Origin of the sequence: Variovorax sp. RO1, assembly GCF_002849325.1 — a bacterium.
Lineage (GTDB): Bacteria > Pseudomonadota > Gammaproteobacteria > Burkholderiales > Burkholderiaceae_C > Variovorax.
Map to the genome: position 1 here is coordinate 225220 of NZ_PKMT01000007.1, position 56682 is coordinate 281901.

The window sequence follows — 56682 nt, forward strand, 5'->3', positions numbered from 1 at the left end:
GGGCACGCGCAGCGGTCGGGCGTCGTCGAGCAGCTTGAGCAGCAGCGTCTGCTTGGCCTCTTCGGCCAGCGAGGCGTACGCCGGCTCGATGCGCGCGGTGGCCAGCAGCTCGGCGATCACGGCTTCGTGCTTGTCGGAGCTCTGGCGCAGGTCGACCGTGGCCAGGTGGAAGCCGAACACCTCCACCGCGCGGATCAGCGGACGCAGGCGCGGCGCGGCGAGCACGGTGCCGTGCTTCTCGACCAGCGACTCCTCGATGGTGCGCAGCTCGACCAGGAACTCTTCGGCATTCGCGTACGGGTTCTGCGGCGCGACCGCATGGCGCGCAGCCTCGCCGCCGCTGAGCTCGCGCAGCGTGGCCGCCAGGCGCGCGTACACGCCCGTGAGCGCGCGGCGGTAGGGTTCGTCCTTGCGGTGCTCGCTGGTGTCGGGCGAGCGCTCGGCCAGCGCCTGCATCTCGACCGACACATCGACCAGCGTGGCCGACAGCGACAGCTCGCCGCCGAGGTAGTGCACCTCGGTGAGGTAGTGGCGCAGCGCGAGTTCCGACTGGCGGCTCAGCGCGTACTCGAGCGTCTCTGCCGTGACGTTGGGGTTGCCGTCGCGGTCGCCGCCGATCCACTGGCCCATGCGCAGGAAGGTCGCGACCGAGGGCGTGACGCCGCTCTGGGCCAGCGCCTTTTCGAGGTCGGCGTACACGCGCGGAATTTCGCGCAGGAAGGTGGCTTCGTAGTAGCTCAGCGCGTTCTCGATCTCGTCGGCCACGGTGAGCTTGGAGAAGCGCAAGAGGCGCGTCTGCCAGATCTGCGTGACGCGGATGCGCATCTGGGTTTCGTTCTCGGCCAGCTCGATGGGCGAGAGCGCGTCCTTGCCGCCTGCGTAGGCGTTCTGGCGCAGCTTGATCTCGTCGCGCGTGGTGAGCAGCAGGGCGATGGCGCGCTCGGCATCGAGGATGCTCTTGCGCTGCACTTCGGTCGGGTGCGCCGTGAGCACGGGCGACACGTAGCTGTGGGCCAGCGAGGCGACGATGTCGTCGGGCTTGATGCCGGCCTTGCGGATGCGCACCAGCGCGGTCTGCAGGTCGCCGTCGGCCTGCACGCCTTCGCGTTCGGCCTCGGTGCGGCGGCGGATCTGGTGGCGGTCTTCGGCGAGGTTGGCCAGGTGGCTGAAGTAGGTGAAGGCGCGGATCACGCGCACCGTTTCGGCGGCGCTCAAGCCCTTGAGCAGGTTTTTGAGTGCGCGGTCGGCGGCGTGGTCGGCGTCGCGCCGAAACGACACCGACAGGGTGCGGATCTTCTCGACCAGCGCGTAGGTTTCGTCACCCTCCTGCTCCCGGATCACGTCGCCGAGGATCCGGCCTAACAGCCGGATGTCGTCGATCAATGGCTGGTCTTCGGTCTGGCGGCGCTTGGCGGGGATGGCAGGAGTCTTGCTGGCTTTCATTCGATGTTGTTCCTGGGGACTTGAATGGACGCGCCGCCTCCGTTGCTGCGGCGCAACATGCTAGCATTCCGGAGGTCAGAAACCACGTACTTTTTGGGAGCGATCTTGAGCAACATCGTGATCGCCACGCGCGAAAGCCGGTTGGCCCTGTGGCAGGCCGAACACGTGCAAACGCTTTTGCAAGAACGCGGCCACACCGTCAGCCTGCTGGGCATGACGACCCGCGGTGACCAGATCCTGGACCGCACGCTGAGCAAGGTCGGCGGCAAGGGACTCTTCGTCAAGGAACTCGAAGCCGCGCTCGAAGACGGGCGCGCCGACATCGCCGTGCATTCGCTCAAGGATGTGCCGATGGAGCTGCCCGAGGGCTTCACGCTGGCCTGCGTGCTGGAACGCGAAGACCCGCGCGACGCGCTGGTGTCGCCGCGCTACGCCTCGCTCGACGAACTGCCGCAGGGCGCGGTGGTCGGCACCTCGAGCCTGCGCCGCGTGGTGCTGCTGCGCGCGCAGCGGCCCGACCTGCGCATCGAACCGCTGCGCGGCAACCTCGACACCCGCCTGCGCAAGCTCGACGAAGGCCACTACGACGCCATCGTGCTCGCGGCGGCCGGGCTCAAGCGGCTGGGCCTCGAAGACCGCATCCGCGTGGCCTTCGACCCCGACACCATGCTGCCCGCCGCAGGGCAGGGCGCCCTCGGCATCGAGGTGCGCGCCGACCGCCAGGACCTCATCGACCTGCTGGCACCGCTGGCGCACCGCGGCGACTGGCTCTCGACCACCGCCGAGCGCGCCGTGAGCCGCGCGATGGGCGGCAGCTGCTCCATGCCGCTCGCGGCCCATGCGCGTCGGCAGGCCGACGGCACGCTGCGCATCGACGCCGCCTGGGGCGACCCGGAAGGCGATGCGCCGCTGGTGCGCGTGCAGGCCCAGGCCGAGGCCGGCGACTTCGCGGGGGCCGATGCCCTCGGCCAGCACGCCGCCGGGCTGCTGCGCGACGCCGGTGCCCACTGATCACGGTCGGCGCCGAGCGATGCGCGCGGGGCCTGTCATCGTCACGCGGCCGGCGCACGAAGCGGCGGCGTGGGTTCGTGATTTCCAGTCGGCCGGTCTCGAGGCCGTGGCGCTGCCGCTGATCGCCATCGCGCCTGCACTCGATGTGGCACCGCTGCGTGCCGCGTGGGCGCGGCTCGCGGACTACGCGGCGCTGATGTTCGTGAGCGCCACCGCCGTCGATCACTTCTTCCAGCACCGTGGCGCCTCGGCACTCGCCGGTTGCCGCTTCTGGGCCACCGGCCCCGGCACCGAGCGCGCGCTGCTGCGCGCCGGCGTGCCGCCCGCCGCCATCGACGCGCCGCCACCCGGCGCCACGCGTTTCGACTCCGAGGCGCTGTGGGCGCTGGCGCACGGGCAGGTGTCGCCGGGCGTGCGTGTGCTCATCGTGCGCGGCGGCGACGAAGCCGGCCAGCCGGCCGGCCGCCAGTGGCTCGCCCAGGAGATCGATGCCGCCGGCGGCGTGCGCGACACCGTCGTGGCCTACCGGCGCCTCGCACCTGCGCTCGACGAGGCGCAGCGCCGCATCGCGACCGACGCCGCTGCCGGACACGGCATCTGGCTCTTCAGCAGCTCGGAAGCCATCGGCAACCTGCAGCGCGCACTGCCGGGCACGTCGTGGCAGGCCGCGCGCGCCATCGCCACCCATGCGCGCATCGGCGAAGCCGCGCAGGCCGCGGGTTTCGGGGCGTTGCGTGTCTGCACACCCCTGCGGGAAGCGCTGATCGCGTCGATAGAATCCTTCGCATGAGCGCCGCGTCCCCGTCCGACGACCTTTCTCCCCCTTCCGCCCCCACGGCGCACCCGACGGCGCATGTGCCCGCCACGGTGGCGCCGCACCAGACGCCCGCCGCCCAGGCGGCTGCAGCCACGCTGCTGGCGCGCATCGGCGTGGGCCTCGTGGCCCTCGTGGCGCTGATCGCGCTGCTGTCGACCCTCGCGCTGTGGCAGAAGGTCAGCGGCATGAAGGAACAGCTCGCGCGCCAGAGCGCCGAGGCCACCGCCCAGTCGATGGAAGCGCGCACGCTCGCTCGCCAGGCCAGCGACACGGTGCGCGACGCCGCCGCCCGCGTGGCGCTCATCGAGACCCGCGTGGCCGAAGTCACGCTGCAGCGCTCGCAGCTCGAAGAACTCATTCAAAGCCTCTCGCGTTCACGCGACGAGAACCTCGTGATCGACATCGAATCCGCCGTGCGCCTCGCGCTGCAGCAGGCACAGGTCACGGGCAGCCTCGAGCCGCTGCTCGCCGCGCTCAAGGCCGGCGACCTGCGCATCGCACGCGCCGCGCAACCGCGGCTCGCGCCCGTGCAGCGCGCCATGCAGCGCGATGCCGACCGCCTGCGCACCAGCGCCAGCACCGACAGCGCCGAAGCCCTGCAGAAGCTCGACGAACTGGTGCGCAGCGTGGACGACCTGCCCACGCTCAACGCAGTGGCCGTGCGCGGCAACGGCGTCAACGCCTGGCGTCCCGAACCCATTCCCGCCGATGCGCCCTGGTGGCAGCGCGTGCTGCTGACCATCCGCGGCGAGGCCCGCTCGCTGGTGCGCGTCGGCCGCATCGAAAGCCCCGAGGCGGTGCTGCTGGCGCCCGAGCAGTCGTACTTCCTGCGCGAGAACCTCAAGCTCAAGCTGCTCAATGCGCGGCTGTCGCTGCTGTCGCGTCAGATGGACGCCGCACGCGGCGAGCTGGGCCAGGTGGCCGCGTCGCTCAACCGTTATTTCGATCCGGCTTCGCGCCGCACGCAGGCCGCCGCCACGCAGCTGCAGCAACTGCAGCAGCTCGCGCGCAGCACGGAGCCGGTGCGCATCGACGACACACTGGCTGCGCTGACCACCGCGGCCGCAGGGCGCTGATCCGTTCATGCGCGCTGCAATCTGGCTCCTCGCGCTGTTCGCCGTCGCTGCGGCGGTGGCGCTGTTCGCAGGCAACAACCAGGGCACGATCACCGTGTTCTGGCCGCCGTGGCGGGTCGACCTTTCGCTGAACCTCGTGCTCGTGATCCTGCTGCTGACCTTCGTGCTGCTGCACGTCGCGTTGCGCGCCCTCGCGGCACTGTTCTCGCTGCCCACGCAGGCGCGCCACTGGCGGCTGCAGCAGAAGGAACGCATGCTGCACTCCGCCTTGCTCGATGCAATGGTGCAGCTGATTGCCGGCCGCTTCTCGCGCGCTCGTAAGGCCGCACAGGCCGCACTCACGCAAGAAAAGACACTGGCCGCGCTCGGCGCCGAACTGCCGCAGGCGCAGCAAGTGCGCGTGCTGTCGCACCTGCTGGCCGCCGAAAGCGCGCAGGCCCTGCAGGACAAGGCGGCGCGCGACGCCCACCTGCAGCAGGCCCTCAACGAAAGCGCCGACCGCACCGTGCTCGCGAGCCCGGAAACCCGCGAAGGCGTGCAACTGCGCGCCGCACGCTGGGCGCTCGACGACCGCGACCCCACGGCCGCACTCGCACGGCTCGAAGAACTGCCACAAGGCGCACAGCGCCGCACGCTGGCGCTGCGGCTGCGACTCAAGGCCGCGCGGCAAGACCGCCGCACGGTCGAAGCGCTCGACACCGCGCGCCTGCTGGCCAAGCACCGCGCCTTTTCCGACGCGGCGGCGCAAAGCATCGTGCGCGGCCTCGCGACCGAGTTGCTGACCGGCGCACACGATCCGGCGCAGTTGCTGCGCGCGTGGTCCGAACTCGATTCCGCCGAACGTCAGATGCCCGAGGTGGCCATCCACGCGGCCCAGCGCATGGTCGCGCTGCGCGGCGACCTGGCATTGGCGCGCGGCTGGCTGCTGCCGGCCTGGGAGCGCATGGTGGCGAACCCGCGCGGCCTCGGCGATGCGCTGCGCGTGAAGCTCACGCGCGCGCTCGAAGCCGGGCTCGACTCGGTCGACGCCGACTGGCTCGCACGCATCGAAAGCGCACAGCGCAACAACCCGCGCGACCCGAACCTGCAGTACCTCGCCGGCATGGCCTGCATGAAGCGCCAGCTGTGGGGCAAGGCCCAGCAGCTGCTCACACAGGCCGGGCTCGGCTTGCAGGACCCCGACCTCTACCGGCGCGCCTGGCTCGCGCTGGCCCAGCTGGCCGAGGCGCGCGATGACCACGCGCAAGCCGCCGACGCGTGGAAGCGCGCGGCGCAGATCGACAACACGCCCTGAGCGTTGGCTGGGTCCGTCGTGCGTCCTGGCCTCAGGAGCACGCGGATTCCTTGGCGGCCGTCAGGCCCGCTGTTTGCACCGATGGCTTGCCGTTGCCGAAGATCAGCAGGCTGAGACCGGCCAGCACCCACACCCCGATGCCGCCGTAGAGCATCACCCATCCGAAGCTCTGCACCAGCGCGGCATGCACGACGGCGCCCGACGGATCGGCCTGCGACAGCGCCGGAAAGCTCTCGGGCAGCGACGCGAAGCTGCCTGCCGCGACCTTCTCTGCCAGCGCGCGCAGTTGCACCGCATCGAGCGACGTGGACAGGGCGCTCTTCAGGTGCGCATGAATGCCTTCGAGCAGCAGGAACCCCATCAGCGCGATGTTGATGGCCAGCGTGATCAGCCGCGCGCTCATGTCCATGCCCGAGGCCATGCCTGCGCGCGCGCTCGACACCGAGCCGGTGGTGGTGTTGGTGACGGGCGTGTTCGTCAGGCCCAGCCCGATGCCGGCCAGCAGGCAGCCGGGCAGCAGCGTGAGCCAGCTTGCGTGCGCCACGCCGCTGCCCCAGCGCATCGCGATGAAGCCGAGCCCGATCACGAACAGCCCCGCGGGAATGACCACGCCGGGCCGGTAGCGCATCGACAGGCGCTCGGCCAGCGGCGGCAGCACGAGCGTGGGCAGCGTGTAGGCCAGCAACGCCGAGCCGGCCGTGACGGCGTCGTAGCCGAGGCCGCTCTGGAAGTAGATCGGCAGGTAGATCATGAACGGCCAGAAGCTGAAGTTCATGCCGATGGAGCCGACGATCGAGCCCGAGAAATTGCGGATGCGAAAGACCGAGAAATCGAACATCGGGTGCGGGTTGATCTTTTCGACCCACACGAACACGGCGAAGCTGACGAGCGTGGCCACGAGGATGCCGATGGCCACGGGGCTCCCGAAGCCGAGGCCCGGCCCCTGCGTGATGAAGTAGGTGAGGCCGAACACCGCGAGCGACAGCGTGACGATGCCCGGCAGGTCGAGCCGTTTCGCGTCGGGGTCGCTGGACTCTTCCACGCTGCCCAGAACCAGCGCCAGCGCCACCACGGCCAGCGGCACGTGGACCAGGAACACCCATTGCCAGCTCGACAGCGCCACGATCGCGCCGCCGACGATCGGCCCGAAGCCCAGCCCCATGCCGAACACCACGCCCCAGATGGCGAAGGCCTTGCTGCGCTCCTTGCCCTCCTGGAACTGGTGCGACAGCACCGCGAGCTGGCAGATCAGCATCGCGCCGCCGGCCAGGCCCTGCAGGAAGCGGCTGACGATCAGCACCGATGCGTTGCCTGCGATGCCGCACGTCAGCGAGGTGAGGCCGAACAGCACGACGCCGACGATCAGCACGCGCTTGCGGCCGTAGCGGTCGGCCACGGTGCCGGCCGCCATCAAGACCGTGGTGCAGGCGAGGGTGTAGGCGTTCATGATCCACTGCATGTCGCTGAAGTCGCCGTGCAGTGATTTTTCGAGCGTGGGAAGAATGACCGGCACGCTGGAGATTTCCAGGCCGAACATCAAGGCAATGAGGCAGACCGCGGACAGGGCGATCCGGTTCTTGCCGGCGGGAGAGAGAGGCATCGAGCAGCTTTCCAGAAGAGGTTCAGCTGATTCTGTTGAAACCCTCTTCATGATGGAAATGATTTGATTTCCTAGAATTCATTAGGAACCATCATTTATCCAGGATCGCCATGGACTTCGACCCCACGCTGTTGCGCGCCTTCGTGGCCGTCAAGGAAACCGGCGGCTTCACGCGCGCCGCCGAGCGCCTGCACCTGACCCAGTCGGCCATCAGCCACCAGATCCGCAAGCTCGAGGAACAGGTGGGCCGGCCGCTGCTGCACCGCACGACGCGCCGCCTCACGGTGACCGAAGACGGGGAAGACTTTCTGCGCTACGCGCAGCAGATCCTCGACACGCTCGACGCGATGACGCGGCGCTTCCAGCCGTCGCCGATCTCGGGCGTGGTGCGCTTCGGCGTGCCGGACAACTTCATGGGCGACCGACTGCCGCCACTGCTCTCGCAGTTCGCGCGCGGGTTCCCGGCGGTGCGCATGGAGGTCTGCGTGAGCATGCACATCGACCTGCGCGCGGCCATCCGCGCCGGCGAACTCGACCTTGCGGTCGTGATGTCCCCGCCCGAAGTGGTGGAGGGCACCTGCCTGCGGCGCACCCAGCTCGTGTGGGCCGCGGCCGAGACCTTCGAGGCGCCGAAGGGCGCGTCGCTGCCGCTGGCGTTTTTTCCGAAGCCTTGCGTCAACCGGCAGGTGGCCGGCTCGGCGCTCGACCTGGCATCGCTCGACTGGCACGTGGTCTTTACCTCGGCCAGCCCGCAGGGCATTCGCGCGGCGGTGCTGGCGGGGCTTGCGGTGACGGTGCTCACGCGCGAGGAGGTGGAGCCGGGCATGAAGATCGTCGACGGCCGTTACGGCCTGCCGCCGCTGCCGAGCGTGAACTTCTCGCTGATCTGGAGCGAGAACGGCAAGACGCCGTGCGCCTGCCGCTTCGGGCAACTGATCCTGGAGATGCCGGACCTGCCCGGCGTCGAGGCGGCGCCGCAGCAGGCCTGAACTCCGAAGCAAAAAAAACGGCGCCACGAAGGCGCCGTTTTTACTTGCGAGGAAGCAGGGCTCAGAGCGAGCGCTGCTGTTCCTGCGGCTGCTGCTGTTCGAACGGCAGCGCCATCGAACCGAGGTCGCGGCGGGTTTCGACCAGCACCAGCGGACCTTCGTCGAGCACGATCACCGGCGGGCGCTCGCGTGGCACATGCACCGGCTTCGGCTCGGCGGCCATCGCGGCGCGCGCTTGCGCGATGCGGTCGGCATCCGAGTTGACCCACTGCAGGCCCGAGCTCTCGGCGATCTGCGCGAGTTCGTTCAGCGGCAGTTCGAAGGACTGCACCTTGGGCAGTGCGCGGCCGTTGCTGGCGGGCGCTGCTGCTGCGGGCTTGGCAGCCGTTTCGACCACGATGGGTGCGGCGACAGGTGCCGGTGCGGGCGCAACGGGGCGCTCGAAGCGCGGCTGCTCCTGCACTTGCGGTGCGGGTTCACGCACTTCGCGCACTTCAGTCGCGGCGACCACTGCAGCGGCTTCCGACACCAGCGGCAGTTGCTCCTGCGGCTGGCGCTCGGCCTGGGCTTCGGCTGCCACGGCGCCTTCGGCGACCGGTGCGGCTTCTGCGGCATTGGCTTCGTTGCCACCGTTGCCGGCGTCGTCACGCGGACCGCGTTCGCGGCGGTCACGGCCGTAACGGTCACGCGAGCGGCCACGGCGCTCTTCGCCTTCGCGGCGCGGGGCTTGCTGCTCGTTGCCTTCGTTGTTGCCTTGCTCGGCATCGCCAGCGGCAGCCGATTCGGCCACGCGTGCGTCGCCTTCGTTGGCTGCAGGCGCGTCGTTGCGGCGCTCGCGGCGGCCGTCGTTGCGCTCACCGCGCGGGCCGCGCGACTCGTCGCCACGGCCGTTGCGGGGCTGGCGCTCGCCGTCGCCGGCGGGTGCTGCCTCGTCGTCGCGCGGCTGTTGCTGCTGCGCGTCGCCGCTGCGTTCACCGCGGTCGTTGCGGTCGCCGCCACGTTCACCACGCTCGCCACGTTCACGGCGCTCGCCGCGGGCGCGGGGTGCGCGTTCCGCTGCGGCATTGCCGTTGTCGTCGCCGCCGGGTGCCGGCTGCTGTTGCTGGGCGTCGAGGTTCAGGTTGCCGTCGAGCAGGGCTTCGGCCGGCGCGTTGCGGCCTTCGCCACCTTCGCGGCGCTCGCCGCGACCGCCACGGCGCTGTTCGCCGTCACGCGGGGCGCGTGCTTCACGTGCTTCGCGCGGTTCGCGTGCCGGGTTGGTGCTGTCGTTGCGCTGCTCGGTGTTGCGAGCCTCGCCGCGGCGTTCACCGCCGCCTTCACGGCGCTCACCGCCGCGTCCGCCACGGCGCTCGCCGTCGCGTCCACCCGAACGGCCGCCGCCTTCGCCACGGCCTTCGCCGCCGCGTCCGCCGCGGCGCTGTTCGCCGTCGGCGCCGCGCGCACCGCGCGTTTCGCCGTCACGGCCTGCACCACGGCCGCCGTCACGGCGGGGCTTCGGTGCTTCGACCGGAATCGCGCTCGGCGCAGGCGCCGGTGCGGTGGCCGGCGAGCCGCCGAAGAAGCTCTTGATCCAGGCCATGAAGCCGGTCTGTGCCGGGGCCGGAGCGGCCACCACGGGCGGGGCCACCGGTGCCGGGGCGGGCGCAGTTGCGCGCACCGCTTCGGGCTTGGGCGGCACCACCGGCGCGGGTGCGTCGGGCAGCACGCCCTTGATGACCGGCGTCTGCTTGTTGGTGGGTTCTTGCGAACGGCGCGTGACCGAGGTCGGGTCTTCGATCTCGTCGGCCATCTTGTAGCTGGCTTCGATGTGGTCGAGACGCGGATCGTCGTGCTTCAGGCGCTCGAGCTTGTAGTTCGGCGTTTCGAGCGTCTTGTTGGGCACCATCAGCACGGTGACGCGCTGCTTGAGCTCGATCTTGGCGATTTCAGGGCGCTTTTCGTTCAGCAGGAACGAAGCGACTTCCACGGGCACCTGCACATGCACGGCGGCCGTGTTGTCCTTCATGGACTCTTCCTGAATGATGCGCAGGATTTGGAGCGCGCTCGATTCGGTGTCGCGGATGTGGCCCGAGCCGCCGCAACGGGGGCAGGGGATCGACGAACCTTCGGACAGCGCCGGCTTCAGGCGCTGGCGGCTCATTTCCATCAGACCGAACTTGCTGATCGAACCGAACTGCACGCGGGCGCGGTCTTGGCGCAGCGCGTCGCGCAGGCGGCTTTCGACTTCGCGGCGGTTCTTCGACTCGTCCATGTCGATGAAGTCGATGACGATCAGGCCGCCCAGGTCGCGCAGGCGCATCTGGCGGGCCACTTCGTCGGCGGCTTCGAGGTTGGTGCGGGTGGCGGTTTCTTCGATGTCGCCGCCCTTGATGGCGCGGGCCGAGTTCACGTCGACCGAGACCAGTGCTTCGGTGTGGTCGATCACGATGGCGCCGCCCGAGGGCAGCTGCACGGTGCGGGCGTAGGCCGACTCGATCTGGTGCTCGATCTGGAAGCGGCTGAACAGGGCCGCATCGTCGCGGTAGCGCTTCACGCGGGCGGCATGCTCGGGCATGACGTGCGCCATGAACTGCTGCGCCTGGTCGTAGATGTCGTCGGTGTCGATCAGGATGTCGCCGATGTCGTGATTGAAGTAATCACGGATGGCGCGGATCACGAGCGACGATTCCTGATAGATCAGGAAGGCGCCCTTGCCGCCCTTGCCGGCGCCGTCGATGGCGGTCCACAGCTTGAGCAGGTAGTTCAGGTCCCACTGGAGTTCGGGCGCCGAGCGGCCGATGCCGGCGGTGCGCGCGATGATGCTCATGCCCTTCGGGTACTCGAGCTGGTCCATCGCCTCCTTGAGCTCGGCGCGGTCGTCACCCTCGATGCGGCGCGACACGCCACCGCCACGGGGGTTGTTCGGCATCAGCACGACATAGCGGCCGGCCAGCGAGATGAAGGTGGTGAGGGCGGCGCCCTTGTTGCCGCGTTCTTCCTTTTCGACCTGGACGGTGAGTTCCTGGCCTTCACGGATCACGTCCTGGATGCGGGCCTGGCTGGCCGACACGCCTTCGGCGAAATACTGCTTGGAGATTTCCTTGAACGGCAGAAAGCCGTGGCGGTCTTCGCCGTAGTCGACGAAACAGGCTTCGAGCGAAGGCTCGACGCGGGTCACGACCGCTTTGTAGATGTTGCCCTTGCGCTGTTCGCGCCCTTCGATTTCGATTTCGTAGTCGAGGAGCTTTTGCCCGTCGACGATGGCCAGGCGCCGTTCTTCCGGCTGCGTGGCATTGATCAGCATCCGCTTCATGATGCGTTGTCCTTATATGTATCGTTCTACCGGCTCATGACGAGCCAACGATGCACGGACGACGCCCGCGAAACCAGGGAATTGCCGCTTGGCCCCGGATGCTGTGACTGCCGCGCCAGGCGCGAGCAGGCCTCTTGAGCGTCAGCTCAAGAAGACAGCCGGGGTGGGGGCGCGTGGATGGGCGCGAGCCAGATTCGGTGTTGGGTGGCTGTCTTATTGACAGCCGGTTGCGCAAGGGTGGCGCGCACTGCGGGCAATTCAATGCCTGAGGCGACTGGTCGAAACCAGGTCGACCAGCGCAGGCATATTTGAATCAGCAGCATCAACACAACAAGGGACTCGCTTCGATCCGCCTGCAGCTTGGAAGCTGCAGGCTGGGTATTCCGTATCGGTGTTTCGTGGGTGTCGGCTTGACTTGGGTGCCTGGCCTGCCACTTTGCGCGATTGCGCGGGGTTTGCGGGCTGGACGCCAAAGCGGCATCGACCTCACAGCATGGTCGTCAGTGCTCTAAACTTCTGTCTAATCAAGCACTTACACGACCGCGCTGGTGAAAAACATTATAGGTGCGAAGAAAAGCCCCACGGGGGCTCCAAATCCCGCGGATCGACCTGCGGGCGCCGACGCCGGCACGCCGCACGCGGCCATCCACTTCCTGACTGTCGACGCCGAATCCGCTGGGCAGCGGCTCGACAATTTCCTGTTTCGCCATCTGAAAGGCGTGCCGAAGACACACGTCTACCGGATCATCCGGTCGGGCGAGGTGCGCATCAACAAGGGCCGTGTCCAGGCCGACACCCGCATCGAAGACGGCGACCAGGTCCGGATTCCGCCCGTGCGGATTTCGCCGCGCGCCGAAGAGGGCGCCACGCCGCCCGCGCCGGCGCGCGAGTTTCCGGTGCTGCTCGAAGACGAGGCGGTGCTGGCCATCGACAAGCCGGCCGGTGTCGCGGTGCATGGCGGCAGCGGCGTGAGCTTCGGCGTGATCGAGCAATTGCGCACGGCACGCCCGGGCGCCAAGTTTCTGGAACTTGTGCACCGGCTCGACCGCGAAACCTCCGGCATCCTGCTGGTCGCCAAGAAGCGCAGCGCGCTGGTGGCATTGCAGGACCAGTTCCGCGAGCGCGAAACCGGCAAGACCTACCTGGCGCTGGTCGAAGGCGACTGGCCCGCCAACAAGAAGGTGCTCGACGCGCCGCTGGCCAAGTACCTGCTGCCCGACGGCTCGGGCGCCGGTGTGGGCGAACGCCGCGTCCGCGTGGTCGCCAAGGACCACCCCGACGCGATGCGCGCCATCACGCTGGTGCGCGTGCTGGCCCGCCTCAGCCTGCCGGGCGACGCCACACCGCTGTCCTTGCTGGCCGTGACCATCAAGACGGGGCGCACCCACCAGATCCGCGTGCACCTGGCCTCGGCCGGGCATCCGATTGCCGGCGACGACAAGTACGGCGAGTCCGATCGGCAGCGTGCCCTGCAGAAGCTCGGCCTCAAGCGCATGTTCCTGCATGCGTGGCGGCTGCAATTCAACCACCCGGCCAGCGGCGAGCGCATCGCGCTGCAGGCCGGACTGCCGCCCGAGCTGCATGCACTGATGTCGCGTGCGGCGCTCGAGGCGATGGCCCAACACCCCACTCCCACGGCCCATGACTGATTCTTCCGCCCGTCCTGCACGTCCCCCTCGCTTCGACCTGATCGCCTTCGACTGGGACGGCACGCTCTACGACTCCACCCGCCTGATCGTGCGCTGCATCCAGGCGGCCGTGGTCGATGTCGGAGGCGCCAAGCCCAGCGAGGACGATGCCGCCTGGGTGATCGGCCTGGGCCTGGCCGAGGCGCTCGCGCGCGCGGCGCCCGATGTGCCGAAAGAAAAGTACCCCGAACTCGGCGCCCGCTACCGCTACCACTTCCTGCAGCACCAGGACGACCTCGTGCTGTTCGACGGTGTGCTGCCGATGCTCGATGCGCTGCGCGCGCGCGGTCACAAGCTGGCCGTGGCCACGGGCAAGTCGCGCCGCGGTCTCAACGAGGCCCTGAAGACGGTGGCGCTGCGCGACCGCTTCGACGCCTCGCGCACCGCCGACGAAACCTTCGGCAAGCCGCATCCGCGCATGCTGCTCGAACTCATGGAAGAGCTCGACGTGCCGGCCGAGCGCACGCTGATGATCGGCGACACCACGCACGATCTGCAGCTCGCGCAGAACGCCGGCTGCGCCAGCGTGGGCGTGGGCTTCGGCGCGCACGCGTCGTCGACCTTCGATGAATTCAAGCCGCTGTACGTGGCGCAGTCGATCGCCGAGCTGCAGGCCTGGCTGCTCGACAACGCCTGAGGGGTGCCGCATGAGCGCCGCGCCGGGCCGCCCCAAGCAAGCTCGCACCGCAGTGCGAAGCACGAAGGTATATCTATGAGCGATCAGCGCATCCCGTTGTGCAACGCCTCGGACCTGGTCGAGGGCGGCAACGCCGTGCCCTTCGACGTGGTCCACGGCGGCGAAACCTGCCGCGCCTTCGCGGTGCGCTTCGAGGGCCTGCCGCATGCGTACCTCAACCGCTGCAGCCACGTGGCGATGGAGATGGACTTCCAGCCCGACCGCTTCTTCGACGACAGCGGCCAGTGGCTGCTGTGCGCCACCCACGGCGCCGTCTACAAGCCCGACACCGGCGAATGCGCGGGCGGGCCGTGCCGCGGCGGGCTCGTGAAGATCGCGCTGAGCGAAGAAGACGGCGTGGTGCACTGGCATACTGACTGGAACCTTCAACCTCTTTCCTTCTGACATGACCGATCCGAACCGCAGGGAACCACAAGGTTTCGAACCGCTGGAGCCGGCCGTCCCCCTTACGACATCTCAAGACAGCTCCCGCACCATGGCCCAAGATCCCACGCAGCGCCCCGGGTGGGAGCGCGCCACCCTCGAAAAACTCGCTTTTGCCTCCCTGAATGAGCAGAAGGCCACGCGCCGCTGGAAGACCTTCGTGCGCCTGGGCTGGCTGGCCTTCTTCGTGTTCCTGGCGTGGTTCGCGTTCTCGCGCAGCACGCCCAGCACCGCCAAGACCACGGCCCACACGGCCGTCGTCGAGATCAAGGGCGAAATCGCCAACGGCGGCGACGCCAGCGCCGAGTTCGTGATCGCCGCCATGAAGACGGCCTTCGAGGACGAGGGCGCCAAGGGCGTGGTGCTGCTGATCAACTCGCCGGGCGGCAGCCCGGTACAGGCCGGCATCATCAACGACGAGATCCGGCGTCTGAAGGCCAAGCACAAGAAGCCGGTCTATGCGGTGGTCGAAGAAACCTGCGCCTCGGCGGCGTACTACATCGCTGCCGCCACCGACAAGATCTTCGTCGACAAGGCCAGCATCGTCGGCAGCATCGGCGTGCTGATGGACGGCTTCGGTTTCACCGGCGTGATGGAAAAGGTCGGCGTCGAGCGCCGGTTGCTGACGGCTGGCGAGAACAAGGGCTTCCTCGACCCGTTCAGCCCCATGAGCGACGCGCAGCGCGCGCACGCCCAGACGATGCTCAACCAGATCCACACGCAGTTCATCAACGTCGTGAAGACGGGCCGCGGCGACCGCCTCAAGCTCGACACCCCGGGCCTGTTCAGCGGACTCTTCTGGAGTGGCGAGCAGGCTGTCGAGTTCGGCCTGGCCGACCAATTGGGCAATGTCGACTTCGTGGCACGCGAGGTGATCAAGGCCGAGGAAGTCATCGACTACACGCGCCGCGACAACGTGGCCGAGAAGCTGGCCAAGAAGTTCGGCGCCGCCATGGGTGCGGCTTCGGTGAGTGCGCTGAAGACCTCGCCGGCGCTGCGCTGAGTGCGGCTTTTTAAGTGGCGCTGTCGCCGCTTCCGGTGAATTTGGCCGATGCCGCCAGCGCGGCGGCAAAGGCGACCACCACATAGAGCGCGGCGGTCAGCGAGCTGACCCGCGCCAGCAGGCCGATCACCGCGGGCCCTGCCATGAACCCCAGATAGGCGATGGCCGACACGGCAGCAATGCCGTTGGCGGGCGCCACGCCCGGCACGCGGGCCGAGGCCCCGAACAGAATCGGCACCACGTTCGCGAACCCGACGCCGACGCCCGCGAAGCCCAGCAATGCGAGCCAGGGCAGGTCGGTCAGCAGCACCAGTGTCATGGCCGCCGCCGCGAGCAGGCCGCTGCCGCGCAGCAATGCGGTCGGTGAGAAGCGGGCGCGCATCGCATCGCCACCGAAACGCGCGGCCGCCATCGCGGCGGAAAAACTCGCATAGGCCAGCGCGGCCTGTTGCTGCGGGCTGCCCAGTTCCTGCTGCATGTAGAGCACGCTCCAGTCGTAGATGGCGCCCTCGGCGATCAGCCCCAGCGCGGCCAGCACGCCGAGCACCGCGAGCACGCCACGCGGCAGGCGAAAGCCGTGGTCTGCTGCGGCCGCGCCGTCAGCGGGCGCGATCGGCGTGGGCAGCATGCGTGTCGACGCGATCGCGATCAGGCCGATCATCGCCACGGCCACGGTCCACAGGTGCGTCTGCGGCGCCATGCCGGCGGCCAGCGCCGCGCTGCCGCTCGCGGCGCCGACCATGCCGCCGAGGCTGAACATGCCGTGCATGCCGCTCATCAGTGGCTGGTTGCCGCGCAGTTCGAGCTGCGCGGCCTCGGCATTGATCGCCACGTCGAACACGCTGGTGACAAGGCCGAACACCGCCAACAGGCCCAGCAGCGCGGCGTAGCCCGGCATCGCGATGAGGCCGGCGATCAGCAGTGCGTAGATGCAGCCGCAGAGCGCGGCCATGCGGCGCGGGCCGTGGCGGCCGATCCAGCGCCCGGCGCTGGTCAGGCCGACCATCGCGCCGGCGCCCGCTGCAAGCATGGCGAGCCCGAGCTGCGCCTCGTCGATGGCGTAGTGCGCCTTGACCGTCGGCACGTGCACGCCCCAGGTCGCAAAGATGAAGCCCGACGCAAAGAACTGGGCGCGCGACGCCCAGCGCGTACCAGCGGTGACGCCCGGCCCCACCGTCAGCGCCCGATCGCGAACACGGCGGGCAGGCGCTCGTCGGTCGTGGCCTGTGGCTTGGCAGCGCGCCAGGCCTTCACCGTCTCGCTGCGCACCTGCGCGGTCGCCAGCGTCAGGCCGCGCGCGACGGCGAGGCGGGTGTTGTGCTGCAGTGTCTGCACCAGTGCCTGCAGCAAGGCGGCGTTGCGGTACGGCGTCTCGATGAAGAGCTGGGTCTGGCCGGTCTTGAGTGCGAGCGCCTCGAGCTCGCGGATGCGCGTCTGGCGCTCGCCGCCGTCCTGCGGCAGGTAGCCGACGAAGGCGAAGTTCTGTCCGTTCAGGCCGCTCGCGGCCAGGGCCAGAAGCAAAGACACCGGTCCGGTGAGCGGGACGACGGTGATGCCCAGGTCGTGCGCGGCGCGTGCCACCGACGAGCCCGGGTCGGCCACGGCGGGCATGCCGGCTTCGCTCAGCAGGCCAACGTCATGGCCTTCGAGCGCGGCGGCCAGCAGCGGGCGGGCGTCGAACTGGCCCGCGTGGTCGCCTTTCTTGTGCACTTCGCGCGGCAGTTCCTGGATGTTCTGGGCTTGAAGCGGCGCGGCCAGTGGGGCGATCGCGTCGATGCGCTTCAGGTAGGCGCGCGCCGACTTGGCGTTCTCGCAGATCCAATGCGTGATGCCGGCGGCTGTCTGCAGCGTGCCCAGCGGCAGGGCGTCCTGCAGCGGTGCCTGGAGATCGCAGCCGAAATCGAGCGGCGCGGGGACGAGGTAGAGCTTGCCTTTTGTGGTCACAGCAGGTCGACCCCCGCGGCGCGCAGCATCCGGCAGGTGCGGATCAGAGGTAGGCCGACCAGCGCGGTGGGGTCGTCGCTGTCGATGGCGTCGAGCAACGCGATGCCGAAGCCCTCGCTCTTGGCGCTGCCGGCGCAGTCGTAGGGCTGTTCCGCTAATAGATAGCGCTCGATGGCGGCGTCCGAGAGGTCGCGGAACACCACGCGCACGGGGGCGATGTCGCGCTGGACGAAGCCCGTCGCATGGCAGACGACGGCCACGGCGGTCTGGAAGATCAGCGTCTGGCCGCGCATCCGGCGCAATTGGGTGGTGGCCAGTGCGTGGTCGCCGGGCTTGCCGAGCGCTTCGCCCGCCAGGTCGGCGACCTGGTCGGAGCCGATCACCACCGCGTCGGGAAAGCGCACGGCCACGGCGTTGGCCTTTTCCAGCGCCAGGCGCTCGGCCAGCGCGCGGGGCGTTTCGCCGGCATGCGGGGTTTCGTCGACGTCGGGGGCGTGCACCTCGAAGGGCAGATGGAGGCGGTTGAGCAGTTCGCGGCGGTAGCGCGAGGTCGAGGCGAGGATCACGGTGCGTTGCATGAAGCGATTGTGCGTGAGCGCCCGGACCCGACCCGTCCGGTGGGTTGCTCGCCTGGGAAGCAGGCCGGCAGGCTAGACTGGGACGGATGAAGAGAGAATTTGCCCCCGAAAGGCTCAATGTGCCCGCGTTCACCGCGGCGGCCGCCACGCTGGAAGGCGACGACCCGGTTCCGGGCTTTGCGCGCCTCGTCGCTGAACTGGCAACGCCGGCCGCCGACGCGATGGTCCGCTGGGAAGCGACCGGCGAGGAGCGCCCCGGCGTCGACGGCAAGGCGACGTCCTGGCTCCACCTGGACGTCGAAACCACCGTGCCGCTGGTGTGCCAGCGCTGCCTGTCGCCGGTCGATACCGAACTGTTTGTCGATCGCTGGTTCCGTTTTGTGGCCGACGAGGCCACAGCCGAGGCGGAAGACGACGAGTCCGACGAAGACCTGCTGGTCATCAGCCGCGATTTCGATTTGCGCGAGCTCATCGAGGACGAGCTGCTGATGGAAATTCCCACCACGCCGGTCCACGACGTGTGCCCGACACCGGTTCGCCTGTCGTCGAGCGACGACGATTTCCAGGCGGCCGAAGAGGCCAAACCAAACCCCTTTGCCGTGCTCGGTGCGTTGCGTCCGCGCAAGCCCGAAGAGGGCAAGTAGCCCTTTCTCTGCGGCTAGGCTATAATCATGGGCTTCGCGCGCGCCGCCGTGAGCAGCAATGCATACAAGGCAAAGGCAGAACGTGGCATTCCATGCATGCCGCCGGAGCTTTCGCCTCATTGCCACCGCTTGAGCCCGCATCCAGTCACCCACCTAACCGTCCAGGAGCCATCATGGCCGTCCAGCAAAACAAAAAGTCGCCTTCCAAGCGCGGCATGCACCGTTCACACAACGCTCTGGTTGTTCCCGGCATCGCCGTGGAGCCGACCACTGGCGAAACGCACCTGCGCCACCACATCAGCCCCAACGGTTTCTACCGTGGCCGTCAGGTGCTCAAGAACAAGTCCGAAGCCTGATCTCGAACCCCAAGGCCAAGGCCCGAAGCTACTTTTGCTGTAGCGTCGGGCCTTTGTTTTGATGGCTGCGCCTTTTTCTCCCGAACCCACTGCTGCGCCCGCTGCAATCACGCTCGCCGTGGATTGCATGGGGGGCGACCATGGGCCGCGCGTTACGCTTGCGGCCTGCCGCGCGTTTCTCGAGCGGCACAGCGAAGCTTCGTTGCTGCTGGTCGGTGCGCCGGCCGCACTGGCAGCATTTGCCGACCATCCGCGCGCCCGCATTGTGCCGGCCAGCGAAGTGGTCGGCATGGACGATCCCATCGAAATTGCCTTGCGCAAGAAGAAGGACTCTTCGATGCGCGTTGCGATTCAGCAGGTCAAGGATGGCACTGCGCAAGCGGCCATATCTGCCGGCAACACGGGCGCATTGATGGCGATTGCACGCTATCTGCTGAAAACGCTCGATGGCATTGATCGTCCTGCCATTGCGCCCCAGCTTCCGAATGTGAAGGGCGGGGCGACCACCGTGCTCGACCTCGGTGCGAACGTCGACTGCGATGCCGAAGACCTGCTCCAGTTCGCCGTGCTCGGCTCCGCGCTCGTTTCGGCGCTGACTGGCAACGAATCGCCTTCGGTGGGTTTGCTCAATATTGGCGAAGAAGCCATCAAGGGCAGCGAAACCATCAAGAAGGCGAGCCAACTGCTGCGTGCGGCTGCCAATTCCAAGGATCTGAACTTCTACGGCAACGTAGAGGGCAACGATATTTTCAAGGGCACGACCGACATCGTCGTGTGCGATGGATTTGTCGGCAATGTGGCGCTGAAGGCCAGCGAGGGCGTCGCTTCGATGATCGGCGAGTTTATTCGCGTCGAATTCTCGCGGAACATTTTCACCAAATTGGTGGCAGTTGTCGCTTACCCGGTTCTAAAAGCGTTCAAAGGTCGTCTGGATCACCGGCGTTACAACGGCGCAGCCCTTTTGGGCTTGCGCGGGCTGGTGTTCAAGAGCCATGGCTCGGCCGACGAAGTGGCTTTCGGTCATGCGTTGGATCGCGCTTATGATGCCGCTCGCAACAACCTGCTCGATCGCGTGCGGGCCCGCATCGCCCACGCCGCGCCATTGCTCGCGCGGCAGGAGTCGGCGGCGCCGGCCGACGCGACAGCCCTTCACGCTTGATGACCCCTTTTTCGCGCATTACCGGCACCGGCAGCTACCTGCCCCCACGCCGCGTCACCAATGACGACCTTGCCAAGGATCTGGCGACACGCGGCATCGAAACTTCCGATCAGTGGATCGTCGAGCGCACCGGCATTCACGCGCGCCACTTCGCGGCGCCCGATGTCAACAGCAGCGATCTCGGCCTCGAAGCCGCGAAGCACGCGCTGGAAGCCGCCGGCCGCAAGGCGAGCGACGTCGACCTGATCATCGTCGCGACCTCGACGCCAGACATGGTGTTCCCGTCGTCGGCCGCGATCCTCCAGCACAAGCTCGGCATCGCCGGCTGCCCGGCTTTCGATGTGCAGGCGGTCTGCAGCGGTTTCGTCTACGCACTGACGGTGGCCGACGCCATGATCCGCACGGGCACCGCACGCTGCGCGCTGGTGATCGGCGCCGAAGTGTTCTCCCGCATCCTCGACTTCAACGACCGCACCACCTGCGTGCTGTTCGGTGATGGCGCGGGCGCGGTGGTGCTCGAGGCTTCCGACGAGCCCGGCATCCTGGCCAGCGACCTGCATGCGGACGGCAAGCACGTCGGCATCCTGTGCGTGCCGGGCCATGTGTCGGGCGGCAACGTGCTCGGCACGCCGCTGCTGCACATGGACGGCCAGGCCGTCTTCAAGCTGGCGGTCCGTGTGCTCGAAGAAGCCGCGCGCGCTACGCTCGCCAAGGCCGGCAAGACCGAGGCCGACATCGATTGGCTGATCCCGCACCAGGCCAACATCCGCATCATGGAAGGCACGGCCAAGAAGCTGAAGCTGCCACGCGAGAAGCTGGTCGTCACGGTGCACGAGCACGGCAACACCTCGGCCGCCTCGATCCCGCTGGCGCTCGACGAAGCTGTGCGTTCCGGCAAGGTGAAAAAGGGTGAGACCCTCATGCTCGAAGGCGTGGGCGGTGGCTTCACCTGGGGCGCGGTGCTATTGAATCTGTAGTGCGTCGCGGCGCCCCGGAGCGGGCGTCGGCGCGGTGACGAAGAAACAACAATGAAATCCTTTGCTTTTGTCTTTCCGGGTCAGGGCTCGCAGGCGGTCGGCATGCTCGACGCCTGGGGTGATCACCCGGCTGTGGCCGAGACCCTGCGCGAAGCTTCCGAAGCGCTGGGCGAAGACATCGGTGCACTGATCAAGAACGGTCCGAAGGAAGAGCTGGCGCTCACCACCAACACGCAACCCGTGATGCTGGTGGCCGGTGTGGCCGCATGGCGCGCCTGGCTGGCCGAGGGCGGCGCCACGCCGTCCGTCGTGGCTGGCCATTCGCTGGGCGAATATTCGGCGCTGGTCGCCTCGGGCGTGTTGACGCTCGCGCAGGCCGCACCGCTGGTGCGTTTCCGTGCGCAGGCCATGCAGCAGGCCGTACCCGTCGGCGTCGGCGCGATGGCGGCGATTCTCGGTATGGCGTCGGACAAGGTCATTGCCGGTTGCGCGGAAGCCACCGCCACCTTCGGTGCCGGCAGTGCCGAGGTGGTCGAGGCCGTGAATTTCAACGATCCGATGCAGACCGTCATCGCTGGCAGCAAGGCCGCGGTCGATAAGGCCTGCGAACTGCTGAAGGCCAATGGCGCCAAGCGCGCGCTGCCGCTGCCGGTGTCGGCGCCGTTCCATTCGAGCCTGATGAAGCCAGCGGCCGAAGCCCTGCGCGAGAAGCTCGCGAGCGTGGCGCTGGCCGCACCGCAGATTCCGGTGCTCAACAACATCGACGTGGCTGTCGAGACCGACCTCGACCGCATCCGCGACGCCCTGGTGCGCCAGGCCGCGGGCCCGGTGCGCTGGGTCGAAAGTGTTCAGGCCTTGAAACTGCGCGGTGTAGCCGCCATCATCGAGTGCGGTCCCGGCAAGGTGCTGGCCGGCATGGTGAAGCGCATTGCCCCCGAACTGGACGCCGCGTCGGTGTACGACCCGGCCACCCTCGCGGACGTCCGACAATCGCTCGCCGGCTGAACGCCGCCAGGCACCGATACTCTTTCTCTTTTATGAGCATTCCCAAATTCGAAGGCCAGGTCGCCCTGGTCACCGGCGCAACGCGCGGCATCGGCGCTGCCATTGCGCTTGAGTTGGCGCAGCGCGGCCTCAAGGTCGTGGGCACTGGCACCACCGACGACGGCGCCGCCAAGATCACCCAGGCGCTGAGCGCATTCGGCGGCCGCGGCCGTGCGCTCGACGTGAACGACGGCGCGGCCGTCGAAGCCCTGATCGACGAGATCGTGCAGGCTTACGGCGCGATCCACGTGCTGGTCAACAACGCCGGCATCACGCGCGACACGCTCGCCATGCGCATGAAGGACGACGACTGGGATGCGGTGCTCGACACCAACCTCAAGGCCGTGTTCCGCCTCTCTCGCGCGGTGATCCGCCCGATGATGAAGCAGCGCTACGGCCGCATCATCAGCATCACGAGCGTGGTGGGCGCGTCCGGCAATGCCGGCCAGGCCAACTACGCGGCCGCCAAGGCCGGCGTGTCGGGCATGACCCGTGCGCTGGCCCGCGAACTCGGCAGCCGCAACATCACGGTCAACTGCGTCGCGCCGGGCTTCATCGAAACCGACATGACGGCCAGCCTGCCGGAAGCCCAGCAACAGGCGCTGCTCTCGCAGATCCCGTTGGGCCACCTGGGCAAGCCGGCCGACATCGCGCATGCAGTGGCTTACCTTGCATCGCCGCAGGCCTCGTACGTGACGGGGCAGGAACTGCACGTCAACGGCGGCATGCATATGTAGCCGAAAGGCGCAATCTTTTTCCGTACCGGAGCCCGGGGCAAATGCCACGGGCCGCCCGGCTAAAATCCACCAGTTACCTACAACCCTTAGAGGGAATCAAATGAGCGATATCGAAGCACGTGTCAAGAAAATCATCGCCGAGCAGCTCGGCGTGGAAGAGTCCCAAGTGACGAACGAAAAGGCTTTCGTGGCCGACCTCGGCGCTGACTCGCTCGACACGGTCGAACTCGTGATGGCACTCGAAGACGAGTTCGGCATCGAGATCCCGGACGAAGACGCAGAGAAGATCACGACGGTGCAAAACGCCGTCGACTACGCCACCAAGAATCAAAAGGCCTGACCGGCCAGCTGACACTGCAACGACGGCCGGCGGCTCTTTTATCAACCGCCCGCGCCGATCGGCAGCTGTCCAGCGCTTCCAGAAAGGTTTGCCGGCATGACCAAACGCCGCGTCGTCGTGACCGGACTCGGTTGCATCGCTCCTGTCGGAAACACCGCAACCGAATCCTGGACCAACCTGTTGGCCGGGAAGTCGGGCATTGCGAACATCACCGCGTTCGATGCAAGCGCCTTCGCCTGCAAGTTCGCCGGTGAGGTCAAGGGTTTCGACATCACCCAATACATCTCGGAGAAAGAAGCGCGTCACATGGACCGCTTCATTCATCTGGGACTCGCCGCCGCCATCCAGGCGGTGCAGGACAGCGGACTGCCGACCGGCGACGCGCTGCCCTATGAAAAGGCCGTGCGCATCGGCTGCAACATCGGTTCGGGCATCGGCGGTCTGCCGATGATCGAACAGACGCATGGCGAATACGCGAGCCGCGGCCCGCGCCGCATTTCGCCGTTCTTCGTGCCGGCATCGATCATCAACATGATCTCGGGCCACGTGTCGATCAAGTACGGCTTCAAGGGCCCGAACATCGCCGTGGTCACCGCCTGCACCACCGGCCTGCATGCCATCGGCACGTCGGCACGCATGATCGAGTACGGCGATGCCGACGTCATGATTGCGGGCGGCGCCGAATCGACCATCTCTCCGCTCGGCATCGGTGGCTTCACCGCGCCTCGCGCGCTGAGCACGCGCAACGACGATCCCGCCACGGCCTCGCGCCCGTGGGACAAGGACCGCGACGGCTTCGTGCTGGGCGAGGGCTCCGGCGTGCTGGTGCTCGAAGAGTACGAACACGCCAAGGCGCGCGGCGCCAAGATCTACGCCGAAGTCTCGGGCTTCGGCATGACCGGCGACGCGTACCACATGACCGCCCCCGACGTCGACGGCCCCCGCCGTTCGATGGCGATGGCGCTAGCCAATGCGGGTGTCAACGCCGACGAGGTTCAGTACCTGAACGCGCACGGCACCTCGACGCTGATCGGTGACCTCAACGAGACCAACGCGGTCAAGCTCGCCTTCGGCGATCACGCGAAGAAGCTCGTCGTGAATTCGACCAAGTCCATGACCGGCCACTTGCTGGGCGGCGCGGGCGGCATCGAATCGGTGTTCACGGTGCTGGCTCTGCATCACCAGAAGAGCCCGCCGACCATCAACATCTTCAACCAGGATCCGGAGTGCGATCTCGACTACTGCGCCAACGAGGCGCGCGATCTGAAGATCGATGTCGCGGTCAAGAACAACTTCGGCTTCGGCGGTACCAACGGTACGCTGGTGTTCAAGCGCGCTTGAGCGTCGCTCTTTCATGCACAGCGCACCGTCGGTGACCTATCCGGTGGGGCGCACCCGCGGCGCGACCCGGATTCTTCTGGCCCTTTGGACCCTGGGCGTCTGCTGCGCGGGCGCGGCCTGCTATCTGTTCGATAGCAATGGCTGGCGCCAGTTGCTGCTGCTGCTCAGCGTCGTCTTTTCTGGTGTCGCCGCGGGTTTCGGCCTGCGGAGGGACGGTGCGGCCACGCTGCATTTCGACGGATTGCACTGGTCGCTGACTGGTGCGGATCCGTCGCGTGGCGTGCTCGCTGCGCGCGCTGTCGTGGCGCTCGATTTCCAGTCGTTGCTGCTGATCCGCCTGGCCGAACCCGGCCGTGCGGCGCGCTGGGTCTGGCTCGAGCAGCGGGCCATGCCCGAACGCTGGCGCGACGTGCGCCGCGCGGTTTATGCGCGGCCCCCGGCGGCTGAGCCGGCCGACGACCCCTGGCGCGCGACCGCTCCGGCCGATGCGCCCTGACCCGTTTCGATGACCACTTCCTTGCCGCCCGTGCCCCCGGAGTCTGTGCTGCCCGATGGGGCTGCGGAGGCGCCGCGCCCGGGTGAGGTCGACTTCCAGCTGGTCCAGCGCACCGTCGCGGGCGACCAGAAGGCATTCGAGCTGCTGGTCATCAAGTACCAGCGCCGCATCGAACGCCTGATCGGGCGCATGGTGCGCGACGTCGACCTGGTCGAGGACATCGCCCAGGAAACCTTCATTCGCGCCTACCGCGCGCTGCACCAGTTCCGCGGCGAGGCGCAGTTCTACACCTGGCTGTACCGGATCGCGGTGAACACCGCCAAGAAGGCGCTGGTGGACATGAAGCGCGATCCGACCGTCTCCGAAAGCGCACTGCGTTCGTCCTCGGACGACGAAGATGAAACTTACCGTCCCGGAAACGAACCAACCACCGATGAAACCCCCGAATCGGTCATGGCGGCGAACGAAATCGCCAGTGCCGTCGAGGCTGCCATGGAAGCGCTCCCCACCGAGTTGCGCCAGGCGGTCACGCTGCGCGAGATCGAGGGGATGAGTTACGAAGAGATTGCCGAGGTCATGGATTGTCCGATCGGCACGGTGCGTTCGCGTATTTTCCGGGCGCGCGAGGCCATTTCGGCCAGGGTCAAGCCGCTGCTGGACAACCAGTCCGGCAAGCGTTGGTAGATCAGCAGGTGAATGACATGAATCAGACGATGACGGTTCGGGAACAGGTGTCCGCACTCGCGGACGGCCATTTGCAGGGCGAAGCGTTCGCGCGTGCGATCGAATCCGTCTGCGGCGAAGACGACTCGCGCGACGCATGGCACGCGTACCACGTGGTGGGCGATGTGCTGCGCTCGTCGGCGCATACGCGCTGCAGCGACACGTCGGCCTTCCTGGCGCGTTTTCAGCAGCGGCTTGCCGAAGAGCCGGTCGTGATCGCTCCTCCTGCGGCCGTGGCGCCGTTCGCCGCCGTGCCGGCCGCGATGCCCATGCGGCAACGCGCCGAGGCAGCCAACGAGCCGGTGTTCCGATGGAAGCTGGTGGCGGGCGCCGCGTCGTTGATGGCCGTGGCGGCCATCAGCTGGACGCTGGTCGGCAACGGCGCCGCGGTGCCAAACGGCGGTGCCCAACTGGCCGCGGTGCAACCGCCCGTGGCGAATTCGGTGCTGGCGGCCGCTGCCGGTGGCAGCGCGTTGCCCGGCAATGGTGCCCTGACGCCGACCCGTGTGCTGGTCGGCAACGGCAATCCGCAGGTCATGCTGCGCGATCCGCGCCTGGATCAGTTGCTTGAAGCTCACCAGCAGGCTGGTGGTGCCTCGCAAATGCCGTCCGGTTTCCTGCGCAACGCCACCTTCGAGGGCCCCACGCGCTGAACGCGCGCCCGTCGCCGCCTGCAATGACCGTTCACATGCCGATTTCCGCACGCACCCTCGTGCTCGTGTTCGCCGTTCTCTGCCTGGGGCAGATGGCCGCCGCGCAGACCCGCTACGGTGCGGCCAACACGAAGAGCGTGCCTTCGGCGCAAAACGACGAGCCGCCGGCTATGGGTGTGACCGAATGGCTACAGCGCATGCATGCCGGCGCGCGGCAGCGCAGTTATGTGGGCACCTTCGTGGTGTCGGCCCCAGGCGGTGACCTGTCGAGCGCACGCATCTGGCATGTGCGCGACGGCGATCACCAGCTGGAGCGCATCGAAGCACTGTCGGGCCCGCCGCGCTCGACCTTCCGGCGCAACCGCAATGTGATGACCTTCCTGCCCGAGGCAAAGGTCGTGAAGGTCGAGAAGCGCGAGAACCTCGACCTCTTCCCCAATCTGCCCGACAAGCCCGATTCGTCGGTGGGCGACTACTACGACGTGCGCGCCATCGGCAAGGACCGCGTCGCGGGCTTCGATGCCGACGTGGTGCAGCTGGTGCCGCGCGACGGCCTGCGCTTCGGCTACCGCATCTGGAGCGAGCGTCGCTCCGGTCTCGTGGTCAAGCTCCAGACCGTCGACAGCGACACCCGCGTGGTCGAGCAGTCGGCGTTTTCCGAGCTGCAGCTCGATGCGCCCGTGAAGGCGCAGGCGCTGGCGCAGATGATGGCCAACACGAACGGCTACCGCATCGAGAAGCTCGAACTCGAGCGCAGCACCGCCCAGGACGAAGGCTGGATGCTGCGCACACCCGTGGCCGGATTCAAGCCCCGAAGCTTCTACCGACGCCCCGCGCTGCCCGGCGGCGACGGCAAGCCGCCAAAGCCCGAGGCCACCACGGTGCAGTGGACCTTCTCCGACGGCCTCGCGACCGTCTCGCTCTTCATCGAACGCTACGACCCTACGCGCACGCCCAGCGATGGCGTGCTGACCATCGGCGCCACCAACGCGATCCGCCGGCGACTGCCCGCACCGGCCAGCGACTGGTGGCTGACGGCGGTCGGCGAAGTGCCCCAGCAAACGCTCAATGCCTTTGCCCAGAGCCTCGCGCGCACGCGCTGACGGGCCATGGGCTGACGCCATGCAGGCGTTCATGCTGAACCAAGCCGACGCTGACTACTCATAGCCTCTGTCGTTATTTGCAGCTCTGTTCTTTTGGAAAGACAACCGATGATGTTCAAAGTCGAGGGACACAAGCTTCGTTCCGGTCTGCTGGCCTTTGCGCTGGCGCTGACGGCCGGTGCCACTTTCCTGCCGGTCGAGTCGGTGCATGCGCAGACGCGCACGCTGCCCGACTTCACCGACCTGGTCGATCAGGTCGGCCCGTCCGTGGTCAACATCCGCACCGTCGAGAAGGTCGCGCAACGCGGCGGCGGCAATGGCGAGATGGACGAGGAGATGCAGGAGTTCTTCCGCCGCTTCTTCGGCCAGCCGGCGCCGGGCACTCCGCGCCAGGGGCCGCGCCCGAACCGTCCGCAGCAAGAAGAAGAGCGCCCGCGCGGCGTGGGCTCGGGCTTCATCCTGACGGGCGACGGTTACGTGATGACCAACGCGCACGTGGTGGAAGACGCCTCCGAGGTGCTGGTCACGCTGCCCGACAAGCGCGAGTTCAAGGCCAAGATCATCGGTGCCGACAAGCGCACCGACGTGGCCGTGGTGAAGATCGAAGCCACGGGCCTGCCCGCGGTGAAGGTGGGCGACATTTCGAAGCTGCGCGTCGGTGAGTGGGTCATGGCGATCGGCTCGCCCTTCGGCCTCGAGAACACCGTCACGGCCGGCATCGTGAGCGCCAAGCAGCGCGACACCGGCGAGTACCTGCCGTTCATCCAGACCGACGTGGCCATCAACCCCGGCAACTCGGGCGGCCCGCTCATCAACATGCGCGGCGAAGTGGTGGGCATCAACAGTCAGATCTATTCGCGCTCGGGCGGCTTCATGGGCATCTCGTTCTCGATCCCGATCGACGAAGCCATCCGCGTGAGTGAGCAACTGCGCTCCTCGGGGCGCGTGTCGCGCGGCCGCATCGGCGTGCAGATCGATCAGGTCACCAAGGACGTGGCCGAAGCCATCGGCCTGGGCAAGGCGCAGGGCGCTCTGGTGCGCGGCGTCGAAGCCGGTTCGCCAGGCGAGAAGGCCGGCGTGGAGCCGGGCGACGTCATCACCAAGTTCGACGGCAAGGCGATCGAGAAGCCGAGCGACCTGCCGCGCCTCGTGGGCAACACCAAGCCGGGCACGAAGAGCACGCTCACCGTGTTCCGTCGCGGCAACTCGCGCGACCTCAGCGTGACCATCGCCGAGATCGAGCCGGACAAGCCCGCCAAGCGCGCGACCGACCGCGACGAACCGGCTGCGAAGCCGTCTGCCTCCGCAGCACTCAAGTCGCTCGGCCTCGCGATCAGCGATCTCAGCGATGCGCAGAAGAAAGAACTCAAGCTGAAGGGCGGCGTGAAGGTCGACGCTGCCAACGATGCTGCGGCACGGGCCGGCCTGCGCGAGGGCGACGTCATCCTGGCCGTGGGCAATCTCGAAGTGGCGAATGCCCGCGAATTCGAGGCGGCAGTGGCCAAGGCGGACAAGGCCAAGTCGCTGAGCGTGCTCTACCGCCGGGGCGATTGGGCGCAGTACGCGCTGATCCGACCCGCACGCTGATACGGCGCCGGCGTCAAGTGGCCCCACCCGGCAGTCGGGTTTGGGGCCATTTTTTCGAGGTGTTTACGACGCTTCGGCGCCGGCCTCTAAAAAAATCCGGGGCCTCCAAAACGCCAATATTTGTTTGCGACTACTAACTTATAAAAGGGCTAAGGATGGATTTCGGTAGAATAGACAGCTCTCGGCAGCCAGTCAGCGCATAAAGAGGGCGAAGGCCTTCACGATGCGAGATGTCAGACAGCCGTCCACCGGTGCTCCACAGATCGCCCACAAGTTGTTCAGTGAGTGCTCCACCGTTCCTGTGGATAACCTGTTTGTATCTTTAATGTTGTGGACCTGCAACGAGCCCTTTGGACCCTGTTCCCGGATGTACGTGCTTCCCTTTTTGCCTACAATGAAGTTCCAACTACTGCAGTTGCCATTGCTTGTTGGTTCAGGGCGCGTCTCCAGAAGACGCGCCCTTTTTTCTTGGCCCCGCCCCTCGGCGCCCGAGCCAATTCAAGTACTTAAGCGTTCCCGTTGATGAATCACATCAGAAATTTTTCGATCATTGCGCACATCGACCATGGCAAGTCGACACTCGCAGACCGTTTGATCCAGCGTTGCGGCGGTCTCGCTGAACGCGAGATGGAAGCGCAGGTGCTCGACTCGATGGACATCGAAAAAGAGCGTGGGATAACCATCAAGGCGCAGACCGCCGCGCTGCACTACAAGGCACGCGACGGACAGGTCTACAACCTCAATCTGATCGATACACCGGGCCACGTCGACTTCTCGTACGAAGTGAGTCGCTCGCTGTCGGCATGCGAAGGCGCATTGCTCGTCGTCGATGCATCGCAAGGCGTCGAAGCGCAGACGGTGGCCAACTGCTACACCGCGCTCGACCTCGGCGTCGAAGTGATCCCGGTGCTCAACAAGATCGATCTGCCGAACGCAGACCTCGACAACGCGCGCACCGAAATCGAAGACGTGATCGGCATCGACGCGACCGACGCGATTCCGTGCTCCGCAAAAACCGGCGTCGGCATCGACGAGATTCTCGAGACCATCGTCGCGCGCATGCCCGCGCCGCGCGGCAATCCCGACGGCCCGCTGCGCGCGATGATCGTCGACAGCTGGTTCGACGCCTACGTCGGCGTCGTCATGCTGGTGCGTGTGGTCGACGGTCGCCTCGTGAAGGGCGAGCGCATCAAGATGATGGCGTCGGGCGCGATGTACAACGCCGACAGCGTCGGCGTGTTCACGCCCGGCAACGAGCCGCGCCCTTCGCTCGAAGCCGGCGAGGTGGGCTACATCATCGCGGGCATCAAGGAGCTGCAGGCGGCCAAGGTCGGCGACACCGTCACGCTGATCCGGCCCGGCACCGGCGGTGCGGCCGCCACGGCCACCGAGGCGCTGCCCGGCTTCAAGGAAATCCAGCCGCAGGTGTTCGCAGGCCTGTACCCGACCGAAGCCAGCGAGTACGACTCGCTGCGCGACGCGCTCGAGAAGCTCAAGCTCAACGATTCGTCGCTGCGCTACGAACCCGAAGTGAGCCAGGCGCTCGGCTTCGGCTTCCGCTGCGGCTTCCTCGGCCTGCTGCACATGGAGATCGTGCAGGAGCGCCTGGAGCGCGAGTTCGACCAGGACCTGATCACGACCGCGCCGAGCGTGGTCTACCAGGTGGTGCGCAACGACGGCGAAGTCATCATGGTCGAGAACCCGTCCAAGATGCCCGACGTCGGCAAGATGGCGGAAATTCGCGAGCCCATCGTCACCGTGCACCTGTACATGCCGCAGGAATACGTCGGCTCCGTCATGACGCTGGCCAACCAGAAGCGCGGCGTGCAGCTGAACATGGCCTACCACGGCCGCCAGGTCATGCTGACCTACGAGATGCCGCTCGGCGAAATCGTGCTCGACTTCTTCGACAAGCTGAAGTCGGTGAGCCGCGGTTACGCCTCCATGGACTACGAGTTCAAGGAGTACCGCGCCTCCGACGTGGTGAAGGTCGACATCCTGCTCAACGGCGACAAGGTCGATGCGCTGTCGATCATCGTGCACCGCAGCCAGTCGCAGTACCGCGGCCGGGCCGTGGTGTCGAAGATGCGCGAGATCATTTCGCGCCAGATGTACGACGTGGCGATCCAGGCGGCCATCGGGGTCACGATCATTGCGCGTGAGACAATCAAGGCGCTTCGCAAGAACGTGCTCGCCAAGTGCTACGGCGGCGACATCTCCCGCAAGAAGAAGCTGCTCGAGAAGCAGAAGGCGGGCAAGAAAAGAATGAAGCAGATCGGCTCCGTCGAAGTCCCGCAAGAGGCCTTCCTCGCGATTCTGCAAGTCGAAGACTGATCACCACGAACATGGCATACCTCACCACCCTGGTTCTCGCGGCGTTCGCCAGCTATGTCGGCGCCTGGTATTTCGGCGCGCTCGAAGGCAACTTCGCGCTGCTGCTGTTCGTGGCCACGGTGGTCACCGGGGTCTACTGGCTGGCCGAGCGCTTCTACTTCCTGCCGGCGCGCGAACGCGCCGCCGCCACGCTCGACAGCTCGATCGCCGAACGCAACACGCGGCTGGCGGGGCAGGGCATCACCCAGGTCGACACCACCGACGCCAAGGCCAGCGAGCGCCTGCTGATGCAGCCGTGGTGGCTCGACTGGACCGCGGGCCTGTTCCCCGTGATCCTGGTGGTGTTCTTGCTGCGCTCGTTCCTGTACGAGCCCTTCAAGATTCCCTCGGGCTCGATGATGCCCACGCTGCTGACCGGCGACCTCATCCTGGTCAACAAGTTCACCTACGGCCTGCGCCTGCCGGTCATCAACACCAAGCTCACCGACGGCACGCCGCTGGCGCGTGGCGACGTGGTGGTGTTCCGCTACCCGCCCAAGCCCAGCATGGACTACATCAAGCGCGTGGTCGGCATCCCGGGCGACGAAGTGGCCTACCTGAACAAGAAGCTCACGATCAACGGCCAGCCGGTGGGCAAGGCCCCGATCGCCGACTACCTCGATGGCGAGTCGATGCGCATCCTGAAGCAGTTCGACGAAGACCTCGGCGGCAAGCAGCACAAGATCCTCAACGACGAGAACGCCCCCGCCTTCGTGCCGGGCGCCAGCGACTTCCCGTTCCGCGAGAACTGCCGCTACTCGGTCGAGGGCGTGGTCTGCAAGGTGCCCGAAGGCAACTATTTCATGATGGGCGACAACCGCGATAATTCGGCCGATTCCCGTTTCTGGGGATTCGTTCCGGACAAGAACATCGTGGGCAGGGCCTTCTTTGTCTGGATGAACTTCGGCGATCTCGGTCGCATCGGTCCGTTTCAATAATTAATCAACAGTCAACGTTACTGTTCGAGGGGTAAGAGGGCATGAGAACCAACAGTCGGTCCGTCCGTGGCAGTGCTGCGCACCAGCGCGGTATCTCGTTCATCGGTTTGCTTTTCGTCGCGGTGGTGCTGGGCTGCGCGGGCGTCGTCGTCGCGCAGGTCATTCCAACGCTGATCGAATGGCAGGCCATCGACAAGGCCGCCAACAAGGCCAAGGAAGGCGCCACGGTGCCTGAGATCCGCGCGATCTTCGACCGCGCCCAGGCCATCGACGACTTCAAGTCGGTCAGCGGCCGGGACCTCGAGATCAAGAAGGTGGGTGACAAGGTCGTCGTGGGGTATGCGTACGAACGCGAGATTCCCCTGTTCGGGCCGGCCTACCTGACGCTCAAATACAAGGGCCAGACCCGCTGACCGCGGTGTCGAACAAGAAGGTGGACGGCAGCCTCGTCGCGCTGCAGGCGCGCCTTCAGTACACGTTCTCGGACCCGCGGCTGCTCCAGCTCGCGCTCACGCACCGCAGTTTCTCGGCCGACCACAACGAGCGCCTCGAGTTTCTCGGCGACTCGGTGCTGAACCTGGCCGTCTCGCACCTGCTGTACATCCGTCTCTCGGAATTGCCCGAGGGCGACCTGTCGCGCGTGCGGGCCAACCTGGTCAAGCAGGACACGCTGCACCAGCTCGCGCTGGGGCTGGCGCTGTCGCCGCTGCTGCGCCTGGGCGAGGGCGAAGCCCGCTCGGGCGGCCCGAACCGGCCTTCGATCCTGGCCGACGCGCTCGAAGCGCTGATCGGTGCGGTCTACCTCGACGCCGGCTTCGCTGCTGCGCAATCGCTGGTGCACCGGCTCTACGAGGCGGTCGCGATCAATCCGCGCATGGAAGCCGCCGCCAAGGACCCGAAGACCGAATTGCAGGAATGGCTGCAGGGCCACAAAATGAAGCTGCCGGTGTACCGCGTGGCAGCGACGCTGGGTGCAGCGCACAAGCAGACTTTCGATGTCGAGTGCGAGGTGCCCGAGCTGGGCCTTCGCGAGCGCGGCATCGGCGGCTCGCGCCGCGCCGGCGAGCAAGCTGCCGCGGCCGCCATGTTGATCCGGCTCAAGGCACGCGGCGCCGCGTGAAATCAGAATGAACGATGTGACCCATCCCGAAACGGGACCCGAAGACACCGCAGGCGACACGCCTGCCACCGGGCCGCAGCACTGCGGCCTGATCGCCATCGTCGGCAAGCCCAATGTGGGCAAGTCGACGCTGCTCAATGCGCTGGTCGGCCAGAAGATCAGCATCACCTCGCGCAAGGCGCAGACCACGCGCCACCGCATCACCGGCATGCGCACGTTGGGCGCCACGCAATTCGTGTTCGTCGACACGCCGGGTTTCCAGACCCTGCATGCCAATGCGCTGAACAAGTCGCTCAACAAGACCGTGCAGGGCGCGGTCGGCGATGTGGATCTGATTCTTTTCGTGGTCGAAGCCGGCAGCTTCACGCCGGCCGACGAGCGCGTGCTCAAGCTGCTCGGCAAGGGCATCCCGACCGTGCTGCTGGCCAATAAGCTCGACAACGTGCACCGCCGCGGCGACATCGCGCCCTGGCTGCAGACCATGCAGGCGAAGCACGCTTTCGCTGAATTCGTGCCGATGTCGGCCAAGAACGCGAAAGACGTCGAGCGCCTGTTCGGCATCTGCGAGAAATACCTGCCGGAGCAGCCTTGGTTCTACGCTGAAGACGAGCTCACCGACCGCAGCGAGAAATTCCTCGCCGGCGAGCTGGTGCGCGAAAAACTCTTCCGCCTCACGGGCGACGAGCTGCCCTACACCTCGACCGTCATCATCGACAAGTTCGAGGAAGAGCCGCCGCAGAAGAAGGGCCAGAAGCGCCTGCTGCGCATTGCCGCCACCATCGTGGTCGAGCGCGACGGCCACAAGGCCATGGTGATCGGCGACAAGGGCGAGCGCATCAAGCGCATCGGCATGGAAACCCGCGTCGAGCTCGAGAAGCTGGCCGACGCCAAGGTGTTCCTCGAGTTGTGGGTGAAGGTGCGTTCGGGCTGGGCCGACGACGAAGCCCGCGTCCGTTCGTTCGGCTACGAATGAAGTGGCCGCCGCTCATCGCGTTTCGCATGAACCGGCTTACGTGCTCCATCGCTACGACTGGAGCGAGTCGAGCCTGATCCTCGAGGTCTTCACCCGCCACCACGGGCGCATCGCGCTCGTGGCCAAGGGGGCGAAGCGGCCGAGTTCCAACTTTCGCCCGGTGCTGCTGCCGCTGCAGCCGTTGCAGCTCAACTACGGCGGCGACGCCGAGATCCGCACGCTGAAGGGCGCCGAGTGGATGGGCGGGCACGTCATGCCGACCGGCGAGGCGCTGCTTTCGGGCTACTACGTCAACGAACTGCTGCTGCGCCTGCTGGCGCGCGACGACGCGCACGAGGCGCTGTTCGACGCCTATGCCGGCGTGGTGCAGGTGCTGGCCGGCGACCACGCAGGCGCCCAGGCCGCCACGCAGGCCGCCGCGCTGCGCGCCTTCGAGCTGCTGCTGCTGCGTTCGGTCGGCCTGCTGCCTTCGCTCGACGTGCAGACGCTCACCCTGGAGCCGCTGGCGGCCCGCACGCGCTACAGCCTTGTGCCCGAAGCCGGCCTGCGGCAGGCGGCCAAGGACGAGGCCGCGCTGGCCGGGGCCGACTGGCGGGCGCTGCAAGACGTGCTCGACGACCGCACGCCGTTCACCGCCACCCTGCGCGAGGTCGCGACGATGAGCGCCGGCAGCAACAGTGCCCTGCGAAACCAGCTGCGCACCTTGCTCAACTACCATTGCGGCGTGACCACGCTGCGCACGCGGCAAATGATGAGAGATCTGCAAGCGCTCTAGCCCGGCGCACGATCGATCGAACCGCCAACCTGAGAACCGAAGCCATGCGTCTGGGTGTCCTTGTCTACGTCGACGACAAGAAAGAAATCGTCGACGAGTTCCACTGGCTGTACCGGAGCATGATCGTCTCCGGCGTCTTTGCGCGTGGTGGCGAGCTGATTGCGGTGTGCCACCCGAACGTCATCGCGCAGCTGCCGACCGACGACCGCATCGTCGTGATTCCGGGCCTGCCCTACGCCGACCAGCACGCCGAGTGGGCAGGCTACGGCTACATCAATTCGATCGCGAACCTGTGCGACCCGGCGGTGCTCGCCGTGTGCCGCAACTACGACGCGATCCTCAAGACCGACTGCGACACCTTCGTCACGCCGGCGCTGGCCAGCTTCGAGCCGACCGGCCTGTGCTTCGGCTTCGGTGCCTACGCGTACCAGGATGAAGTGCGCCGCAAGCTGTCCGAATGCAGCGCGCGCTGGGGCTTTCCGCATTCGGGGCTGCACAACGTGGGCGCGTCGGTGCTCGGGCCGACCGAGTTCGTGGGCAACTTCGTGCAGGCCCAACTGGACTATTGCCACAAGCTGCTCGACGAGGAGTTTCGCGACTTCCAGGGCGAGTGGCCCGGCTGGTGCAAGAACGTGCTCACCATGTACGCCGGCGAGCTGGCGCTGCGGCGCACCTACCCGCAGCGCTGTTCGCTGGGCCTGCTCGACCACCTGCCTTACGCCGACCGCACCTTGGGCGGCGACGTGCTGCACATCCACGGCTGGCACACCGACCAGTACTGGTCGAAGCATCATTTCCGTGCCGGCGCCTACGACCACATGGCGCCCGGCGACATCGACAGGACGACGCTCGGCGGCTACTGTCACTGGCTTGCCGTCACCCCCACCGACGACCTCCGGGCCGGTGCGGGCGGCGCATGAACGAAGAGAAGAAAGCGACTGCGTCCATGAGCGATACCTCCGGCACCTCCTCCCTCCCTCGCGCCACCACGGCCCTGTCGGTCAACCTCAACAAGGTGGCCCTGGTGCGCAACACGCGTCACCTCGGCATCCCGAGCGTGGTGGGCGCCGCCCAGGCCTGTCTGGCCGCCGGCGCGCAGGGCATCACCGTGCACCCACGGCCTGACGCGCGCCACATCCGCGCGCACGACGTGAGCGACCTGTGGTCGCTGCTGGCGCGCGACTGGCCGGCCATCGAGTTCAACATCGAAGGCAACCCCTTCCACAACCTGATGGACTTCGTGCGCGAGTTCAAGCCGCACCAGGCCACCTTCGTGCCCGACAGCGAAACCCAGTCGACCAGCGACCACGGCTGGAGCTTCCCGGAAGACGCCGAGCGCCTGCGCCCGCTGATCGCCGAAGCCAAGGCACTGGGCGTGCGCGTGAGCCTGTTCATGGACCCGATTCCCGAGATGATGGCCGCCGTCAAGGCCGTCGGCGCCGACCGCGTCGAGCTCTACACCGAAGGCTACGCCGCCTCGCGCGGCACGCCGCAGGAAGCCGCCGTGCTCGCGCGCTATGTGGCCGCGGCGCAGGCCGCCCATGCGGCGGGCCTGGGCGTCAACGCCGGCCACGACCTGAGCCGTGACAACCTCACGCCGTTCCTGCGTGCAGTGCGCGGCGTGCACGAGGTGTCGATCGGCCATGCCTTCGTCGCCGATGCACTCGAACTCGGGTACGCCGCCACCACGCGCGACTACCTGCGCTGCATCGCCGACGCCGCATGATCTACGGCATCGGGACCGACATCTGCGACGTGCGTCGCATCGCGGCCACCTTCGAGCGCCAGGGCGAGCGCTTCGCCCGCAAGGTGCTGAGCGATGCCGAGTTCGCCATCTGGCAGGCCCGCGCCGCACGCTGGCCCAAGCGCGGCCTGAGCTACCTCGCCACGCGTTTTTCCGCCAAGGAAGCCTTCAGCAAGGCCATCGGCCTGGGCATGCGCATGCCGATGACCTGGCGCTCGTGCGAGATCGCCAACCTGCGCAGCGGCAAGCCAGTGATCGTGCTCCACGGCGAGCTGAAAGACTGGTTCGAGGCGCAGGGCCTGACGGCGCACGTGACCGTCACCGACGAAACCGAGTACGCCGCCAGCTTCGTGGTGGTGGAAAAGGCCTGAACGAATCTCCGGCGCCGTCGCGCCTTGCCGACTGATCGATCGACAGACATGACCGAACTGAACCACGCGCCGCTCCTCATCGATGTGGCCGGCACCGAACTCACCGCCGCCGACCGCCGGCGCCTCGCGAACCCGCACGTGGGCGGCGTGATCCACTTCACCCGCAACTGGCAGGACCGCGCGCAGATGACAGCGCTCAATGCCGAGATCAAGGCGATCCGGCCCGACCTGCTGATCTGCGTCGACCATGAAGGCGGGCGCGTGCAGCGCTTTCGCACCGACGGCTTCACGCGGCTGCCTTCGATGCGCAGCCTGGGCGAACTGTGGATGCGCGATGCCCTGCGTGCCACGCAGGTCGCCACCGCCGCCGGGCAGGTGCTGGCCGGCGAGCTGCGCGCCTGCGGCGTCGATTTCAGCTTCGCGCCCGTGCTCGACCTGGACTACGGCGGCAGCAGCGTGATCGGCGACCGCAGCTTTCACCGCGACCCGCGCGTGGTCGCGCTGCTCGCCAAGAGCGTGATGCACGGCATGCTGCACATGGGTATGCGCAACTGCGGCAAGCACTTTCCGGGGCACGGCTTCGTGCAGGCCGATTCGCACGTCGAGATCCCGGTCGACCGGCGCAGCCTGAAGGCCATCCTGGCCGACGACGCGCAGCCCTACGACTGGCTGGCCGGTACGCTCGCGGCCGTGATGCCCGCGCACGTGATCTACCCGAAGGTCGACAAGCGGCCGGCGGGTTTCTCCGAGAAATGGCTGAAGGACATCCTGCGCCAGCGCTTCGCGTTCGACGGTGCCGTGTTCAGCGACGACCTGAGCATGGAAGCAGGGCGCTACATCGACGGCGAGCTGCTGAGCTACACCGACGCCGTGCTGGCGGCCCTCGCAGCAGGTTGCGACCTGGCACTGCTGTGCAACCAGAGCATCGGCGAAGGCCGGCCGCTGGACGAGATGCTCGATGGCTTCACCGCGGCGGCAGCCAGTGGGCGCTGGCAGGGCGATGCGGCCAGCGAAGCGCGGCGCCGGTCGCTGTTGCCGGGCGATGAATCACTCGACTGGCAGGCGCTCACGGCCTCGACACGCTACGTGCAGGCGCAACGCCTGCTGGCCGGCGCTCAGCCCCGGAAGGGCCGCACCGGCAGCTGATTCGCCGCGGGGCCGAGCAACGCGGCCACCTCGGGCGTTTCGAACAGCGACTCCAGCCAGGGCTTGTCGGCCAGGCCGGCCTGAAAGAACACCTGCAGCAGCCGCAGGGCTTCGGTGCGCAGCGCGCGCGTCAGCATTTCAGCGTCGACCCGCGGCGAGCCGGCGGGCGCGGCGCAGGCGTGCGCCACGGTGCGCAGCAGCTGTTCGGCAAAGTCGCGCTGCGGCGGCCACAGGTGGGCGTAGAGCTGGGCGATGAGGTCGATGTCTTCCACGCGGCTGCGCGGCAGCAGGTGACGCAGCACCGCGCGCCGCGCGCGCATGGCGAGCGAGGCGGCCTGCGCGAGGTCGGCTGGCGGTGCGACCGGCGCTGCGCGGTGCAGCACCTCTGGAACGACCGCGAAGCGCGCGCCGGCTACGATGCAGCGGCAGAGCATCTGCAGGTCGTCGTGCACCGCGAACTCGGGGTCGTGGCGCACGCCGGTGCGTTGCAGGAAGCGGCGACGGACGAGGCATGTCGACAGCCGCAGCGGCTCGGAGCCCAAGGCTTCGGCCACGATCTCGTCGTGGCGTTGGGCGTACTTCAGCGGTCCGGCCGACGTCTCGCTCCAGCAGCCGACGATGTCCAGGTCCGGGCAGGCGGCGAGCAGCGCGGCCTGCCGCTGCAGGCGGCCGGGCAGGGTACGGTCGCCGGCAGCGGTGAAGACGACGTGGTCGCCGGTGGCCTGTGCGAGCGCGAGGTTGCGCAGGGTGGGGCGGTCGCAGGCCACGGGCAGTGCGATCCATCGGAGGTCGGGGGCGATGGCGCGTGCCTCGCTTTCAGCCGTTGCGGGCAAGCCTGCTGCCACCACGACCAGCTCCAGCTCCAGCGCCACGTCGGCCTGTGCCGTCCAGTCGCGCAGGTCCTGCAGCCAGTCGTCGCGGGTGCCGTCGGGCGCCAGGCTGACGGTGAGGCAGACCGTCACGCGCGGCATCGCCACGGGCGGCACGCGGTCGGGCTGTTGGGCGCGCCAGGCGAAGTAGCGCTCCAGCGCGGGGCCGATGTCCGGCGGCGCGAAGGTCCGCTGGAGCGTGTCGAGCCCGTCGTGTTCAAGCTGCGCGCGGCGCGGCGCATCGGCGACCAATGCCACCACGGTGTCGACCAGCTGGTCGTAGGGCACGCCCACCACCGCATCGCGGAAGGCGGGATCGACTTCGCTGTCGGGATAGAGCTCGCAGACCACGGCCTTGCGGTGGCGCAACAGGATCGACAGGCGCGGCGTCTCGACCACGCGCGAGTCTTCCCAGTTGTGCAGGTTCAGCATGACCTTGGCGCGGCGCATGCGGTCTTCGCGCTCGGCCTGGGTCCAGAACCCGCCGCGTGTCGTCTCGACGCGCAGGCCGCGTGCCATCAGCGCCTCGAGCACGTCGATCCGGCGCTGCGTGAACGAGCCGAAGAAGCAGACGTCGATGTCGCGCTCCGCCTCGGGCAGCACTTCCGACAACGGCAGGATGCGCGCCGCGTCAGGTTCCCAGCCGAGCGGCACGCAGTCGGCGTTCTGGTAGCCGAGCTCGCGGTGGCGATGGAAGTTGGTCTTGCTGTACTCCCACAGGTAGGCGCGCGGGAGCAGGTCGAGGTAGTTGGCGTTCCAGGCATGCGAGCCTTCGACCATCGGCTCGAAGTTGACGACGATGCAGTTCGGGTGAAACGGCGCGATGTTCTTCCACGGAATGTCCCAGAAGAAGAACAGGATGTTGATTGCGCCCGGATCGATGTTGTTCCGGGTGTACGTCGTCGGGTAGCCCAGCCGCTCGGCCGCCAGCCGGTAGGTCTGCACGATGTCGCCGCAGACCGCGTCCTCGGACAGTGAGGTGAAGTGCAGCCGTGGCAGGGTCATGAGCGACGACTGTAGCGGGTCAAGTCAATCCGAGCCCGGCGCGCCCACCGCAGAAGGCCACAGCGGCGCGCCGCCCGCCTCCAGGTGCGTCAGATACAGCCGCAGCTCGAACTCGAAGCGGTGGTACTCGGGCTCCATGTGCGTGCACAGCGCGTAAAAGGGCTTGTCGTGGTTCTTCTCGCGGCTGTGGGCCAGCTCGTGCACGACGATCATGCGCAGCCATTCGAGCGGCACGGTCTTGAACAGGCTGGCCACGCGGATCTCGCGCTTGGTCTTGAGCTTGCTGCCCTGCACGCGCGCGATGGTGGTGTGGGTGCCCAGCGCGTGGCGCACCACGTGCAGCTTGTTGTCGAACACCGCCTTGGCCAGCGGCTCGGCCTTGCGCATGTATTCGCCCTTGAGCTCGCAGGCGTAGTCGTACAGCGCGCGGTCGGTGCGGATGTCGTGCAGGCCGGCATAGCGTCCGCGCAGCAGCGCGCCGAGTTTGTCGGCGGCCATCAGCTCGCTCACTTGCGCCAGCAGCGCGGGCGGATACGCGGACAGGTATTTCATCGTTGGCTTACCCCGCCGTGCGCGCCGAATAGGCGAGCCCGGCCGCCACGCCGCCGAGCAGGTCGCCCTCGATCAGCGGCACGCCGGCAAAGCTCGCGCGCAGCGCCCGCTGGAACGGGCGCAGGGCCGACGAACCACCAGTGAGGTAGATGGCGTCCAGGTCGCCGCTGCGCAGGCCGGCGCGCTTCACGCAGGCGTGGGCGCAGGCCACCACGTTCTCGAGCGGCGCCGCGAGCTGCTGCGCCATGTCGGCCGGTGTCAGCGCGGAAACGAGCCCCGGCTCGATGCACGACAGGTCGATCTGCACCTCGGCGTCGCTGACCGAGCCATTGATCTTGGCCTGTTCGACCTCGCTGGCGATGCGGTGGCCGTGGCGCTCTTCGAGCACCGTCATCAGGCGGTCGTGCAGCTGCCGGTCGCTGTAGCTGGTGCGCAGCTCGCGCGCCTGGCGCACGGCCTTCGGGGCGTAGAGCCAGTTGATCAGGTGCCAGGACGACAGCTCGAAGAACACCTTGCTGGGCACCTCGCGCCCGCTCGGGCCGAGGTGGCGCAGCCCGAGCATCGGCATCACGCGTTCCAGGTTCAGGCGCTGGTCGAAGTCGGTGCCGCCGATGTGCACGCCGCTGGTGGCCAGCACGTCGTCGGCGCGGTCGGCGCGCGCCATGCGCTCGGGGCCCAGGCGCACCACGGTGAAGTCGGAGGTGCCGCCGCCGATGTCGACGATCAGGATCAGCGACTCCCGCGTGACGCGCTGCTCGTAGTCGAAGGCCGCGGCAATGGGTTCGTACTGGAAGGACACGTCGCGCAGGCCGGCGGCGCGGGCGGCGTGGCGCATGCTTTCTTCGGCACGCTGGTCGCGCTTGGCGTCGTCGTCGACGAAGTGCACCGGGCGGCCGATGACCACGCGCTCGGGGCGCGTGCCCAGCTCGCGTTCGGCGCGCGACACCAGCTCGTGCAGGAAGCGCGCAATGATGTCCTCGAAGCTGACCAGCCCGTCATAGACGGCGGTCTTTTCCTGCATCAGCGGGCTGCCGAGCAGGCTCTTGAGCGAGCGCATGAGCCGGCCTTCGATGCCGGACAGGTACAGCGCGATGGCGTCGCGGCCGAAGTGCGTGCTGCGGTCCTCGGCGTTGAAGAAGAGGGCGGTCGGCAGGGTGGTGGCGCTGCCTTCGATGGGCAGCAGGCGCGCGGCCTCGCCGGGGGAGGCGTAGGAGACCGCGGAATTCGACGTGCCGAAATCGATGCCGATGGCCGGGGTGCGTAGGGGATTCATTCAAGCAGGAAATCGGAGGGCCCAAGAGTGTAGAGGGTCGGCCGGAGTGCGCGATAGACTGCGGCCCAATGACCACCCCACCCGGAAGCCGTCGATGCCGTTGTGCCTGACTTTCTTCGACCGCTTCGACGAGCCGGTCTTGCGCAACCACGGGCACTACTGCCGCCAGTTCGGCTATCCCCATGCCTGGGTGGAGAGCGACCGCCTCGCGCACCCCGCGCTGCGCGACTGCGCGAAGTACGCCGAGATGCTGCGCCGCCTGCGCGGGCTCGACGAGGGCGACTGGCTGCTTTTTCTCGACGGCGATTCGGTGGTGTTTCACGCTGTGGCTGTCGAGGTGCTGATGGAGGGCCGCGACCTGCTCGCGGTGGATGGCCCCAAAGGCCTCGCGCTCGGCAACCTGATGATCCTGCGCAACACGGCGGCCAACCGCGCGCTGCTGCACGCGTTCATCCAGGCGGCGAGCCGGGTCGTTGCGCTCGTCACGCCCCACCTCGACGAGGCGGAACTGCTGCGACCGGCGGGCATGTTGCCGTGCTACGGACAGGTCGGCGATTGCTATGTGAACATCTCGTGGCGGGTCGCGACCTGGTTCAACGCGCGCATCTTCGTGGTTCACCTGGCGGGTCTGCGCGCGCTGGACGCCGAAGGCCGCGTGACGCAGGAGCTGCTGCACGATGCCAACCTGCAGCGCTTGCTGGTGCGCCGCGTGAACGCGGCCCTGATCGACGGCGAGCCCGTGCTGCCGTCGCCGGCCTACCCGGCGATCTCGGAGGACGCGTATTCGTGCCTCAATGAGCAGGCGCCCATCGCCTTCGTCACGCTCTACACGCACCACATCAACGTCTATGCGCGCGTGTCGGAGCACAACGTGCGGCGCTACTGCGAGCGGCACGGCCACGGCTACCACGTCTACCGCGCCATCCCGGACGAGCTCGACCCGTCGATCAGCGGCGCCTGGGTGAAGAGCTGGCTCGTGAAGCGGCACCTCGCGCAGCACCAGTGGGTGGTGTGGGTCGACGCCGACACCCTGTTCGTCAACCAGGCGAAACGCATCGAGCCGCTGCTCGAAGGCCGCGACCTGCTCTTCGCCAAGGACATCGGCGCGTGGGACGTGAATTCGGGCGTGATGGCGTTCCGCAACACCGAGCGCAACCTCGAGTTGCTCACGATGCTGTGGGAGCGCATCACGCGCGTCGACGACAAGTCGACCGTGTACGCGAGCCAGGGCGACCAGTACTACACGAACGAGGTGCTGTCCGAACAGGGGCTCATCGGCGATGCGACCGTGACCGATCTCCTGAGCATCAACACGCCGCCGCACCTGGCGGGCGACGACAGCCTGCTGGTGCACTTCGTGGGGCTCGGGGAGCCTTACCGGTCGGTGTACATGGCGGACGTCGACGCGCGGGCCAAGCGGTTGGCCGGCTGATCGACGCGGCATCCCCTGCGCTGTGGCGCGAGCGGAATGCGCCGGCGCATCACCCGCCGTAGGCGTAGGTCGGCGGGTAAGCGTTGGAGGCCATCTCCTGCTCGGCCGCGTCGCGGAACTCGCCGTGGTGCGGACTCAGCACGTAGAGGTTCTGTTCGGCGCACAGCCGGGCCAGGTCGGCCGCGGACTGCACCTGCAGCGTCAGGCCTTCGAGCGACAGGGTGGCTGGAAATGCATCCGCCTGGTGGCGTTCGTAGATGTCGCGGCCGGGGCCGGGAAAGCTGAACCGGTGGTCGATCACGCGAAAGCCCGTTTGATAGAACATCTTGCGCGCGTCGAAATCGGTGAAGAAGCGCAGGTGCGTGAAGTCGAGCAGGCCCCAGTGGGTGTAGCGCCAGTGCCCGCGCAGGGCGTCGTACAGCATGGGCAGGTTGGACGCGTTCGGCAGGCTCACCAGCACGTGCGCATCGGGCGCAACGATGCGCTTCAGGCCGCTGAGCAGTTGCCACGGATTGACGAGGTGCTCGAGCACGTCGAACAGGCACACGAGGTCGAAGGGGCGGGTGAGCCCCAGCGCGGCGAAGTCGACGGTTTCCACGTCCTGCTCGACGACCTGGTCGAAGTGTTCGCGCGCCACCTGCGCCGCCGTGGCGTTGAACTCGCACCCCCAGAGCTGGCAGTCGGGGAAGCGCTGGCGCAGCGCGTGGCCGACGCCGCCGGAACCGCAACCGATGTCGAGGGCGACCGTGGGAGGACGCTGGATCATGGCCAGGCACTCGGGCCTGGGGTTGAACGGGTAGACGTACTCTTTCTTGTCGCGGTCTTGCCAGAGAAAGTCGGTCACAGCATTCCCGTCGGGTAGGTCAGAGTTCGCGGCGCAGCGCCGGGAACAGGATCACGTCGCGGATGCTCGGCGAATCGGTCAGCAGCATCATGAGGCGGTCGATGCCGATGCCGCAGCCGCCGGTGGGCGGCATGCCGTACTCGAGCGCGCGCACGAAGTCGTGGTCGTAGAACATGGCTTCGTCGTCGCCGCTGTCCTTGGCGGCCACCTGCGCGTTGAAGCGCGCGGCCTGGTCTTCGGCGTCGTTCAGCTCGCTGAAGCCGTTGCCGAATTCGCGGCCTGTGATGTACAGCTCGAAGCGCTCGGTGACCTCGGGGCGATCGTCGTTGGCGCGCGCCAGCGGCGAAATCTCGGTCGGATGCTCCATGATGAAAGTCGGCTGCCAGAGCTTCTCTTCCACGGTTTCCTCGAAGTACATCACCTGCAGGCTCGCGAGGCTGCGCTGCGAGAGCTTGTCTTTTTCTTCGCTTAGGCCGAGCTTGCGCAGGGCATTGATGAGCCAGGTGGTGTCGTCCACGCCCTGAGCCACGCCCTCGGCATCGGTGTGCTTGAGGATCGCTTCGCGGATCGTCAGGCGCTCGAAGGGCTGGGTCAGGTCGACCGGCTTGCCGCCGTAGGTGAGCTGCTGCGTGCCCACGGCCTTGTCGGCGATGGTGCGAATCAGCGTCTCGGTGAAGTCCATCAGGTCGCGGTAGTTCCAGTAGGCCGCGTAGAACTCCATCATCGTGAACTCAGGGTTGTGCCGTACCGAGATGCCCTCGTTGCGGTAGCTCCGGTTGATCTCGAACACGCGCTCGAAGCCGCCGACGATCAGGCGCTTGAGGTACAGCTCGGGCGCAATGCGCAGGAACATTTCCTGGTCGAGCGCGTTGTGGTGCGTCTTGAAGGGCTTGGCGTTCGCGCCGCCCGGAATCGGGTGCAGCATGGGCGTCTCGACTTCGAGGAAGTCGTGCGACACCATGAACTCGCGCAGCGCGCTCACGGCCTTGCTGCGTGCGGTGAAGCGCACGCGGGCCGACTCGTCGGTGATCAGGTCGACGTAGCGCTGGCGGTACTTCTGCTCCTGGTCGGCCATGCCGTGGAACTTGTCGGGCAGCGGACGCAGGCTCTTGGTGAGCAGGCGCAGCTTGGTCACCTTGACCGACAGCTCGCCGGTCTTGGTCTTCATGAGCGTGCCTTCGGCGCCGAGGATGTCGCCGAGGTCCCAGCGCTTGAAGTCGGCGTACGCCTCTTCGCCGATGGCGTCGCGCGTCACGTACAGCTGGATGCGGCCGGTGGCGTCCTGCACGGTCGCGAAGCTGGCCTTGCCCATCACGCGCTTGAGCATCATGCGGCCGGCCACGCTCACGGAAACGGCCTGCGCTTCGAGCGCCTCGGCTTCGGTGCCGTCGTGCTGCGCGACCAGCGCCGCAGCGCGGTGGCCGGGTTTGAAGTCGTTCGGGAACGCGACCCCCTTGCCTTCGGTCTGCGCCGTGCGCAGCAGCTTGAGCTTTTCGCGGCGTTCGACGATGAGCTGGTTGTCGTCGACGGCGGGCGTGGAAACGGGGGGGGTCTGTGAGTCGGACATGGGAGGCGGGTGAGGCGCAACCGGGAGCGTGCGCGGGGGTTGGCATTTTAGCCGATAGGCCTTGCGCAAAAGCCGCAGCGAGCGCCCGTCGGTTCTGCGCAACGCGCTACTAAAAAAGGAGCGCCGTAGTCAACGGTGCTCCCTGCGCGGGTCAGATTTTTCCGATCAGTTGATCGCGCGCGGGGGCGAGGAAGTACGCGACTTCCGGGGTGTCCATGCGCTGCGCCAGCCAGGCGGCGTCGATCAGCCCGGCCATGCGGTAGCGAAGGATCAACCGCACGGCCTCGCGCCGGAGCACGCGTGCCAGCGTGGCGCGCTCCAGGTCCGGGGAGAGCGCGGGCCCTGCGGCCACCTGCGCCATCAGCGCCAGCGCGGATGCGGCAAACGCGGCATCGGGCGGCCAGTAGGCGGCGCGCATCTGCGCCAGCTGTTCGTGTTCGTGGGCAGCGAGCGACGGAAAGTACCCGCGCAGCAAGGCGTGCTGCGAGCGAACAGCGGCATCGCTGGCTGCGAGCGCCTCGTCGTCGCTCGGCATCGATACGACGCGTCGGCACAGCGGTGCTGCGATGGCAGCCAGGCGGGCGCCCGCCGTGGCGCAGCGGTGCAGGAAGTACTGCGCTTCGAGGTCGCCGTCGAAGGCCTCGTCGTGGCGCAGGTGGTGCCGCACGAGGAATTCGCGCCGGTACATGCAGGTGCGTGCGCGCAGCACGCGGTCGGTACCGAGAAACTCGGCGCGGATTTCGTGGTCGAGTTCGGGCGCGCGGTGCAGCTGCATCGCCTCGCCTGTGCCTTCCTCGAGCCAGCTGCCGACGATGTCGATCTCCGAGTGCGCGGCCAGGAAGGCGGCTTGGCGGTGAAGCCGGTCGGGACTGGCGGTGTCGCCTTCGTCCCAGAACACGAGGTAGTCGGCATCGGCCTGGCGGATGGCGGCGTCGCGGGCACTGGCCCGGCTGAACTTGCCGGGCAGCAGGATGAGGGTGTCGTCGGGGTGAGCCGCCATCTCGCCGACGCGCGCAGCGGAGGTGACACGGATGACCGCCAGCTCGCATTGTTCTTGTGCCACGAGGCTGGGCAGGGGTTGGGTCGCTGTGTGCGCCGCCGCAATCACGACCGCCACCCGGAATCGCTGCGCTTGCGCCGCCTCGCTCCAGGTGCCGGGCTGCTGCGCTTGCCATTGAAAGTAGCGGTCCAGCGCCGGGCCGAGCCAGTGTGTCTGCGCCCGGGCGGTCAGGCGTTCGTACCCGACGCGCTCGAGTTCGGCCCGCCGTGCCGGGTTGGCCAGCAGGCGAAGCGTGGCATCGACCAGGCCTTCCCACGGGGCGCCTTCCACCGCGTCGCGCAAGCTGGGGTCGAGGTCGCTGTCCGGATAGAGCTCGCAGACCACCGCCTTGCGGTTGCGCAGCAGGACCGTCAGCCGGGGAATTTCGACGATGCGCGAGTTGTCCAGCTGGTGCATGTTGATCACGACCTTGGCCCGCCGCAGGTGGGCATCGCGCTCGGCATTGCGCCACGGCCGCGGCATGGGCAGGACCGCACGAACGCCCCGCGCGATCAGCGCTTCCAGCACCTGCACGCGGCGTGGCGTGGTGGCGCCGAAGAAGACGACGTCGATGTCCTGCTGCGCATCGGGCAGCACGGTTTCCGCGGCCGGCTCGGCACCGGCGCCGCGCTGGTAGGCGAGCGGCACGTGGTCGGACGCCGTGAAGCCCAGCTCGACGTTCTTCTGGAAGTTGGCGAGGCTGTACTCCCACAGATAGCAGTTGCGCAGCGTCGCCTGGTAGGCCTCGGAGAAGCAGAAATTGCCCGGCGTCAGGTGCTCGAAGTTGACGATGATGCAGTGCGGATGGAGCTTGTCGAACCACTGCCAGTTGGTGCGCCAGGCAAAGAACACGATGTTCACGACCTCGGGATCGAGCTGGTGCGGCGTGAAGCTCGTTTCGTAGCCGAGCGCTTCCGCCGCCAGCCGGTACGACTCGACGATGTCGTCGAACTGATCGACGTCCGGGATGCCGTGCAGGTGCGTGAAGTGCAGCCGCTGCTTGGGGCGCGCGGGCCGGAAGGGCACTGGGGCTTTTGTGTCGTCCGTGCCGTGGGCGCCGCGTTCGATCTGCTGGGCGTCATGGCGCATGACCAGCGCGCGAAAGCGATCCGGGTACCCCATGTAGTGCAGCATGAAGCTGTCGGCGTCATGCAGCGCGGGGTGCGAGTTGAAAGACACGCCATCCGACAGCGGCATCGCCGCCTCGCCGCCGGCTTCCCGCCAGGCGGCCACGAAGAACGACTGGTCGCCGCCGGACAGATAGATGCCGCTCTTGTCGGCCACGTCGTCGATCAACGCCTGCACACGCTCCAGGTACGCGATGCAGGCCGGCGTGTTCGAGAACACCATGAAGCCGCTGTTGAACGCGCAGTCCGATACGTCGCGCGCCAGCGCCACCGGCCGGCCGCGCAGCAGGGAAGCGATGGGCCGCGTGTGGTCGTGGATCAGGATGTCGGCATCGACCCACGCCACCTGTTCGTGCTCGGCCAGGTGCTTGAGCAGCAACCGGGGCTTGATCCAGTTGCCGGCCACCCGGCCCCGCAGATCGGCGGGCAGGTCGCGGTAGACGTGGTGGGTGTAGCCGTGGTGGTCGGCGTACGCGGCGATGTTGCGCTCGCCGAGGTGGGCGTACGCGGCGATGTTGGGCGTGTAGCTGGTCAGCAAGGCGACAGGGCGGCCGGCGTTGCGCACCTCGTAGTCAGGCTGACCCGTGGGCGCGGTCGGGAGGTCGTCGTAGAGCTGGCCGTCGCGTGCCAGCACCGTGTTGAGGTAGGCAACGAAGATGCCCCGCACCCGCCAGTCCTGGACATCGACGTGGACCGCAGGGTTGAACGACAGCACGAAAGCCGAAACTTCTGGCAGGTAGTGGCCGAAGCGGGCAAACAGCAGGTTGGGGTAGTGCCGACCGTCGATGAGCTGGTGGTGCGGATGGGCGGTGAGTCCTTCGAGTTCGCGGTGTGCCCAGCGGTCGGTGCCTGCGTCGGGCGCGACGCGCAGGCGGTCGAGCACGGACGCCACCAATGCCGTGGCCTCGGGGCCGGCGCGCAGCATGAAGCAGCTGCCCTCGGGGCGGTGGTGGTGCTCGTTCTCGGCGATCCAGTGCGCTGCGTCGCCGATGACGGCCGGCGCCGGCAGCAGGGCGAGAAAAGCCGCGTCGTCGTCCGCGAAGACCAGCAGCGTGCCGTCCGGTGCATCGGCCAGCGCGGCGCTCACCACGCTGTACTTGTAGAGCAGCAGCGTGCGCGCGCTGTTGTGCGGCGTGCCGATGGCGTGCAGGCGGTGCGTGTAGCCCCAGCGGGCGCAGTAGGCGCGGTGGTTGTCTGCGAAGGCGTCTGCGCCTGCGCGCAGCATGATCGAGTGGAAGCGGACCGGCGCCGGGCTCATCTCGCCGACCGATTCATTCGGTGATGCCGGTGCGCGTCAGCAGGTCGTTCACGAGCTCCAGGCGCATCAGCGGGCTGTCGAGTTCCATGAGGCGCTGCTTCAGCGTGAGCTGCATCGGCACCAGCTCGCACCAGCGGTTCGCCACCCAGCCGCAGTCGTCGAGGCGGTAGGGTGCGCCGATCGGCAGGCGTACCGTGTCGCCTTGCGCGCGGCGGCGCTCTTCGAGGGTGTCGAGCAGGCGGCGCAGCGCGGTGGCGGTGTGCTGCAGGTCGTCGGGAATCTCGAGCGCGACGTCGTCGGCGATGGCGTCGACCTCGGCGATCCACAGGCCGTGCTTCTGCAGCTCGCTGCTGCGCACGCGAAAGCGCTGCGTGCCGACGCATTCGATCTGCAGCAGGCCGCTTTGCGGCGCGTCGAACGCGCGGATATCGGCGAGCGTGCCGACGGCGGCAAAGCTTTCGGCCTCGGCGCCGGCCTTGCGCACTTCGGCGCCGCTCGTCAGGCTGACCACGCCGAACGGGGTGCCGGCCTTGCGGCACTTGCCGATCATGTCGAGGTAGCGGACCTCGAAGACGCGCAAAGGAAGCAGCCCGTCGGGGAAGAGAACCGTGCCGAGCGGGAACAATGGCAGTGAGTGCAGAAGGGGTGGTGTCGTCATCTAAGAACCTTGCGTGGCTATCATCGCATTCCGCTCACGGCTGCGACCCATGCTCTATCAGATTCCTTCGTTCCTTCTCGACGTGATCGTCGGCCTGCTCGGCGGCGCCTGCCTGCTGCGCCTGTACATGCAATACCACCGCGTGCCCTTCGGCAATCCGCTGGGGCGTTTCGTGTTTGCCATCACCGACTGGATCGTGCTGCCGCTGCGGCGCATCGTGCCCGCGGTGAAGCGCTGGGACCTCGCGAGCCTGATCGCGGCCTGGCTGCTGGTGATGCTCAAGTTCCTGGTGCTGTGGCTGCTGGCCGGCAGCCTGGCGCGGATCACGGCGCTGCCGTTGGTGTCGCTGGTCGGCCTGCTGCAGCTCGCGGTGTCGGGCCTCACAGCGCTGCTGGTGGTGTACGCGGTGCTGTCGTGGATTCCGGGCGCCTCGCCGATGCTGCTCGACCTGATCTCGCGCCTGGCCGAGCCGCTGGTGCGACCCTTCCGCCGCTTCATTCCGCTGATCGGCGGGGTCGACCTGTCGCCGCTGGCCGCCATCGTGGTGCTGCAGGTGGTGGCGATCGTGCTGGGCAACCTGCTGGTCTTCGCATTCAGGCTCGGCGCCTGACCTGAGGACTCACCGGACAGCAAAACGCCCGCTCCGCCTTCTCGGCGTGCGGGCGTTCAGGCCGAGGCCCGGAGCGGTCAGAGCACCGCGTCGGCCGGCTGGCGCAGCAGCATGGCCAGCGTGCTGGCGATGGTCTTGCGCAGTTCGCGGCGGTCGCTGATGAAGTCGATCGCGCCCTTGGTCTGCAGGAACTCGGCGCGCTGGAAGCCTTCGGGCAGGGTCACGCGCACGGTCGATTCGATCACGCGCGGGCCGGCAAAGCCGATCAGCGCCTTGGGCTCGGCAATCACCACGTCACCCACGAAGGCGAAGCCGGCGCTCACGCCGCCCATGGTCGGGTCGGTCAGCACGCTGATGTAGGGCAGGCCCTTCTTCGCCAGGCGCGTGAGCGCGGCGTTGGTCTTGGCCATCTGCATCAGCGAGAGCAGGCCTTCCTGCATGCGCGCGCCGCCGGTGGCGGTGAAGCAGATGAAGGGCACCTTCTGCTCGATGGCGGTCTCGACGCCGCGCACGAAGCGCTCGCCGACCACGCTGCCCATCGAGCCGCCCATGAACTCGAATTCGAAGCAGGCCACGACCACGCTGATGCTGTGGACGGAGCCGCCCAGCACGACCAGCGCGTCGGTCTCGCCGGTGTTCTCCAGGGCTTCTTTCAGGCGCTCGGGGTACTTGCGGCTGTCCTTGAACTTCAGGGCATCGACCGGCAGCACTTCCTGGCCGACTTCATAGCGGCCTTCGGCGTCCAGGAAGGCATCCAGGCGCGCGCGGGCGCCGATGCGGTGGTGGTGGCTGCAGCTCGGGCAGACGTTCTGGTTGTGCTCGAGGTCGGTCTTGTACAGAACGGTCTCGCAGGCCGGGCATTTGATCCACAGGCCCTCGGGCACCTGGCGGCGCTCGGACGGGTCGGTTTGTGCGATCTTGGCGGGTAGCAGTTTTTCAAGCCAGCTCATGGGGGCTCCTTGTGAGGGCAGTGATTATCGACCAGCCGCGTTCTTGGCTGTGGCAGCCGGCAGGGCGTCGAGCGCCTCGCGGATGCCGGCCAGGAATTCGCGCACCGTGGGCACCACGTTTTCGCGGGGCTGGTCTTCGATGAGTTGAATGATCTTGGTGCCGATGACCACGGCGTCCGCCGCCGAGCCGATGGCCTGCGCCGTGCGCGCGTCGCGGATGCCGAAGCCCACGCCGACCGGAATGCTCACGTGCTCGCGGATGCGCGGGATCATGCGTCCGACCGCCTCGGTGTCGAGGTGGCCGGCACCGGTCACGCCCTTGAGCGACACGTAGTACACGTAGCCGCTCGCGATGCGCGCCACCTGCGCCATGCGCTCGGCGGTGCTGGTGGGGGCCAGCAGGAAGATCAGGTCGATGCCGGCGGCCTTCAGGTCGGCGGCGAAGTCCTCGCATTCTTCGGGCGGGTAGTCGACGACCAGCAGGCCATCGACGCCGGCCGCAGACGCGTCGCGGATGAAGGCCTTCTTGCCGTGCACGAGGTCGTAGCGCTCGACCGGGTTGGCGTAGCCCATGAGCACGACCGGCGTGGTCGTGTCCTGGGCGCGGAACGCGGCCACCATGGCGAGCACCTGCTTCATGCCGACACCCAGCGCCAGCGCGCCCTCGCCGGCCTTCTGGATCACGGGGCCGTCGGCCATCGGGTCAGAGAAGGGCACGCCCAGCTCGATCACGTCGGCACCGGCCTCGACCATGCCGTGCATGAGTTCGGGCGTGATGTCGGCGAAGGGGAAGCCGGCGGTGACGTAGGGGATCAACGCGCGACGGCCTTGCGTTTGCAGGGCCTGGAACTTGGCGGCAATGCGGCTCATCACTTGCCTCCCTTCACGCTCAGACCGCGCATCGAGGGCCGGTCGTAGAAATCGACACCCGACAGGTCGGCGACAGTGCCGATGTCCTTGTCGCCGCGGCCCGAGAGGTTCACGAGGATCGACTGGTCGGGGCGCATGGTCTTGGCGAGCTTCATGGCGTAGGCCATGGCATGGCTGGATTCGAGCGCGGGAATGATGCCCTCCGTGCGGCACAGGTAGTGGAAGGCTTCGAGCGCTTCCATGTCGGTGATGCCGACGTACTCGGCGCGGCCGATGTCGGCCAGGTAGGCGTGCTCGGGGCCCACACCCGGGTAGTCGAGGCCGGCGCTGATGCTGTGTGTTTCGGTGATCTGGCCGTCGTCGTTCTGCAGCAGGTAGGTGCGGTTGCCGTGCAGCACGCCGGGGCTGCCGCGCAGGATCGAGGCGGCGTGCTTGCCGCTGTCCAGGCCTTCGCCGGCCGCTTCCACGCCGATGAGGCGCGTGCCCGCGAACGGAATGTAGGGATGGAAGATGCCGATCGCATTGCTGCCGCCGCCCACGCAGGCGACCACCACATCGGGCTGCTTGCCCTCGGCTTCACCGGTGATGCCGTTGGCCGCGAGCATGGCAGGCATCTGGTCGACGCACTCGGTGCCGATCACGCTCTGGAAGTCGCGCACCATCGTCGGGTAGGGGTGCGGGCCCGCTACCGTGCCGATGATGTAGAAGGTGTTTTCCACGTTCGTGACCCAGTCGCGCATGGCCTCGTTGAGCGCGTCCTTCAGCGTCTTGCTGCCGGATTCGACGGGCACGACGGTCGCGCCCAGCAGGTTCATGCGGTAGACGTTGGGGCTCTGGCGCTTCACGTCCTGGCTGCCCATGTAGACCACGCATTCGAGGCCGTAGCGCGCGCAGATGGTGGCGGTGGCCACGCCGTGCTGGCCGGCGCCGGTCTCGGCGATCACGCGGGGCTTGCCCATGCGGCGCGCGAGCATCGCCTGGCCGATCACGTTGTTGATCTTGTGCGCGCCGGTGTGGTTCAGGTCTTCGCGCTTCAGGTAGATCTGCGCGCCGCCCATTTCGCGGCTGGTGCGCGCGGCGTGGTAGATCGGCGAGGGGCGACCGACGAAGTGCTTCAGCTCGTAGTGGAACTCGGCCAAAAAGGCCGGGTCGTCCTTGAACTTGGCATACGCGTCGCGCAGCTCGTTGATCGCGTGGGTGAGCGTTTCACTCGCGAAGGTGCCGCCGTAGGGGCCGAAGTGGCCGCTGGCGTCGGGTTGCTGGTAGTCCTGGAATTGGCTTTGCATGGTTCTCGATCGATGGGCCGCGGCCCGAATCGCGATCGGGTGCGGCGGCTAACTGGAGAAGGACGAAGCGTCGGCTGCCGAGGCTTTGACCGTGTTCACCGCATCTGCGGCTCTCACGGCGGCGACGAATGCCCGGATCTTTCCGGCGTCCTTGAGGCCCTTGTGCCCGGGACCGTCGATTTCGACGCCCGAACTCACATCAACGGACAGCGTCTTGCAGCGCGTCCGCAGGCTGTGAATGCCATCGCTCACGTTTGCAGGTGTGAGCCCACCACTCAAGACGAGGTGAGCGTCGACGGCGGGTGGAAGAAGTGACCAATCGAAAGCCTTGCCGCCTCCGCCATAACCTTCGACATGGGCGTCGAGCAGGATGGCCTGGGCGTGGGAGTAATCGGACGCGTATTTTACGAGGTCGAAGCCGGCCCCGGCTGCACCGAGCGGAATCCGGGCGGCGCGCAGGTAACGAAAGCGTCCCGGGCCGGTGGCTTCCTCGCACTGCTCAGGCGTCTCTTCGCCATGGAACTGCGCCATGGCGCCCGGCACACGGGCCAGCGATGCTATGACTTCGGGAGCATCCGCGTTCACGAACAGCAGCACCGGCGTGATGAAGGGCGGCAGGCGCGAGGCCAGTTCGGCGGCGCGCTCGGCGCTCACGGCGCGCGGGCTCTTCGGGTACAGCACGAAACCGATCGCGTCGGCGCCGGCTGCCACCGCCGCGTCCACGTCGGCCTCACGCGTGAGGCCACAGATCTTGATGCGGGTGCGTGGGGCGAGGGAGGCGGGGGATGTCATGGCGGGCCATCATACGAAGCCCGCTCGCCCTGGAACGTGGCCTCGGCCGGCAGACCCCACTTGGCGTCGTACAACGGGCCGAGGAAGTACAGGCCGTCGGCGGAGAAGGTGGGCGCCGCGACCTTGCGGCTGCGCGCCTCGAGCACCTCGGTGATCCATTCGGGCCGCTCGTCACCGCGGCCGATGCGCACGAGGCTGCCCATCAGGTTGCGGATCATGTGGTGCAGGAAGGCGTCGGCCTCGAATTCGAAGTGCCAGCGACAGCGCTCGCCGTCGCCCACGCGCGAAATCTCGAGGCGCCGCAGGTCCTTGACCGGCGAGAGGGCCTGGCAGGCGGAGGCGCGGAACGAGCTGAAGTCGTGCCGGCCCACCAGCAGCGCCGCCGCGGCGCGCATCGCATCGCCGTCGAGCGGGTACATCGACCAGCCGACCCGGCCCGCATCGAGGCTGGGCCGCACGGGCGATTGCGAGAGCACGTAGACGTAGCGGCGCGCCAGGGCGCTGGCGCGGCAATGGAATTCGGCGGGCACCGGGTGCGCCCACTGCACCGCGATGTCGTCGGGCAGGTAGCGGTTGGTGCCGCGCGTCCAGGAGAACGGGTCGCGCTTGATGTCGGTGTCGAAGTGCACCACCTGCATGAGCCCGTGCACGCCGGCGTCGGTGCGGCCGGCGCACAGCGTGCTGACCTTGCTGCCGGAGGGCAGCCCGGCGAACTTCGCGAGGGCTGCTTCGAGCTTGTCTTGTACCGTGCGGCCCGAGCGCTGGCTCTGCCAGCCCTCGTATGCCTGGCCGTTGTAGCGGATGCCGAGTGCCAGCCTCACGAAGCGATCAGAAGGGCAGTCGGCAACCGGCTCAGCGCAGTTCGGCGAGCAGTTGCTTGGCTTGCGACTTGAGGTCGCCAGCGCTTTCGGCTTCGACTTCCTCGACCAGCGAACGCGCGCCTTCGACGTCGCCGATGGCCTGCAGTTCACGGGCCAGCGAGAGCTTCACGGCGTGCGGGTTGTCGTCGCCGTCGTCGTCCAGTGCGGACGGCGAGGTGGCCACAGCCGCAGAACGCGGTGCTTCGGAAGCCGCAGAGCGGGCCGGCAGGCCGGCGAGGGCGCTCATGTCGAACTCGATGAAGCCCGAGTCGGCGGGCAGCGTGTCGCGCAGCATGGCCGGGCGGGTGTTGTGCTCCGCGTCGTTCAGCGACGAGGGGCGTGTGTGCGCCGTCAGTGCGCCGGGGGCCGTGTCGAAATCGTTTTCGAGATCGACAGGTGCTGCGGCGTGGCCGTTGCTCAGCGGAGCCGGTGCGGCCGTCGGCGCGTAGACCGACTTCGGCAGGCTGGCGCCCACGGGGGCAGGCGCCGGTGCGGGCGGCTGGGTCAGGTCGAGGTCGAAGTCCAGCGGTGCGACCGAGGGCATGAAGGCCGGCGGGGCCGACGCGACGGGCGGTGCGGCGGGGGGCGGCGGTGCCACGACGGGGGCGGCGGCCGGCTTGGCAGCGGCTGCCAATGCGCCGGCGAACGCGGCGGTTTCGGCCTGGCTGGCGCCACGCGCGGTGCCCGTGCCCGATTCGTACAGCGGGTTGCCTGGATCGAGGTCCTTGCCCATGTCGACCACGCGGTTCCATTCGGAGCCTGCGCCGTTGGTCAGCTTGTGCACTTCGGTGGCGAGGCCGTCGAAGGCGCGCACGTCGCGGCGCTTGGCGTGGATTTCGAGCAGCTTGAGGTGGATCGCGGTGCGGTCCGGGTTCAGGCGCAGCGCTTCGCGCAGGATTTCCTCGGCCTGCAGGTCGCGGCCGTAAGCCAGGTACACGTCGGCTTCAGCGACCGGGTCGACATCGCCCGCATCGAGCTGGCTCGGCGAGTACGACAGCGACGACACGGTGGAGTCGCCGCGGTTCTTGGTGTCGACCGATTCGCCGCCGCTGGCGCCGAAGAACGAGTCCTTGGGAATGCGGCTCTCGAGGAACACGCTTTCGCTCATCTCTTCGCGACGGCGGCCCAGCACGCGGTACAGCAGGAAGCCGATCAGCAGCGCGATCAGCGCGGCGCCGGCGAGCATCAGTGGGTTGTCGAGCAGTTCGTCGAGGAAGCTGCGCTCCGGCGGGGGC

53 protein-coding genes (2 of these 53 cut by a window edge) are annotated in these 56682 nt (G+C 67.7%); 34 read left to right on the forward strand and 19 right to left on the reverse strand.

Features of this window, described 5'->3' with window-relative positions; translation table 11 throughout:
• A protein-coding gene (ppc, locus tag CY658_RS27905) for a phosphoenolpyruvate carboxylase (protein WP_101493277.1) crosses the window boundary here: on the reverse strand, positions 1-1443 show its 5' portion. It extends 1404 nt beyond the left edge of the window; the window shows 1443 of its 2847 coding nt (coding positions 1-1443); its start codon is at positions 1441-1443; its stop codon lies off the left edge, out of view.
• A gap of 57 nt (positions 1444-1500) precedes the next feature.
• Here ppc and hemC point away from each other — a divergent pair, with 57 nt between their 5' ends.
• Genes hemC through CY658_RS27925 form a run of 4 tightly spaced genes read left to right on the forward strand, consistent with a single transcriptional unit; the run spans position 1501 to position 5641 of the window.
• Positions 1501-2454, forward strand: coding sequence for a hydroxymethylbilane synthase (gene hemC, locus CY658_RS27910; RefSeq protein WP_101493342.1), 954 nt, complete (start codon positions 1501-1503; stop codon positions 2452-2454).
• Positions 2455-2473: 19 nt separating this feature from the next.
• Complete coding sequence (locus tag CY658_RS27915; RefSeq protein ID WP_101493278.1) at positions 2474-3244, forward strand: uroporphyrinogen-III synthase; 771 nt, start codon at positions 2474-2476, stop codon at positions 3242-3244.
• Complete coding sequence (locus tag CY658_RS27920) at positions 3241-4347, forward strand: uroporphyrinogen-III C-methyltransferase (protein WP_101493279.1); 1107 nt, start codon at positions 3241-3243, stop codon at positions 4345-4347. Before CY658_RS27915 ends, CY658_RS27920 begins: the two co-directional genes overlap by 4 nt.
• 7 nt (positions 4348-4354) lie before the next feature.
• Positions 4355-5641 (forward strand): heme biosynthesis protein HemY, encoded by a 1287-nt coding sequence (locus CY658_RS27925; protein WP_101493280.1) that lies wholly within the window; start codon positions 4355-4357, stop codon positions 5639-5641.
• A gap of 31 nt (positions 5642-5672) precedes the next feature.
• Here the strand turns inward: CY658_RS27925 and CY658_RS27930 are convergent, their stop codons facing one another.
• A complete protein-coding gene (locus CY658_RS27930) occupies positions 5673-7241 on the reverse strand; it encodes an MFS transporter (RefSeq protein ID WP_101493281.1) in 1569 nt (522 codons plus the stop codon).
• A gap of 110 nt (positions 7242-7351) precedes the next feature.
• On the opposite strand from CY658_RS27930, the gene CY658_RS27935 reads away from it, so the two are divergent.
• The gene (locus CY658_RS27935) at positions 7352-8230 is read left to right on the forward strand and encodes a LysR family transcriptional regulator (RefSeq protein WP_101493282.1); all 879 of its coding nucleotides are present in this window, start codon (positions 7352-7354) and stop codon (positions 8228-8230) included.
• A 61-nt stretch (positions 8231-8291) separates the two neighbouring features.
• Here CY658_RS27935 and CY658_RS27940 read toward each other — a convergent pair whose 3' ends face one another.
• On the reverse strand, positions 8292-11522 hold the full coding sequence (locus CY658_RS27940) for an Rne/Rng family ribonuclease (RefSeq protein WP_101493283.1): 3231 nt from the start codon (positions 11520-11522) through the stop codon (positions 8292-8294).
• A 548-nt stretch (positions 11523-12070) separates the two neighbouring features.
• On the opposite strand from CY658_RS27940, the gene CY658_RS27945 reads away from it, so the two are divergent.
• The 4 genes from CY658_RS27945 to CY658_RS27960 all read left to right on the forward strand — a co-directional run bounded on the left by CY658_RS27945 (position 12071) and on the right by CY658_RS27960 (position 15333).
• Positions 12071-13171 carry an RluA family pseudouridine synthase gene (locus CY658_RS27945; RefSeq protein WP_101493284.1) on the forward strand — a complete coding sequence of 367 codons (1101 nt, stop codon included), beginning with the start codon at positions 12071-12073 and terminating at the stop codon, positions 13169-13171.
• Positions 13164-13847, forward strand: a complete 684-nt coding sequence (locus CY658_RS27950) for an HAD family hydrolase (RefSeq protein WP_101493285.1) — start codon at positions 13164-13166, stop codon at positions 13845-13847. The genes CY658_RS27945 and CY658_RS27950 overlap by 8 nt, the downstream gene beginning before the upstream one ends.
• Before the next feature lie 75 nt (positions 13848-13922).
• Positions 13923-14291 carry a Rieske (2Fe-2S) protein gene (locus CY658_RS27955; protein WP_062475569.1) on the forward strand — a complete coding sequence of 123 codons (369 nt, stop codon included), beginning with the start codon at positions 13923-13925 and terminating at the stop codon, positions 14289-14291.
• A 1-nt stretch (position 14292) separates the two neighbouring features.
• On the forward strand, positions 14293-15333 hold the full coding sequence (locus CY658_RS27960; RefSeq protein ID WP_101493286.1) for a S49 family peptidase: 1041 nt from the start codon (positions 14293-14295) through the stop codon (positions 15331-15333).
• 10 nt (positions 15334-15343) lie between these two features.
• Here CY658_RS27960 and CY658_RS27965 read toward each other — a convergent pair whose 3' ends face one another.
• From CY658_RS27965 to CY658_RS27975, 3 genes are read right to left on the reverse strand one after another with little or no spacing between them, the layout of a single operon-like run.
• Complete coding sequence (locus CY658_RS27965; protein WP_101493287.1) at positions 15344-16507, reverse strand: MFS transporter; 1164 nt, start codon at positions 16505-16507, stop codon at positions 15344-15346.
• A 2-nt stretch (positions 16508-16509) separates the two neighbouring features.
• Complete coding sequence (locus CY658_RS27970; protein WP_101493288.1) at positions 16510-17277, reverse strand: SAM-dependent methyltransferase; 768 nt, start codon at positions 17275-17277, stop codon at positions 16510-16512.
• Complete coding sequence (locus tag CY658_RS27975) at positions 17274-17855, reverse strand: Maf family protein (protein ID WP_101493289.1); 582 nt, start codon at positions 17853-17855, stop codon at positions 17274-17276. The genes CY658_RS27970 and CY658_RS27975 overlap by 4 nt, the downstream gene beginning before the upstream one ends.
• A gap of 86 nt (positions 17856-17941) precedes the next feature.
• Between CY658_RS27975 and CY658_RS27980 the strand changes: the two genes are divergently transcribed.
• From CY658_RS27980 to nagZ, 23 genes are all read left to right on the forward strand, one after another.
• Positions 17942-18499 (forward strand): YceD family protein, encoded by a 558-nt coding sequence (locus CY658_RS27980; protein ID WP_101493290.1) that lies wholly within the window; start codon positions 17942-17944, stop codon positions 18497-18499.
• 173 nt (positions 18500-18672) lie between these two features.
• Positions 18673-18855, forward strand: coding sequence for a 50S ribosomal protein L32 (rpmF, locus tag CY658_RS27985; RefSeq protein ID WP_007830466.1), 183 nt, complete (start codon positions 18673-18675; stop codon positions 18853-18855).
• 61 nt (positions 18856-18916) lie between these two features.
• Positions 18917-20014: a phosphate acyltransferase PlsX gene (plsX, locus tag CY658_RS27990; RefSeq protein WP_101493291.1), complete on the forward strand. Its 1098-nt coding sequence runs from the start codon at positions 18917-18919 to the stop codon at positions 20012-20014.
• A complete protein-coding gene (locus tag CY658_RS27995) occupies positions 20014-20991 on the forward strand; it encodes a beta-ketoacyl-ACP synthase III (RefSeq protein WP_099795559.1) in 978 nt (325 codons plus the stop codon). The genes plsX and CY658_RS27995 overlap by 1 nt, the downstream gene beginning before the upstream one ends.
• Positions 20992-21042: 51 nt before the next feature.
• Positions 21043-21996 carry an ACP S-malonyltransferase gene (gene fabD, locus CY658_RS28000; RefSeq protein WP_101493292.1) on the forward strand — a complete coding sequence of 318 codons (954 nt, stop codon included), beginning with the start codon at positions 21043-21045 and terminating at the stop codon, positions 21994-21996.
• 32 nt (positions 21997-22028) lie between these two features.
• Positions 22029-22772, forward strand: coding sequence for a 3-oxoacyl-ACP reductase FabG (fabG, locus tag CY658_RS28005; protein ID WP_101493293.1), 744 nt, complete (start codon positions 22029-22031; stop codon positions 22770-22772).
• Between the two features lie 100 nt (positions 22773-22872).
• Positions 22873-23112, forward strand: a complete 240-nt coding sequence (gene acpP, locus CY658_RS28010) for an acyl carrier protein (RefSeq protein ID WP_007830471.1) — start codon at positions 22873-22875, stop codon at positions 23110-23112.
• A gap of 96 nt (positions 23113-23208) precedes the next feature.
• Positions 23209-24453 (forward strand): beta-ketoacyl-ACP synthase II, encoded by a 1245-nt coding sequence (gene fabF, locus CY658_RS28015; RefSeq protein ID WP_099795561.1) that lies wholly within the window; start codon positions 23209-23211, stop codon positions 24451-24453.
• A 13-nt stretch (positions 24454-24466) separates the two neighbouring features.
• The gene (locus tag CY658_RS28020; protein WP_101493294.1) at positions 24467-24949 is read left to right on the forward strand and encodes a hypothetical protein; all 483 of its coding nucleotides are present in this window, start codon (positions 24467-24469) and stop codon (positions 24947-24949) included.
• Positions 24950-24958: 9 nt separating this feature from the next.
• Positions 24959-25633, forward strand: coding sequence for an RNA polymerase sigma factor RpoE (rpoE, locus tag CY658_RS28025; RefSeq protein ID WP_225616939.1), 675 nt, complete (start codon positions 24959-24961; stop codon positions 25631-25633).
• 17 nt (positions 25634-25650) lie between these two features.
• The gene (locus CY658_RS28030; RefSeq protein ID WP_101493295.1) at positions 25651-26325 is read left to right on the forward strand and encodes a sigma-E factor negative regulatory protein; all 675 of its coding nucleotides are present in this window, start codon (positions 25651-25653) and stop codon (positions 26323-26325) included.
• A 23-nt stretch (positions 26326-26348) separates the two neighbouring features.
• Positions 26349-27428 (forward strand): MucB/RseB C-terminal domain-containing protein, encoded by a 1080-nt coding sequence (locus tag CY658_RS28035; protein ID WP_101493296.1) that lies wholly within the window; start codon positions 26349-26351, stop codon positions 27426-27428.
• 108 nt (positions 27429-27536) lie between these two features.
• Entirely contained in the window at positions 27537-29015 is a 1479-nt protein-coding gene (locus tag CY658_RS28040; RefSeq protein ID WP_101493297.1) for a DegQ family serine endoprotease, read from the forward strand.
• 522 nt (positions 29016-29537) lie between these two features.
• Entirely contained in the window at positions 29538-31349 is a 1812-nt protein-coding gene (gene lepA / locus CY658_RS28045; protein ID WP_099795567.1) for a translation elongation factor 4, read from the forward strand.
• An 11-nt stretch (positions 31350-31360) separates the two neighbouring features.
• Positions 31361-32326: a signal peptidase I gene (lepB, locus tag CY658_RS28050; RefSeq protein ID WP_101493298.1), complete on the forward strand. Its 966-nt coding sequence runs from the start codon at positions 31361-31363 to the stop codon at positions 32324-32326.
• Between the two features lie 41 nt (positions 32327-32367).
• Positions 32368-32739, forward strand: coding sequence for a DUF4845 domain-containing protein (locus CY658_RS28055; protein WP_101493299.1), 372 nt, complete (start codon positions 32368-32370; stop codon positions 32737-32739).
• 20 nt (positions 32740-32759) lie between these two features.
• Positions 32760-33446: a ribonuclease III gene (gene rnc, locus CY658_RS28060; protein WP_101493344.1), complete on the forward strand. Its 687-nt coding sequence runs from the start codon at positions 32760-32762 to the stop codon at positions 33444-33446.
• A gap of 7 nt (positions 33447-33453) precedes the next feature.
• Positions 33454-34419, forward strand: coding sequence for a GTPase Era (gene era / locus CY658_RS28065; protein ID WP_101493300.1), 966 nt, complete (start codon positions 33454-33456; stop codon positions 34417-34419).
• Position 34420: 1 nt separating this feature from the next.
• Positions 34421-35194, forward strand: a complete 774-nt coding sequence (gene recO / locus CY658_RS28070; protein WP_101493301.1) for a DNA repair protein RecO — start codon at positions 34421-34423, stop codon at positions 35192-35194.
• 44 nt (positions 35195-35238) lie between these two features.
• Positions 35239-36114 (forward strand): DUF7164 domain-containing protein, encoded by an 876-nt coding sequence (locus tag CY658_RS28075; protein WP_101493302.1) that lies wholly within the window; start codon positions 35239-35241, stop codon positions 36112-36114.
• A 26-nt stretch (positions 36115-36140) separates the two neighbouring features.
• Positions 36141-36920 (forward strand): pyridoxine 5'-phosphate synthase, encoded by a 780-nt coding sequence (locus CY658_RS28080; RefSeq protein ID WP_101493303.1) that lies wholly within the window; start codon positions 36141-36143, stop codon positions 36918-36920.
• Positions 36917-37309, forward strand: coding sequence for a holo-ACP synthase (gene acpS, locus CY658_RS28085; protein WP_101493304.1), 393 nt, complete (start codon positions 36917-36919; stop codon positions 37307-37309). Before CY658_RS28080 ends, acpS begins: the two co-directional genes overlap by 4 nt.
• A gap of 48 nt (positions 37310-37357) precedes the next feature.
• Positions 37358-38455 carry a beta-N-acetylhexosaminidase gene (nagZ, locus tag CY658_RS28090; protein ID WP_101493305.1) on the forward strand — a complete coding sequence of 366 codons (1098 nt, stop codon included), beginning with the start codon at positions 37358-37360 and terminating at the stop codon, positions 38453-38455.
• Here nagZ and CY658_RS28095 read toward each other — a convergent pair.
• Genes CY658_RS28095 through CY658_RS28105 form a run of 3 tightly spaced genes read right to left on the reverse strand, consistent with a single transcriptional unit; the run spans position 38425 to position 42154 of the window.
• Positions 38425-40329 (reverse strand): glycosyltransferase, encoded by a 1905-nt coding sequence (locus CY658_RS28095; protein WP_101493306.1) that lies wholly within the window; start codon positions 40327-40329, stop codon positions 38425-38427. The two genes, nagZ and CY658_RS28095, sit on opposite strands and share 31 nt — an antisense overlap.
• A gap of 24 nt (positions 40330-40353) precedes the next feature.
• Positions 40354-40881, reverse strand: a complete 528-nt coding sequence (locus tag CY658_RS28100; RefSeq protein WP_101493307.1) for a YgjP-like metallopeptidase domain-containing protein — start codon at positions 40879-40881, stop codon at positions 40354-40356.
• Positions 40882-40888: 7 nt separating this feature from the next.
• Positions 40889-42154 (reverse strand): Hsp70 family protein, encoded by a 1266-nt coding sequence (locus CY658_RS28105; RefSeq protein ID WP_101493308.1) that lies wholly within the window; start codon positions 42152-42154, stop codon positions 40889-40891.
• Between the two features lie 94 nt (positions 42155-42248).
• Here CY658_RS28105 and CY658_RS28110 point away from each other — a divergent pair, with 94 nt between their 5' ends.
• Complete coding sequence (locus CY658_RS28110) at positions 42249-43586, forward strand: galactosyl transferase GMA12/MNN10 family protein (RefSeq protein WP_101493309.1); 1338 nt, start codon at positions 42249-42251, stop codon at positions 43584-43586.
• A gap of 49 nt (positions 43587-43635) precedes the next feature.
• Here the strand turns inward: CY658_RS28110 and CY658_RS28115 are convergent, their stop codons facing one another.
• The 4 genes from CY658_RS28115 to CY658_RS28130 all read right to left on the reverse strand — a co-directional run bounded on the left by CY658_RS28115 (position 43636) and on the right by CY658_RS28130 (position 50079).
• Positions 43636-44430 (reverse strand): class I SAM-dependent methyltransferase, encoded by a 795-nt coding sequence (locus CY658_RS28115; protein ID WP_101493310.1) that lies wholly within the window; start codon positions 44428-44430, stop codon positions 43636-43638.
• A gap of 19 nt (positions 44431-44449) precedes the next feature.
• Positions 44450-45997, reverse strand: coding sequence for a lysine--tRNA ligase (gene lysS, locus CY658_RS28120; protein ID WP_101493311.1), 1548 nt, complete (start codon positions 45995-45997; stop codon positions 44450-44452).
• 151 nt (positions 45998-46148) lie between these two features.
• Positions 46149-49421 carry a glycosyltransferase family 2 protein gene (locus CY658_RS28125; protein ID WP_101493312.1) on the reverse strand — a complete coding sequence of 1091 codons (3273 nt, stop codon included), beginning with the start codon at positions 49419-49421 and terminating at the stop codon, positions 46149-46151.
• A 13-nt stretch (positions 49422-49434) separates the two neighbouring features.
• Positions 49435-50079, reverse strand: a complete 645-nt coding sequence (locus CY658_RS28130; protein ID WP_101493313.1) for an LON peptidase substrate-binding domain-containing protein — start codon at positions 50077-50079, stop codon at positions 49435-49437.
• 49 nt (positions 50080-50128) lie between these two features.
• Here CY658_RS28130 and CY658_RS28135 point away from each other — a divergent pair, with 49 nt between their 5' ends.
• On the forward strand, positions 50129-50689 hold the full coding sequence (locus tag CY658_RS28135; RefSeq protein WP_056572059.1) for a YggT family protein: 561 nt from the start codon (positions 50129-50131) through the stop codon (positions 50687-50689).
• 77 nt (positions 50690-50766) lie between these two features.
• On the opposite strand, the gene accD is transcribed toward CY658_RS28135, so the two are convergent.
• The 6 genes in view from accD to CY658_RS28165 are tightly spaced (at most 48 nt apart) and all read right to left on the reverse strand, a layout consistent with a single transcriptional unit that may run on beyond the window.
• A complete protein-coding gene (gene accD / locus CY658_RS28140) occupies positions 50767-51639 on the reverse strand; it encodes an acetyl-CoA carboxylase, carboxyltransferase subunit beta (protein WP_101493314.1) in 873 nt (290 codons plus the stop codon).
• A 24-nt stretch (positions 51640-51663) separates the two neighbouring features.
• Complete coding sequence (gene trpA / locus CY658_RS28145) at positions 51664-52509, reverse strand: tryptophan synthase subunit alpha (RefSeq protein WP_101493315.1); 846 nt, start codon at positions 52507-52509, stop codon at positions 51664-51666.
• Positions 52509-53795, reverse strand: a complete 1287-nt coding sequence (trpB, locus tag CY658_RS28150) for a tryptophan synthase subunit beta (RefSeq protein WP_101493316.1) — start codon at positions 53793-53795, stop codon at positions 52509-52511. Before trpB ends, trpA begins: the two co-directional genes overlap by 1 nt.
• A gap of 48 nt (positions 53796-53843) precedes the next feature.
• A complete protein-coding gene (locus CY658_RS28155) occupies positions 53844-54587 on the reverse strand; it encodes a phosphoribosylanthranilate isomerase (protein WP_101493317.1) in 744 nt (247 codons plus the stop codon).
• Positions 54584-55408 carry a tRNA pseudouridine(38-40) synthase TruA gene (gene truA, locus CY658_RS28160; RefSeq protein WP_101493318.1) on the reverse strand — a complete coding sequence of 275 codons (825 nt, stop codon included), beginning with the start codon at positions 55406-55408 and terminating at the stop codon, positions 54584-54586. The genes CY658_RS28155 and truA overlap by 4 nt, the downstream gene beginning before the upstream one ends.
• Positions 55409-55439: 31 nt before the next feature.
• Positions 55440-56682 carry the end of a FimV/HubP family polar landmark protein gene (locus CY658_RS28165; protein WP_441351222.1) on the reverse strand. The gene runs 1547 nt beyond the window's last position, so 1243 of the gene's 2790 nt are visible here — the last part of the coding sequence; the start codon falls outside the window, past its right edge; it ends in the stop codon at positions 55440-55442.

Bases quoted from the DNA above. Each gene is read 5' to 3' on its own strand.
- CY658_RS28040 (WP_101493297.1), top strand. From the start codon at position 27,537: ATGATGTTCAAAGTCGAGGGACACAAGCTTCGTTCCGGTCTGCTGGCC.
- CY658_RS27950 (WP_101493285.1), top strand. From the start codon at position 13,164: ATGACTGATTCTTCCGCCCGTCCTGCACGTCCCCCTCGCTTCGACCTG.
- CY658_RS27955 (WP_062475569.1), top strand. From the start codon at position 13,923: ATGAGCGATCAGCGCATCCCGTTGTGCAACGCCTCGGACCTGGTCGAG.
- CY658_RS27995 (WP_099795559.1), top strand. From the start codon at position 20,014: ATGACCCCTTTTTCGCGCATTACCGGCACCGGCAGCTACCTGCCCCCA.
- accD (WP_101493314.1), bottom strand. From the start codon at position 51,639: ATGAGCTGGCTTGAAAAACTGCTACCCGCCAAGATCGCACAAACCGAC.
- fabD (WP_101493292.1), top strand. From the start codon at position 21,043: ATGAAATCCTTTGCTTTTGTCTTTCCGGGTCAGGGCTCGCAGGCGGTC.
- rpoE (WP_225616939.1), top strand. From the start codon at position 24,959: ATGACCACTTCCTTGCCGCCCGTGCCCCCGGAGTCTGTGCTGCCCGAT.
- plsX (WP_101493291.1), top strand. From the start codon at position 18,917: ATGGCTGCGCCTTTTTCTCCCGAACCCACTGCTGCGCCCGCTGCAATC.
- CY658_RS28030 (WP_101493295.1), top strand. From the start codon at position 25,651: ATGAATCAGACGATGACGGTTCGGGAACAGGTGTCCGCACTCGCGGAC.
- trpA (WP_101493315.1), bottom strand. From the start codon at position 52,509: ATGAGCCGCATTGCCGCCAAGTTCCAGGCCCTGCAAACGCAAGGCCGT.
- era (WP_101493300.1), top strand. From the start codon at position 33,454: ATGAACGATGTGACCCATCCCGAAACGGGACCCGAAGACACCGCAGGC.
- fabF (WP_099795561.1), top strand. From the start codon at position 23,209: ATGACCAAACGCCGCGTCGTCGTGACCGGACTCGGTTGCATCGCTCCT.
- fabG (WP_101493293.1), top strand. From the start codon at position 22,029: ATGAGCATTCCCAAATTCGAAGGCCAGGTCGCCCTGGTCACCGGCGCA.
- CY658_RS27930 (WP_101493281.1), bottom strand. From the start codon at position 7,241: ATGCCTCTCTCTCCCGCCGGCAAGAACCGGATCGCCCTGTCCGCGGTC.
- CY658_RS28155 (WP_101493317.1), bottom strand. From the start codon at position 54,587: ATGACATCCCCCGCCTCCCTCGCCCCACGCACCCGCATCAAGATCTGT.
- lysS (WP_101493311.1), bottom strand. From the start codon at position 45,997: ATGTCCGACTCACAGACCCCCCCCGTTTCCACGCCCGCCGTCGACGAC.
- CY658_RS27980 (WP_101493290.1), top strand. From the start codon at position 17,942: ATGAAGAGAGAATTTGCCCCCGAAAGGCTCAATGTGCCCGCGTTCACC.
- acpP (WP_007830471.1), top strand. From the start codon at position 22,873: ATGAGCGATATCGAAGCACGTGTCAAGAAAATCATCGCCGAGCAGCTC.
- CY658_RS27915 (WP_101493278.1), top strand. From the start codon at position 2,474: ATGCGCGCGGGGCCTGTCATCGTCACGCGGCCGGCGCACGAAGCGGCG.
- CY658_RS28055 (WP_101493299.1), top strand. From the start codon at position 32,368: ATGAGAACCAACAGTCGGTCCGTCCGTGGCAGTGCTGCGCACCAGCGC.
- nagZ (WP_101493305.1), top strand. From the start codon at position 37,358: ATGACCGAACTGAACCACGCGCCGCTCCTCATCGATGTGGCCGGCACC.
- CY658_RS28130 (WP_101493313.1), bottom strand. From the start codon at position 50,079: ATGACGACACCACCCCTTCTGCACTCACTGCCATTGTTCCCGCTCGGC.
- CY658_RS27935 (WP_101493282.1), top strand. From the start codon at position 7,352: ATGGACTTCGACCCCACGCTGTTGCGCGCCTTCGTGGCCGTCAAGGAA.
- CY658_RS28105 (WP_101493308.1), bottom strand. From the start codon at position 42,154: ATGAATCCCCTACGCACCCCGGCCATCGGCATCGATTTCGGCACGTCG.
- CY658_RS28135 (WP_056572059.1), top strand. From the start codon at position 50,129: ATGCTCTATCAGATTCCTTCGTTCCTTCTCGACGTGATCGTCGGCCTG.
- CY658_RS28075 (WP_101493302.1), top strand. From the start codon at position 35,239: ATGCGTCTGGGTGTCCTTGTCTACGTCGACGACAAGAAAGAAATCGTC.
- CY658_RS28035 (WP_101493296.1), top strand. From the start codon at position 26,349: ATGACCGTTCACATGCCGATTTCCGCACGCACCCTCGTGCTCGTGTTC.
- CY658_RS27925 (WP_101493280.1), top strand. From the start codon at position 4,355: ATGCGCGCTGCAATCTGGCTCCTCGCGCTGTTCGCCGTCGCTGCGGCG.
- CY658_RS28095 (WP_101493306.1), bottom strand. From the start codon at position 40,329: ATGACCCTGCCACGGCTGCACTTCACCTCACTGTCCGAGGACGCGGTC.
- CY658_RS28125 (WP_101493312.1), bottom strand. From the start codon at position 49,421: ATGAGCCCGGCGCCGGTCCGCTTCCACTCGATCATGCTGCGCGCAGGC.
- rpmF (WP_007830466.1), top strand. From the start codon at position 18,673: ATGGCCGTCCAGCAAAACAAAAAGTCGCCTTCCAAGCGCGGCATGCAC.
- CY658_RS27960 (WP_101493286.1), top strand. From the start codon at position 14,293: ATGACCGATCCGAACCGCAGGGAACCACAAGGTTTCGAACCGCTGGAG.
- lepB (WP_101493298.1), top strand. From the start codon at position 31,361: ATGGCATACCTCACCACCCTGGTTCTCGCGGCGTTCGCCAGCTATGTC.
- trpB (WP_101493316.1), bottom strand. From the start codon at position 53,795: ATGCAAAGCCAATTCCAGGACTACCAGCAACCCGACGCCAGCGGCCAC.
- hemC (WP_101493342.1), top strand. From the start codon at position 1,501: ATGCTAGCATTCCGGAGGTCAGAAACCACGTACTTTTTGGGAGCGATC.
- CY658_RS27975 (WP_101493289.1), bottom strand. From the start codon at position 17,855: ATGCAACGCACCGTGATCCTCGCCTCGACCTCGCGCTACCGCCGCGAA.
- CY658_RS27920 (WP_101493279.1), top strand. From the start codon at position 3,241: ATGAGCGCCGCGTCCCCGTCCGACGACCTTTCTCCCCCTTCCGCCCCC.
- acpS (WP_101493304.1), top strand. From the start codon at position 36,917: ATGATCTACGGCATCGGGACCGACATCTGCGACGTGCGTCGCATCGCG.
- CY658_RS28020 (WP_101493294.1), top strand. From the start codon at position 24,467: ATGCACAGCGCACCGTCGGTGACCTATCCGGTGGGGCGCACCCGCGGC.
- CY658_RS28100 (WP_101493307.1), bottom strand. From the start codon at position 40,881: ATGAAATACCTGTCCGCGTATCCGCCCGCGCTGCTGGCGCAAGTGAGC.
- CY658_RS28080 (WP_101493303.1), top strand. From the start codon at position 36,141: ATGAGCGATACCTCCGGCACCTCCTCCCTCCCTCGCGCCACCACGGCC.
- lepA (WP_099795567.1), top strand. From the start codon at position 29,538: ATGAATCACATCAGAAATTTTTCGATCATTGCGCACATCGACCATGGC.
- CY658_RS27940 (WP_101493283.1), bottom strand. From the start codon at position 11,522: ATGAAGCGGATGCTGATCAATGCCACGCAGCCGGAAGAACGGCGCCTG.
- CY658_RS28110 (WP_101493309.1), top strand. From the start codon at position 42,249: ATGCCGTTGTGCCTGACTTTCTTCGACCGCTTCGACGAGCCGGTCTTG.